This window comes from Aquirufa antheringensis (assembly GCF_004307425.1).
Classification (GTDB): domain Bacteria; phylum Bacteroidota; class Bacteroidia; order Cytophagales; family Spirosomataceae; genus Aquirufa; species Aquirufa antheringensis.
Map to the genome: position 1 here is coordinate 288,357 of NZ_SEWZ01000004.1, position 57,671 is coordinate 346,027.

General features: G+C 39.9%; 50 protein-coding genes (2 of these 50 cut by a window edge). 23 read left to right on the forward strand and 27 right to left on the reverse strand.

The genetic code is table 11. The features are described 5' to 3' along the window. The 3 genes in view from EWU21_RS09900 to EWU21_RS09910 are tightly spaced (at most 10 nt apart) and all read left to right on the forward strand, a layout consistent with a single transcriptional unit that may run on beyond the window. Window positions 1-1,250, forward strand: partial view of a bifunctional UDP-3-O-[3-hydroxymyristoyl] N-acetylglucosamine deacetylase/3-hydroxyacyl-ACP dehydratase gene (locus tag EWU21_RS09900; protein WP_130896800.1) — the 3' portion only. 145 nt of this gene lie to the left of the window's left edge; the window shows 1,250 of its 1,395 coding nt (coding positions 146-1,395); its start codon lies beyond the left edge, outside the window; its stop codon occupies window positions 1,248-1,250. Window positions 1,251-1,260: 10 nt separating this feature from the next. Continuing rightward, the gene (lpxA, locus tag EWU21_RS09905; RefSeq protein ID WP_130896801.1) at window positions 1,261-2,031 is read left to right on the forward strand and encodes an acyl-ACP--UDP-N-acetylglucosamine O-acyltransferase; all 771 of its coding nucleotides are present in this window, start codon (window positions 1,261-1,263) and stop codon (window positions 2,029-2,031) included. A gap of 5 nt (window positions 2,032-2,036) precedes the next feature. After that, complete coding sequence (locus EWU21_RS09910; RefSeq protein ID WP_130896802.1) at window positions 2,037-2,639, forward strand: ABC transporter ATP-binding protein; 603 nt, start codon at window positions 2,037-2,039, stop codon at window positions 2,637-2,639. Here EWU21_RS09910 and EWU21_RS09915 read toward each other — a convergent pair. The 11 genes from EWU21_RS09915 to EWU21_RS09965 form a co-directional block, all read right to left on the reverse strand. Further along, complete coding sequence (locus EWU21_RS09915; protein WP_236633217.1) at window positions 2,632-3,321, reverse strand: ABC transporter permease subunit; 690 nt, start codon at window positions 3,319-3,321, stop codon at window positions 2,632-2,634. The genes EWU21_RS09910 and EWU21_RS09915 overlap by 8 nt on opposite strands. Before the next feature lies 1 nt (window position 3,322). Next, window positions 3,323-3,868, reverse strand: a complete 546-nt coding sequence (locus EWU21_RS09920) for a DUF4199 domain-containing protein (RefSeq protein ID WP_130896804.1) — start codon at window positions 3,866-3,868, stop codon at window positions 3,323-3,325. Between the two features lies 1 nt (window position 3,869). Further along, on the reverse strand, window positions 3,870-4,391 hold the full coding sequence (locus EWU21_RS09925; protein WP_130896805.1) for a hypothetical protein: 522 nt from the start codon (window positions 4,389-4,391) through the stop codon (window positions 3,870-3,872). Beyond that, on the reverse strand, window positions 4,381-5,673 hold the full coding sequence (locus EWU21_RS09930; protein ID WP_130896806.1) for a dihydroorotase: 1,293 nt from the start codon (window positions 5,671-5,673) through the stop codon (window positions 4,381-4,383). The genes EWU21_RS09925 and EWU21_RS09930 overlap by 11 nt, the downstream gene beginning before the upstream one ends. Before the next feature lie 45 nt (window positions 5,674-5,718). Then, window positions 5,719-6,099 (reverse strand): glycine cleavage system protein GcvH, encoded by a 381-nt coding sequence (gene gcvH, locus EWU21_RS09935; protein WP_130896807.1) that lies wholly within the window; start codon window positions 6,097-6,099, stop codon window positions 5,719-5,721. A 60-nt stretch (window positions 6,100-6,159) separates the two neighbouring features. Then, window positions 6,160-13,191: a T9SS outer membrane translocon Sov/SprA gene (sov, locus tag EWU21_RS09940; protein WP_161566505.1), complete on the reverse strand. Its 7,032-nt coding sequence runs from the start codon at window positions 13,189-13,191 to the stop codon at window positions 6,160-6,162. A 66-nt stretch (window positions 13,192-13,257) separates the two neighbouring features. Then, complete coding sequence (gene ruvA / locus EWU21_RS09945; protein ID WP_130896809.1) at window positions 13,258-13,845, reverse strand: Holliday junction branch migration protein RuvA; 588 nt, start codon at window positions 13,843-13,845, stop codon at window positions 13,258-13,260. Between the two features lie 2 nt (window positions 13,846-13,847). After that, window positions 13,848-15,149, reverse strand: a complete 1,302-nt coding sequence (locus EWU21_RS09950) for a lytic transglycosylase domain-containing protein (protein WP_130896810.1) — start codon at window positions 15,147-15,149, stop codon at window positions 13,848-13,850. Then, a complete protein-coding gene (gatA, locus tag EWU21_RS09955; RefSeq protein WP_130896811.1) occupies window positions 15,136-16,551 on the reverse strand; it encodes an Asp-tRNA(Asn)/Glu-tRNA(Gln) amidotransferase subunit GatA in 1,416 nt (471 codons plus the stop codon). The genes EWU21_RS09950 and gatA overlap by 14 nt, the downstream gene beginning before the upstream one ends. A 77-nt stretch (window positions 16,552-16,628) precedes the next feature. After that, entirely contained in the window at window positions 16,629-16,832 is a 204-nt protein-coding gene (locus tag EWU21_RS09960; protein WP_130896812.1) for a Sec-independent protein translocase subunit TatA/TatB, read from the reverse strand. A 61-nt stretch (window positions 16,833-16,893) separates the two neighbouring features. Then, window positions 16,894-17,313: a YkvA family protein gene (locus EWU21_RS09965; RefSeq protein ID WP_130896813.1), complete on the reverse strand. Its 420-nt coding sequence runs from the start codon at window positions 17,311-17,313 to the stop codon at window positions 16,894-16,896. Between the two features lie 97 nt (window positions 17,314-17,410). Between EWU21_RS09965 and mdh the strand changes: the two genes are divergently transcribed. Beyond that, window positions 17,411-18,346 carry a malate dehydrogenase gene (gene mdh / locus EWU21_RS09970; RefSeq protein ID WP_130896814.1) on the forward strand — a complete coding sequence of 312 codons (936 nt, stop codon included), beginning with the start codon at window positions 17,411-17,413 and terminating at the stop codon, window positions 18,344-18,346. A gap of 86 nt (window positions 18,347-18,432) precedes the next feature. On the opposite strand, the gene EWU21_RS09975 is transcribed toward mdh, so the two are convergent. Next, window positions 18,433-19,668, reverse strand: coding sequence for an ABC transporter permease (locus EWU21_RS09975; protein ID WP_130896815.1), 1,236 nt, complete (start codon window positions 19,666-19,668; stop codon window positions 18,433-18,435). A 137-nt stretch (window positions 19,669-19,805) separates the two neighbouring features. Between EWU21_RS09975 and EWU21_RS09980 the strand changes: the two genes are divergently transcribed. Both EWU21_RS09980 and EWU21_RS09985 read left to right on the forward strand, forming a co-directional pair. After that, entirely contained in the window at window positions 19,806-22,751 is a 2,946-nt protein-coding gene (locus EWU21_RS09980) for an FAD-binding and (Fe-S)-binding domain-containing protein (protein ID WP_130896816.1), read from the forward strand. A 7-nt stretch (window positions 22,752-22,758) separates the two neighbouring features. Continuing rightward, entirely contained in the window at window positions 22,759-23,064 is a 306-nt protein-coding gene (locus EWU21_RS09985) for a DUF4286 family protein (protein ID WP_130896817.1), read from the forward strand. A 187-nt stretch (window positions 23,065-23,251) separates the two neighbouring features. Here EWU21_RS09985 and EWU21_RS09990 read toward each other — a convergent pair whose 3' ends face one another. Then, window positions 23,252-23,941, reverse strand: a complete 690-nt coding sequence (locus EWU21_RS09990; protein WP_130896818.1) for a uracil-DNA glycosylase — start codon at window positions 23,939-23,941, stop codon at window positions 23,252-23,254. A 16-nt stretch (window positions 23,942-23,957) separates the two neighbouring features. Between EWU21_RS09990 and apaG the strand changes: the two genes are divergently transcribed. Then, the gene (gene apaG, locus EWU21_RS09995; protein ID WP_130896819.1) at window positions 23,958-24,344 is read left to right on the forward strand and encodes a Co2+/Mg2+ efflux protein ApaG; all 387 of its coding nucleotides are present in this window, start codon (window positions 23,958-23,960) and stop codon (window positions 24,342-24,344) included. After that, complete coding sequence (locus EWU21_RS10000; protein ID WP_130896820.1) at window positions 24,344-24,715, forward strand: hypothetical protein; 372 nt, start codon at window positions 24,344-24,346, stop codon at window positions 24,713-24,715. The genes apaG and EWU21_RS10000 overlap by 1 nt, the downstream gene beginning before the upstream one ends. Window positions 24,716-24,745: 30 nt before the next feature. On the opposite strand, the gene EWU21_RS10005 is transcribed toward EWU21_RS10000, so the two are convergent. Together EWU21_RS10005 and EWU21_RS10010 are read right to left on the reverse strand one after the other, a co-directional pair. Further along, window positions 24,746-26,569: a DEAD/DEAH box helicase gene (locus tag EWU21_RS10005; RefSeq protein ID WP_130896821.1), complete on the reverse strand. Its 1,824-nt coding sequence runs from the start codon at window positions 26,567-26,569 to the stop codon at window positions 24,746-24,748. Window positions 26,570-26,721: 152 nt separating this feature from the next. Then, the gene (locus EWU21_RS10010) at window positions 26,722-27,939 is read right to left on the reverse strand and encodes a hypothetical protein (protein WP_130896822.1); all 1,218 of its coding nucleotides are present in this window, start codon (window positions 27,937-27,939) and stop codon (window positions 26,722-26,724) included. 57 nt (window positions 27,940-27,996) lie between these two features. Between EWU21_RS10010 and hisB the strand changes: the two genes are divergently transcribed. Further along, on the forward strand, window positions 27,997-29,109 hold the full coding sequence (gene hisB / locus EWU21_RS10015; RefSeq protein WP_130896823.1) for a bifunctional histidinol-phosphatase/imidazoleglycerol-phosphate dehydratase HisB: 1,113 nt from the start codon (window positions 27,997-27,999) through the stop codon (window positions 29,107-29,109). Window positions 29,110-29,256: 147 nt separating this feature from the next. On the opposite strand, the gene EWU21_RS10020 is transcribed toward hisB, so the two are convergent. Both EWU21_RS10020 and rpsT read right to left on the reverse strand, forming a co-directional pair. Next, window positions 29,257-29,931, reverse strand: a complete 675-nt coding sequence (locus tag EWU21_RS10020; protein ID WP_130896824.1) for a JAB domain-containing protein — start codon at window positions 29,929-29,931, stop codon at window positions 29,257-29,259. A gap of 74 nt (window positions 29,932-30,005) precedes the next feature. Further along, complete coding sequence (gene rpsT, locus EWU21_RS10025) at window positions 30,006-30,263, reverse strand: 30S ribosomal protein S20 (protein WP_130896825.1); 258 nt, start codon at window positions 30,261-30,263, stop codon at window positions 30,006-30,008. A gap of 51 nt (window positions 30,264-30,314) precedes the next feature. Between rpsT and EWU21_RS10030 the strand changes: the two genes are divergently transcribed. Further along, on the forward strand, window positions 30,315-31,199 hold the full coding sequence (locus EWU21_RS10030) for a zinc dependent phospholipase C family protein (protein WP_130896826.1): 885 nt from the start codon (window positions 30,315-30,317) through the stop codon (window positions 31,197-31,199). Between the two features lie 18 nt (window positions 31,200-31,217). Further along, window positions 31,218-32,399, forward strand: coding sequence for a class I SAM-dependent rRNA methyltransferase (locus EWU21_RS10035; RefSeq protein ID WP_130896827.1), 1,182 nt, complete (start codon window positions 31,218-31,220; stop codon window positions 32,397-32,399). A gap of 33 nt (window positions 32,400-32,432) precedes the next feature. On the opposite strand, the gene lepB is transcribed toward EWU21_RS10035, so the two are convergent. From lepB to EWU21_RS10060, 5 genes are read right to left on the reverse strand one after another with little or no spacing between them, the layout of a single operon-like run. Next, entirely contained in the window at window positions 32,433-33,596 is a 1,164-nt protein-coding gene (gene lepB, locus EWU21_RS10040; RefSeq protein ID WP_130896828.1) for a signal peptidase I, read from the reverse strand. Between the two features lies 1 nt (window position 33,597). Continuing rightward, window positions 33,598-34,311 (reverse strand): 4-hydroxy-tetrahydrodipicolinate reductase, encoded by a 714-nt coding sequence (dapB, locus tag EWU21_RS10045; RefSeq protein WP_130896829.1) that lies wholly within the window; start codon window positions 34,309-34,311, stop codon window positions 33,598-33,600. A gap of 2 nt (window positions 34,312-34,313) precedes the next feature. Beyond that, window positions 34,314-34,907: a DUF5683 domain-containing protein gene (locus tag EWU21_RS10050; RefSeq protein ID WP_130896830.1), complete on the reverse strand. Its 594-nt coding sequence runs from the start codon at window positions 34,905-34,907 to the stop codon at window positions 34,314-34,316. Next, window positions 34,907-35,827 carry a ParB/RepB/Spo0J family partition protein gene (locus EWU21_RS10055; RefSeq protein ID WP_130896831.1) on the reverse strand — a complete coding sequence of 307 codons (921 nt, stop codon included), beginning with the start codon at window positions 35,825-35,827 and terminating at the stop codon, window positions 34,907-34,909. The genes EWU21_RS10050 and EWU21_RS10055 overlap by 1 nt, the downstream gene beginning before the upstream one ends. A gap of 10 nt (window positions 35,828-35,837) precedes the next feature. Next, on the reverse strand, window positions 35,838-36,617 hold the full coding sequence (locus tag EWU21_RS10060) for a ParA family protein (protein ID WP_130896832.1): 780 nt from the start codon (window positions 36,615-36,617) through the stop codon (window positions 35,838-35,840). 97 nt (window positions 36,618-36,714) lie between these two features. Between EWU21_RS10060 and EWU21_RS10065 the strand changes: the two genes are divergently transcribed. Continuing rightward, a complete protein-coding gene (locus tag EWU21_RS10065) occupies window positions 36,715-38,301 on the forward strand; it encodes a peptide MFS transporter (protein WP_130896833.1) in 1,587 nt (528 codons plus the stop codon). 3 nt (window positions 38,302-38,304) lie between these two features. After that, window positions 38,305-39,006 carry a VIT1/CCC1 transporter family protein gene (locus EWU21_RS10070; RefSeq protein ID WP_130896834.1) on the forward strand — a complete coding sequence of 234 codons (702 nt, stop codon included), beginning with the start codon at window positions 38,305-38,307 and terminating at the stop codon, window positions 39,004-39,006. Here EWU21_RS10070 and ggt read toward each other — a convergent pair. After that, a complete protein-coding gene (gene ggt, locus EWU21_RS10075) occupies window positions 39,000-40,682 on the reverse strand; it encodes a gamma-glutamyltransferase (protein ID WP_201738105.1) in 1,683 nt (560 codons plus the stop codon). The two genes, EWU21_RS10070 and ggt, sit on opposite strands and share 7 nt — an antisense overlap. 127 nt (window positions 40,683-40,809) lie before the next feature. Between ggt and EWU21_RS10080 the strand changes: the two genes are divergently transcribed. After that, on the forward strand, window positions 40,810-42,048 hold the full coding sequence (locus EWU21_RS10080; protein WP_130896835.1) for an aminotransferase class I/II-fold pyridoxal phosphate-dependent enzyme: 1,239 nt from the start codon (window positions 40,810-40,812) through the stop codon (window positions 42,046-42,048). A 176-nt stretch (window positions 42,049-42,224) separates the two neighbouring features. Further along, window positions 42,225-42,404, forward strand: a complete 180-nt coding sequence (locus EWU21_RS10085; protein ID WP_130896836.1) for a histone H1 — start codon at window positions 42,225-42,227, stop codon at window positions 42,402-42,404. Window positions 42,405-42,455: 51 nt separating this feature from the next. On the opposite strand, the gene EWU21_RS10090 is transcribed toward EWU21_RS10085, so the two are convergent. Beyond that, window positions 42,456-42,860 (reverse strand): MaoC family dehydratase, encoded by a 405-nt coding sequence (locus EWU21_RS10090; protein ID WP_130896837.1) that lies wholly within the window; start codon window positions 42,858-42,860, stop codon window positions 42,456-42,458. Window positions 42,861-42,929: 69 nt separating this feature from the next. Between EWU21_RS10090 and EWU21_RS10095 the strand changes: the two genes are divergently transcribed. Both EWU21_RS10095 and dnaA read left to right on the forward strand, forming a co-directional pair. Next, on the forward strand, window positions 42,930-43,769 hold the full coding sequence (locus tag EWU21_RS10095) for a diacylglycerol/lipid kinase family protein (protein WP_130896838.1): 840 nt from the start codon (window positions 42,930-42,932) through the stop codon (window positions 43,767-43,769). A 274-nt stretch (window positions 43,770-44,043) separates the two neighbouring features. Further along, the gene (gene dnaA / locus EWU21_RS10100; RefSeq protein ID WP_130896839.1) at window positions 44,044-45,474 is read left to right on the forward strand and encodes a chromosomal replication initiator protein DnaA; all 1,431 of its coding nucleotides are present in this window, start codon (window positions 44,044-44,046) and stop codon (window positions 45,472-45,474) included. A 52-nt stretch (window positions 45,475-45,526) separates the two neighbouring features. Here dnaA and recA read toward each other — a convergent pair whose 3' ends face one another. Beyond that, entirely contained in the window at window positions 45,527-46,585 is a 1,059-nt protein-coding gene (gene recA / locus EWU21_RS10105) for a recombinase RecA (RefSeq protein WP_130896840.1), read from the reverse strand. A gap of 125 nt (window positions 46,586-46,710) precedes the next feature. On the opposite strand from recA, the gene EWU21_RS10110 reads away from it, so the two are divergent. Next, on the forward strand, window positions 46,711-47,502 hold the full coding sequence (locus tag EWU21_RS10110) for a DUF3108 domain-containing protein (protein WP_130896841.1): 792 nt from the start codon (window positions 46,711-46,713) through the stop codon (window positions 47,500-47,502). Here the strand turns inward: EWU21_RS10110 and EWU21_RS10115 are convergent. Then, window positions 47,478-48,767: a cryptochrome/photolyase family protein gene (locus tag EWU21_RS10115; protein ID WP_130896842.1), complete on the reverse strand. Its 1,290-nt coding sequence runs from the start codon at window positions 48,765-48,767 to the stop codon at window positions 47,478-47,480. The genes EWU21_RS10110 and EWU21_RS10115 overlap by 25 nt on opposite strands. A gap of 120 nt (window positions 48,768-48,887) precedes the next feature. Between EWU21_RS10115 and queA the strand changes: the two genes are divergently transcribed. The 5 genes from queA (at window position 48,888) to EWU21_RS10145 (ending at window position 56,110) form a co-directional block, all read left to right on the forward strand. Next, the gene (gene queA / locus EWU21_RS10120) at window positions 48,888-49,940 is read left to right on the forward strand and encodes a tRNA preQ1(34) S-adenosylmethionine ribosyltransferase-isomerase QueA (RefSeq protein ID WP_130896843.1); all 1,053 of its coding nucleotides are present in this window, start codon (window positions 48,888-48,890) and stop codon (window positions 49,938-49,940) included. A gap of 20 nt (window positions 49,941-49,960) precedes the next feature. Then, window positions 49,961-50,626: a 2-C-methyl-D-erythritol 4-phosphate cytidylyltransferase gene (locus EWU21_RS10125; RefSeq protein ID WP_130896844.1), complete on the forward strand. Its 666-nt coding sequence runs from the start codon at window positions 49,961-49,963 to the stop codon at window positions 50,624-50,626. Window positions 50,627-50,629: 3 nt separating this feature from the next. Then, window positions 50,630-53,005: an efflux RND transporter permease subunit gene (locus tag EWU21_RS10130; RefSeq protein WP_130896845.1), complete on the forward strand. Its 2,376-nt coding sequence runs from the start codon at window positions 50,630-50,632 to the stop codon at window positions 53,003-53,005. After that, window positions 53,006-54,187 (forward strand): MFS transporter, encoded by a 1,182-nt coding sequence (locus EWU21_RS10135; protein ID WP_130896846.1) that lies wholly within the window; start codon window positions 53,006-53,008, stop codon window positions 54,185-54,187. It begins immediately after the preceding gene. Between the two features lie 300 nt (window positions 54,188-54,487). Further along, on the forward strand, window positions 54,488-56,110 hold the full coding sequence (locus EWU21_RS10145; protein WP_130896848.1) for an NADP-dependent glyceraldehyde-3-phosphate dehydrogenase: 1,623 nt from the start codon (window positions 54,488-54,490) through the stop codon (window positions 56,108-56,110). A gap of 51 nt (window positions 56,111-56,161) precedes the next feature. On the opposite strand, the gene EWU21_RS10150 is transcribed toward EWU21_RS10145, so the two are convergent. Next, on the reverse strand, window positions 56,162-57,671 hold the 3' portion of the coding sequence (locus tag EWU21_RS10150; protein ID WP_130896849.1) for an ABC-F family ATP-binding cassette domain-containing protein. The gene runs 107 nt beyond the window's last position; the window shows 1,510 of its 1,617 coding nt (coding positions 108-1,617); its start codon lies off the right edge, out of view — the gene reads right to left on this strand; its stop codon occupies window positions 56,162-56,164.

Here is a 57,671-nt window from a genome sequence, read left to right on the forward strand (position 1 = left end):
CTATCGCAGATGCAGATGTAGATTACGTCGTAGATACATCACGCGGAACAACCATTGAGCACAATGGAGCTAGAATCAATACGGTAGAACACGTATTAGCAGCTCTTGTTGGTTTAGAAGTAGACAATATTTTAATCCAATTAGATGGACCAGAGCCTCCGATTATGGATGGTAGTTCTATCAAATTTGTAGAGGCGTTAAAAGACGCAGTTCTTGTAGAGCAAGATGCACACCGTAAATTCTTCGAACTGACAGAAGAAGTACGTTACAAGGATTTAGAAAATGGAATTGAATTAGCCGCATTACCATTAAACGACTACCGTATGGCGGTAATGGTGGATTATAATTCAAAATTCCTTTCTAGTCAACACGCTAACCTAAGCCACGTTTCTCAGTTTGAGAAAGACTTCTCCATGTGCAGAACATTCTGTTTTGTTCACGAATTAGAAGTTTTATACAAAGCTGGTTTAATTAAAGGTGGCGATTTAAATAATGCGATTGTCATTGCAGATAAAGACTATTCAGAGTCTGAATTAGCCCACTTATCAGAAGTATTAGGTAAACCTAAGATTTCCGTTTCTAAAGAAGCGGGTATCTTGAACAATACTAACTTGCATTTTAATAACGAAATGGCGCGCCATAAGTTATTAGATTTAATGGGAGATTTAGCCTTAGTAGGTCGCCCTATAAAGGCTCAAATTTTGGCATCACGCCCAGGACATGCCTCTAACGTAGAATTAGCTCGCAAGATCAAGAAATTGATGTTAGACGCGGAGAAAAACAAAGTTCCTACCTACGATCCCAAGCAGCCACCTATTTTCACGCATGAACGCGTGTATGAACTTTTACCTCACCGGTATCCATTCCAAATGATTGATAAAATCATTTATTTAGATGACAACAGCGTAGTAGGTGTAAAGAATGTGACGATGAATGAAAATTATTTCATGGGTCACTTCCCAAACAATCCAGTTATGCCAGGAGTTATGCAGGTGGAGGCTATGGCGCAAACAGGTGGTATCCTTGTATTGAGCTCAGTAGAAGACCCAGAGAATTATTGGCCCTATTTAGTAGGAATTGAAAACTGTCGTTTTAGAAAAAGTGTTATCCCGGGTGATACCATTATCTTTAAATGTGAACTCCAAGCACCTATTCGCCGAGGTATCGCTAAAATGATTGGTAAGGCTTATGTAGCTGGCCAAGTAGTTTGTGAAGCAGAAATGACTGCTAGTTTAGTACGTAAATCGTAAGATTTTATATATGATTCATCCATTAACTCATATTGATTCCAAAGCTAAAATCGGAGCTAATGTTAGCATCGATGCATTCACTTCTATACATCAAGATGTTGAAATAGGTGAAGGCACATGGATTGGTTCAAACGTAACCATTTATCCGGGTGCGCGCATTGGTAAAAATGTCCGCATTTTCCCTGGTGCCGTTATTTCCGCCATTCCTCAAGATTTGAAATTTGGAGGAGAAACAACGACTGCTGAAATTGGTGACAATTCTACCATTCGGGAATGTGTGACCATCAACCGCGGAACTACAGATAAGATGAAAACGGTCATTGGCAAAAATTGTCTTATAATGGCCTATGTTCACGTAGCTCACGATTGCTTTATCGGAGACAATTGTATTCTAGCGAATGCCGTGCAAATGGCTGGACACGTTACAGTAGGAGATTATGCCATTATCGGAGGATCGACGGCCATTCACCAGTTCGCTACCATCGGACAACATGTGATGATTTCAGGTGGTTCATTAGTAAGAAAAGATGTACCGCCTTTCACAAAATCAGGTCGAGAACCACTATCTTACGCTGGTATTAATTCAGTAGGATTGCGTCGTCGTAATTACACAGATGAGCAAATAAGTATCATCCAAGAAGCATATCGATTCTTATACCTTAAAGGGCTAAATACGAATGCAGCCCTAGCTGAAATTGAAGCACAATTACCTAATACTACGGAAAGAAATGAAATTGTAGATTTTGTTAAAAATTCCGAACGAGGGATTATGAAAGGTTAAAACCGATGGAAATTCTTGTTCAAAATCTTTCTAAAAAATTCAGACAGGAATTTGTCATCCGTCAATTTAACTATACTTTCCAATCCAGAAATTCCTACGCTATTACGGGCCCGAATGGATCAGGTAAGTCCACCTTGCTTCAACTACTGGCCCAATTCACACTTCCTAATACAGGGACGGTAGAAATGTCTGGGGTGGATCCAGACTTAGTCTACTCACACATTACCTATGCAGCTCCCTACGTCGAGTTGATTGAAGAATATACTTTAGCAGAACACCTCGAGATTCTCTCGAAAAACAATTACCTACCCTCCTCTATTACATTAGAAACGTTAGAACGTTTCATCGATCTACAACCTGGTCGATACAAATTAATCAAGAATTATTCTTCTGGTATGCGTCAAAAAATAAAATTAGGCTTTGCTCTTTTGTCGGAAAGACCTGTTTTATTATTAGATGAACCTACGACTAATTTTGATGAACAAGCGAAGAATTGGTTCTTTGAGCGTTTAGAACAACAGCGGAACAAATTGATCATTATAGCCTCTAATGAGGCTAGAGAAATCAATTTTTGTCAAGAAAAAATTTCGATTCAAGAATTTAAGTAAGGAAGCGTAGTCTAACACGCGTAAGCCCCAAGACAAGCGATAAAAATCCTCCCAAATAGAGTAAATCGCTAAAACTAAGTACTCCCATACTCATGCGATGATAATGGGTGGACAAATCCAAAGGGGATAAACCTAATTCCAGAGACCCTTGCCAAAAGAAAAAATTCAATACCAATCCCAAGATAAAAGCTACTGGCTGCTTATTACTTAGGCTAGATGCCAATAATCCAATGGCTATAAAACACAGATTCAATAGAAGAAGTGCAACATATCCACCAATAATAAGAGAAGAATCATAATTGAAGGTAGGGAAACCCAAGAGGGCAATCGTTTGAATAAATATAACACTTGGAAAGAGAGTACTAAGGACGATAATTACCAAAGCACCATATTTAGCCATTAAAATCTGAGTAGTCGTTATTGGTAAAGAACGAAGTAACTGAAAAGTTCCTCGGTCAATCTCTTCAGAAAAAGTATTCATAGAGAGCGCAGGAACAAAAAACAGAAAAAACCAGGGACTTAAATCAAAAAAAACAGTTAATTCAGCAAATCCATAATCCAGCACATTCCCATCGATCACCCAAACATAAACACCCATTAATATAAAAAAAGACGAGATGGTTCCCCAGCCCATCCAAGAGCTAAAAAAAGCCAACACGTCTTTCTTTAAAAGAGTCAACATCTTATTCAAAGACAGGTTTTTCGCGTTTCACGACAGCTGAAACAATCAAACCTAATAAGAAATTGAAAATTACGCTCATAATAACCACGATAACAAACTGCATTCCTGGGTTCATAAACATAGCTGTCATCTCCTCTGCACTTTGAATCTGACTTGCACTCATTCCCTGATCTTCCATTCGCTCTCTGGCGATATCCATCTGGCGTTGAATAACCGTATTATCAATAAACTGAATGTAAATGTAATTAAATCCGCCGGCTACTAATCCGCTAATGGCACCTAATAAAGTCGCTAATCCAAGACCTTTACCATAACTTATAAAACCAGCATTCTGCTCTCTGTATTCCCGTAAACATAAATACAATACGGTAACTGAAAGAACTAGGGACCATACTCCAGAAATCCAACCCATGGACTCTTGAAACTGCTCAGCCCAACCCATGACATTAGCAAGTGTAGAAAAAAGAAAACTTAGTAGGCCATTTATAAAGCCATATTTTAAGGCTATAATCGAAGATGAGGCCGTTGACTCAGACGTATTTTCCATGTTATTTTTTGTAATAAAGTGAAATTAATAAATTGGGTAAGAAACCTAGCGCAATCTTTTGGGCAAAATCATCTTTTGCAATGCTATACGCATCAATCGATTTAACTCCAGCGTGTAACCTATTGTAATACTCTCCACCTTCTTGAGTGACGATTACCTCTTTGAAAGAATTCAATTCTAACAAACTTTGTTGAATGTAGGCATCCAGCATCTGTATACCTGTAGGAGATTGAAAAAAGTAATACAAAAAGAAGGCAGTGAATAAAGCAGTAATGACAATTAAAATATATTGCAGCGTAAAATATACTAAAAAATGCTTCTTTTCTCCTCCGTTACGCCTCGGAAAACGAGTCACATACCACCATTGAAAAAACAATAGAAATACATAGGTGGGCGCTTTTTTCCCTCCAATAGGAATAATTCCCAATTGCTGAAAAATGAGGCCATAGACAATTAATAAAAGAACAAAAAGTGCTGCTAGTAGTAAAAAACGACCTATTTCTGCAAACCAATTATTGACCATATGAATAAGTTAATCCGTTAAATACTCCTACCATTTTATGTTCCATGGTATGCCCAATAAAAATTGAATTTTTAGATTTAGAAACGATATCAGCGCTATGATAGGTATGGCTATTCGTTTCAAGTAGCATTCCTTTTAGCATCTCGCCTTCTTTCAATACTGGAAGTTGAATACCCAAGAATGCTGCTCCTGCATGAGATAAGTGTGTATCAATAGTTGTCAATCCCTGTTTCTTAGCTTCCGATATAAAGGCTAAAGCCACTGTTTCTAATCCAATGGTACCAAAGGCAGCTTGATCAAATTCCAACTCTTTATATTCCACCTCAACCGGATGGTGATCTGAAACTACAGCCATAATCGTTCCGTCTTTTAAACCTTGCCATAAGGCTAAACGATCCGCCTCTGTCCTAAGGGGTGGATTTACCTTCTTCAACGTATCAAAATCAGATACCGCGTCTTCTGTGAAAATCAGCGAATAGATGGCTACATCAGCTGTCACAGGTAATCCTGCCTTCTGGGCCTCGCTAATCAATCTAACCGACTCTGCTGTAGAAATACAAGAAAAATGTAAGGAAAAATTCGGATCAGCTAATCCAAAAGAATGCTCCATTACGTAGGCCAATAAATCCAGATCGCGTTTCACATGCATCGTCTCAGCGAGCACAGGAATCCCCTTCAAACCTAACAAAGTACTTTGAAGTCCTTCGTGAATTTGGCCAAATAAAGACAAACCTTTTACATCAGGACGGGATATTACTCTTGCCGCAAGTGGCTGTAAGTATTGTAAACACTTCAGCATCAAATCTGTATCCTGCAAAGATCCTGCGCCATGACTAAACCAATGGGCTCCAGACTGGTGCAAATCCATCAAATCACTAAAATTCTCCGCCTTATTCCCTAAGGTAAGCGGCGCTGACGGATAAGCTAATACACCCGAACCCGCTAATTTCCCAGCGATGAATTGAATCGCCTCTGGTTGCTGAGGAACCGGATCTCCCGTAGGTAACAATAAAAAATCAAGGACGCCACCTTTCCAGGCAGCAGCCTGTAAACTTGTCCAATCCTCTTTATGTTCACCCCCTGGTAAGGTATTGTGCACACGAAGATCAACAACAGAGGGAAACCATTGTAGTGCTGAACCTGCAATAACTTGGTCAGCCTCTGCTTCTATCGAAGGGGCAATTTCATGCCATCGACCATCTACAGCAAGTAAATCTACTTTCTTTCCGTAAAAGGAAGAACGGCTATCTTGAATTAAAATCTGTTTGAATAAGATCCGCATTTGTTTTTGGCTTATAAAAAAACCCTGATTAACAGGGTTTTAAAATCAATGTCCGATAAAGGATTTGTATGTTTCTACATCCATCAATTGGGATAAATCACCAGCGTCAGCCGCTTTGATTTTTACGACCCAACCATCACCATAAGGATCAGAGTTAATTAATTCAGGACTGTTATTTAAGGCTGTGTTGAATTCTACAATTTCTCCAGCCACTGGTAAGAACAAATCTGAAACCGTCTTAACTGCTTCTACTGTTCCAAAAACACCATCTTTTGAAATCGTTTGACCTACGGTCTCTACTTCTACGAAAACGATATCTCCTAACTCACTTTGAGCGAAGTCTGTGATACCTACGACAGCTACATCGCCATCTACCTTAATCCACTCGTGTTCTTGAGTATATTTTAATTCGCTTGGAAAATTCATATGATTATTATTTGCTTACAAAGGTCACTAAAATCTCGATTTTTTGCAAACGATTTTAGATTATTCACTTAAACTATAGCGTATTTGAAAACCTCCTGCCACAGTAGACCGATAGAAGGAATTAGAAACCAATGGATTATTCATCATCTTGTCGAAATAAGCCGTTACAGTTAACTTATTATTCACATTATAACTCAGTTGAGGGCGGAACTGAAAATTCACAAAACCTTGTGTAACGATTGTCTCCGCATCTAATTTACGTTGTAAAGTACGCGTATCTCTAATCGTTAAATTCATATTAAAACGTAAGTCGTTAGGCAAGCGAACGGACCGTCCATTGACTTTGAACGGAATCAACAAATTGGATTTAGTAAAGCCCACCGCAACCGTAAAATCCTTGTTAGCTAATTCAGCTACTTGGGAGTTTGCTAAATTTAAACCTACGTTCCGATCTTGGTTATATTCTAAACGTAAAGAAATTTTACTCTTCGTCACGGCATTTACCCCAATCAAGGGAGAGAAACGTTCCACAAATGAAATCGTACTCATCACATAGACTGGAATCAAGGTATTAGTTACAAGATCAAAACGCGAAGAGAGGGGATACAATAAACTGTTAAGTGTTAAATTCATATAATCCGTCGCAAATTGTCCATACTCTAAAGATGACACAAAGTTCCCTACATTATAGGTACTTGAATACATATGGGAAATCGTAAACGAAGCAAACTTGTTCTTAATACCAGGCAATAAATTCAAACCATTATAATCCACTTTCCAGTTAGGTAAAGGGATATCATAAAAAGGTGAATACTTGACCGTATTAGCGGAAACACCAGAATAAGCCGCAAAGAACGCAGGAATCAATACATCTTGAGAATTCTGATTGTAGGTACCTATCTCGGTTGATTTAGTGCGATTAAGACGCGACAACAGGATAGAACGATTTGACCTAAACTCTTCGAAAACCGTTTCAGGATTTGAGAAAGCAGTCATAAAGGACAAGAATGACATCGAATAATTTCCAGAACGAATTGGACTTTGCGACTTAAAAGGCCCGTTAGAAACCTCAGGACGGAAAAATTCTTGGTAATTATCTCCTTTGTTATAATTTCCATCCACCTGAATACGTAAATCTTTTGTCGGTTCTAATTGAGTGGAGTAGGTTAATTTTTGCGTCCGGAGTTGAGTGAACGGAGTGTTTTGAACGGCACTTCTCGTTAACCAACCATTTTGCGCTGCCTTAAATCGAATTCCATCATCCTGTCCCCCTGCGATAAAATCAAAACCAGGAGCCTGATTAAGCGCATTCATACCTAGTATACCTGGATTGGGCATAAAACCAGGAAGCGTAGTAGACTCATTTATCGCATAATTAACTTGTATGCCACGAAGCGTTAATAATAACCGTGTAATCGATTTAAGGGCCCCTTTAGCCGGAATGACTATATCCTCCTCATCACCTGGATTGCGCGCAATATTTTTCCCAAAAGAGCGCGGACTATTTGCCCAACGTAAAGCCTTTACCCGATTATAAAGAGCCACAAAGTCAATTTTTCCATTAATAGCCTGCTCTCTATTATTCTTAATAATATTGCCAAATGGCAAGCCCAAAGAATCCCGGATATCAAACGAATTTGCGTAATAGTTATACCCAATTCGATGCGTGTAATCTGCGTTCATCCAATCGGTTAAGACCGAATTCTGTAGAGGCAATCGCCAAACCATACCGGCTTGTTGATCAAAGCTTTTGGCCCTACCTAAAGCCCGCAAACTAATCATCACCGAATCTCGTTTTTCCTGCGTATCTAAATCACCAATTGGCTCATCAATAATCGAATTCACCTGCGCAGTATAATTCAGCACCATACTCTTTGTTAAATTCCAATTCAGCGCATATTGACGATTAAAGAACCAATACTTCTCAAATTGAGGGGCCACACCTAACGTCGTAAATTCCGCATTCCGCATTTGGGTCTTAATGAAACTGCGATCCATATCTAATCGAACCATCAATGAAGAAGGAACCAGATTTAAATTGAAATCTTTGATTAAATCAAAATTGGCTTTCTTGAAAGGTTCTAAGAAACGAGATGAACTTGTATAGGCATAAAGAACACTTCCTTTGTGACTTAGTTGATTATATTCCGCTATTAATGGACTTGTTCGGACCATCTCTGAGTACGCATAGCTAAAAGTAAAATTAGAGAAATCCCAAGGATTACTAAACTTAGATTGAGGATTTCTATTCTTCTTCACGTTAGAAAAGTTGAATCCTTTTCGTTCCGTATTATCCTCAACTAAAGTTAAATAAGACCGTTTTTTTGTTTCAGAATTAAATTTCTGTATCGAGTTTCGCAAGAAGATATCTGGGTCAAAAGGATCAAATTCAGGTGAAATAGTACGGCGGTCGTACGTGATAAAGAATGGTATTTTGAAGCCCCACTTTCTAGGTAAGAGTTTGTCTAAATTCAAATTTGCTGTAATACCATATTCTAGATTATTCTCGCGACTGCGTTCCGATATTTTGGTCTGAACACCACCGAAGCCATAATTCTTGAAACTACCATTCATTTGGATTGTACCCAAATCGGCTAACTTGATTCCCAATTTACCAATAGCAGCTTCACCTGAAGTCTGGTCAAATCCAGACGCTCGCAATTCATTTACCCAAATACAGAATGATTTATTCGTATTACTCGTGTTTCGCACACCAATCATCGTCACCATCGTAGCACTCTGATCAGGGCGTCCCATCACCGTAATTTTATAGGTCTTTCCGGTAGAACTCGTAATGACCATTGTAAAACGCTCATTAAGACTTTTACCTTGCTTATCCCGCTCCGTCTTCACTTGCTTCACTAAATCAAACTCGATGTCAAACTCATTCTCCATCGGCCAAATTTCCGTATCTAAGCTTTGCCCCTTCTGCGTCTGAGTCAGCCCCGTATTCTCAATTTCATAATAATTATCCGTCAAATCCGTCCCTATTCGTAAGAAAGCGCTCACCTGTCCACTAATCGCATCTGGGCTCTGCATCGATACAAACATCTTCAAGCGTTTGTAGTTGATGAAATCAAATAAGGTATTTTTAAATACGGCTCTTGCGTCATTAGGCCTCAAATTATCGACACATAAACTCATCGATTGCTCGTTCAGACGCGCATTGTTAATCGTCGTAATATCCTGATCTCGTACAAATCCTGGTGGAACCACATAAGGAATAGCGCTCTCCCCTTTATTAGCAGGACCATTCTCTTCTATATTCACACTTGAAACACGAAATTTAGCATCGTATGGTTCCGGCAAATCCTGACCACTTCGTTTATCTAACTCCCCCACAAACTTGCGGTAACTATAGCCAGAAAGCTGTAATTGGGCAAAGCGCAACACGACAGGCTCCTGGAATTCCTTCAAAACCATCCGCATAAAACGAATCGATTTAAACGAGTTAATCTCCCCAGCCGGTGTTTTATAATTCCGTTTATCCTTAATCGGTATTCGGAAGAGGTACCAATTCACACCACCTTCTGTGATTTTGTCCACGACAAATCCGCTACCAATTTGTAAACTACTAGGCTTCAAATCCACCTCATACTCGAAATAAGCCTCATTTTCATTGACCGTATTATCATTATTCAAATCCTCTCGGTCCGGAAGCATGCTATTGGCCTCGGTGAAATTCGTATTAGATGGATTAGCCGTCGTTGGGCTATTATTTTCCATCCCTAAGTAATTTTTGTAGCGCTGAATCAACGATTCCGTACCATTGAATTTTTGATTCAAGTAATAATCGAAATCATCTGCGGCTGGGTCATTTTGGATTTTAGCCAAAGCCAAGACATCCGTCACTCTCCCCTTAACTTGATCCAGATACGCTTTAAAATGTGTCGTCTCCGTTACAGCAGTTGCATCATCAGATGTATTAGGCAAACCATCTAAACCAATATCTTGCTTTTCTCTTCCTGCAGAATTATCAAATGCATTTATCACAAACTGACGAGAAGGTGCTAATCCCCAATCGGTCGTCTCCACATTCTTTCCTGTACCGTTCGTAATTTTATCCCCTGCTGGTATACCATTCTCAAAATTGGAATATCCATCCGGAATAAAATCCTCTGACACATCCCCTAAGTGGAAAACTAATTTACCTCCCGTCTCATTGTTTTTATTAAATACTCCATCTCGAACTTTCCCAGACTCACCTCCTATAAATGGATCCATTAACCAAAACTCAATTTGCTCTACATTCGCATTATCAAAGTCGGTATCTGAACTAATCGCACGCGTAATCGCTCCAAAATTAGAGACAGGTGTTGGCAGTAAACCAGTCGAAGTTAAGTTTGGATTAAAATTGTATAAACCGCGCTCTGAAGGGAAATAAGCGACATCTAAAACTCCAATAGGTAAATTGGTAATGTTGTTTGCGAAATCTTTATTCGGAAATAGCCCTTTAGGTGTTACAACCCGCTCATAGGCATAAGCATTCACTTTCGAAGGATCCAATCCGGGTACATCCAAGGCAAAACCACCCTGTCCATAAATACTCGCATCTACTGTATAGGCAGCAATTTTAGCCCGATTGAAACCGGCAGCTAATTTATTTCCTGTTAACACATAGGACTTAGGGGTTGCCGCAGACTTCCACAGGTTTGCCTGAGAACTTAAATTGTAAATAACCCGAGCAGCTTCGAAGTCGTCAATAAAGGCATTCCCTTGCACACGATCATTCACATTCGGAATGAGCTTCGCAAACTCTCCTTGGAAATCAATCACCGAAGTTTCTTTCGTAGAAATCAAAGGTAGCTTGTCTAAGAAACGCGTAATACCTTGTGAATTCTGAAGTATGGTAGCATCGAAGCCTAACAACGTATTGTTCACCGGTTCATTCCCCATGGCGACACGACGGAAAAAAGCGGGCGGACTTTCGGACATATTTTGGATAGTAGCCCCTAAATGGACATTCTTACCCAAATTATAATCCAATCGGGTACCTAAAAGTGTCCGAATTTGATTCGAAAAAAGATCAGGCTTCTCATAACACACTTTAATCTCCCTACCAGAAGAAAATACCCCTTCATTAATTATTTTAACGCGCCCTGATTGCGGCTCTACAAGGTAATCCGTTCCTGCGGCAAGGGATTGTCCACCCGCCGTAACGGTCACAGACTTAGCTTCCACCCCAAAAGGCAAAGCAATATCACCCCCAGCACCAGATTGAAAGGTTCCTTTAATGAAAAACTTATTCTTCGTGGATATCTGCGCTGCATCTGTCTGCGTTCCAGTGTATAACTTATCGTATACGTATTTATCCACTAAATTAGATTCTGCAGAGGTAAACTTCGCGCGTAAATTAACCCCAAAAGGTTCCAGAACAGGGAAAATAATCTTACCGGCTTTAGAGTCCACAGTAATATCCTCGATGTAATCAAAATTCCCATCCGGCTGAGGATCGCCTGCAAAATTCAATTTATCTAGGCCTAAGACCTTAACGAGTGGAACATCTTTAAAATTGGTCCCCTCAATTAGGTTACTATTATCGATCCCAGTCGCATCATCCTTGTACACAATACGTAGTTGAAAATTCTGCTTTGTGAGGGCTGATGTATTCAAAGAATAGATATTCTTCATCATCAAGTCCCACATTGGATGAGGTTTACCGGTACTATTCGAATTCAAATTATTCCGTATCGTGCTAGATTTCAACATTTTGAGAATCAAAACCTCATCATCTTGACGTGCCTGGTAATCCTCCGTTAACTCCCCTACCTTGTATTTACGTCCATTTAAAGTATATTCGTAAGAAACAGCTAAGACCTCATCGTTACGTAAAGGAGCCACCAAGGAGATATAACCCAGTTGTGAATTGAACTTAAATTCGCGTTCTGTTAAACGTTTTGCGCCTTTCAGCACATCAAAATCAGTTCCCCGCTTTAGATTATAGGTAGTCTCTAATCGCTCGGTTGCCTCATTTGATTTCCGTAGATTAGGATCTGCCAAAAGCTTCGCATACATCCCATTCGCCTTATTATCCACTGGACTTGTGGAATTGATCGGCTGGAATACCGGATTTGTGTTATTGTATGGACTTGCTTCACCAAGATCATATAGTGAAACTAAATTTCGGAGCGTTTCCGTACTCTGTGTTCGATTCGTGACATATACTTCTACCCTCGTCACTGTAATTCCACTCGAAATTACGGGTAGGTTTTTCAAGGCCCTTTCGTAATTATTTCTAAAATAAGAAGACAAGAAAAAATGTCTATTCTCATCGTATTGATCCACACGGACCTCGAAATTCTTTCCTTGAGAACCTCCTTTTAAGGTGATACAATCTTGTTTTGAGCGTTGCTGAGCCGCCACTACGGTCATATCCAAGGCTCCAAAACGCAATAAGGTTTTCACCCCAAACAAATTCTGAATGCCCGGAATTAATTGTGAATTCAAAGTCCAGGAAGTGTTTCCTACTTCGATATTTTGGAGAATATCCTCCTCCTGCGTCTTCCAATTTAACTTCAATTGATTCTGAAAATTAAAACTCGCCTTCGTGTCAAAGTTGACATTCAAGTTTAACTTATCGCCTATTTTTCCCTGAAAATTAATCTGGGCTTGTTCGTTAAAATAGAGATTACCCACATAACGCAATTGAACCGGAATTGCAGGATTATCTACAAATTGACCCATATAACCCACATCCAGCAAAAGAGAACCATTCGGCTTAAAGGATACCTCCGTTCCACCAAAAATTCGATCAATAGCAGGCGGCAACTCAATTTTAGGGAAAAGTCCCCGGGATTTCAGATTACTCGAACCATCTAAACTTTTAGAGTAGGATCTCCAAAAACTCCGATTGACCTCTTGATTTTGAATTTGATTAAACGTCTTGAAATCGCTGATTTGCGTAGTACCCGTCGCATCCTTTTGAATGACTAATTTAGGATCAGACTCAAATGTGTAGGATGAATTAGGCTTTTTAAAATAGATGGAGAAAGGAGACTTCCCTGAGCTTTTAATCGGTTTCTTTAACGTTAAACGGGGTTTCTTACCCGATTTAGCCAGCGAATCGATTTGGGCAAAATTCGAAAAAGACAAAACTATTCCAAGCCCAAGAAAAAGGGGCAACCAAGTGGAATATCTATGTTTTTCGAACGAATACACTTATCGCAAGGCTAATTTGATTAAATTTTCAACGCTTGCATCTGGATTTGATTTCAAGATACTATCCAAACTCTTCTCAGCCGCAGTCCGAGGTATACCTAAGGTAACCAAGGCCGCTAAGGCCTCTTGCTTATGACCAAAATTTGCATCATGAGAAGCCATTCCTGCTTCCACAAATAAGGTATCTTTTTTACATTTATCTTTTAATTCCAAAATCACTCGCTGAGCAGATTTAGATCCAATTCCTTTAATCGATTGAATTAAGGCTATATTTTCGTTCATAATTGCCGAACGAATTTCATTGGAAGAGAATGACGATAACATCACCAAAGCCGTACTTAACCCAATTCCCGAAACCGAAATTAAATCCAAAAACAAGAGCTTTTCATCCATGGAATGAAAACCTACCAAGGTATGCGAGTCTTCCTTCACCTGTAAGTGCGTATAAAGCTTACATGACTCTTCCCCATCTGCTAAAGCCGCATAAGTTTGCAAGGAGATTTTAACCTCATAGCCTACCCCATTCACATCAATAATTACGTGTGCACGATCTTTGTGTGCTAATTTACCTTTTAAATAAGCTATCATAATTACCTGCGTTTACGGCGTTTTTTAGATGTAGTCTTTTTCTTTTTACGAGAAGTATATTTGCGCTTCTTGAACGTTTTTTGCTTGCTCCACTTCGTAGAGGCTTTGGCTAATTTAAAATAGACAAGCGTTTGTCCTTTCTGCAATTTAGTCCCTCTGATACGATTCACCCGTTTTAATTCGGACACACTCATCCCTAATTTGCGAGCTACACGAGATAAGGTCTCCCCTCTTTTTACACGGTACGTATGACGCTGGGCAACCGGCATAGGTTCTTCTCGCTCACTCGTATCAATCTCGGCTGAATCAGGCGCTTTTAAATCCACCCGCGCAGAATCCAAAATACGCGTTCTATTCTGTTCAAAGTACACAAAACGACTCTTGGGAATGTGAACTTTAACTTTACTCGAATTCTTAGGCAAAAAATGCGCTATAATATGCGGATTTAATTGCTTGAGCGTATCTAAAGAAAACCCTGTTAACTGAGTCAGGGTGTTTAAATTCAAATAACCACTCACTAAAATACTATCCTTCGGAATATCAATCACCCAATTTTCTGGTTGAATGGAATGATCCCAATGGTAATTCATCATATAGGTCATCGCAATAAATTGAGGAACATAAGCCCGAGTTTGAGCGGGTAAACAAGCATAAATGCCCCAAAAATCATTTGACCCACCGCAACGACGCATGGCTCTTTTCACATTAGATGGACCCGTATTATAGGCTGCAAGCGCTAAATGCCAATCCCCAAAAGTCTTATGCAGTCGTTTCAAATACTGACAAGCGGCCTCCGTTGCTCTTTCCGCATCAAATCGCTCATCGATGTATTGATCCACTCGCATGCCAAAATCACCTCGTGCCGTGTAAGGCATAAATTGCCAAAGTCCTCCGGCTCCTTTATTTGAAATAGCTTTATTCTCTAAACCAGATTCAATTAAAGACAAGTATTTTAATTCATCCGGCAAACCATATTTCTGTAAGTACTTCTCATACAATGGGAAGTAAATATCCTTGCGCTCTAACATCCGTTGCGTGAAACTCGCCTTCCTAAACGCAAAAATCTCTACAAACTGATGCGTAAGGATATTATAATGCAGCGGAATCTGATTCTCTAACTTTTTCAAGCGATCTTGAATCAAACCTGGGTCGATACTAAAGGCAGGAGGTCCACCTTGCTCAACTTTGGCTAAAGAATCGATCTGCTTTAAATCATAGGCAGGTTGATAGGACCCCGTGACTTGACCAAAGCTTAGAACGGAAGTGAATAAACAGGAAAGAAATACAAATTTATTCCACATCATGGCTTAATATTTCACCTACATCTAACATTTTAGCCTCTTGGAAAGGACTTGTCATTAATTGGAAGCCCATCGGTAAGCCAGCAGAATCTGTTCCCATCGGAATGGACAGTCCCGGAATACCTGCCACATTGGCCTGTACTGTAAATAAATCACCTAAATACATCTGAATAGGATCAAGTGTTTTTTCTCCTAGTCGGTAAGCCGTAGAGGAAGTTGTAGGAGAGATGATAAAATCGTATTCCGCTAAAATGGCAAGGGTCCTATCTTGAATTAAACGACGTACTTTTTGGGCTTTAGTATAATAAGCATCATAATAATCTGCGCTTAAAACGAAAGTGCCAAGCATAATACGACGTTGCACTTCCGCTCCAAAACCCTCTTGACGCGTTCGCTTGTATAACTGCATCAAATCCAACGGACTAGATGTTCTATGTCCAAACTTCACCCCATCAAATCGAGATAAATTCGAACTCGATTCAGCCGTCGTCAACACATAATACGTAGGCAATAACTGATCGATATAAGAAAAATCTACCCCTTCTACTACATATCCTAACTTTTTTAACTTATCCACTTGTAGAACAAATGCCTCTTTAATTTCCGGCTGAAGACTGGGATGCTCTACCACTTCTTTGATATAAGCGATACGTTTATTGTCAGACTTAGCAGCAGGAATGGTAGAACTTAAGGTACTATCTTGACCATCCTGTCCCTTAATCGTATCTAAAACCAATCGCGCATCTGAAACATAGTTTGCAATAGGCCCAATCGTGTCAAATGAAGAGGCATAAGCGATTAAACCCCAGCGAGAAACTAAACCATAGGTAGGTTTCAAGCCTATTACGCCACAAAAAGCTGCCGGCATTCGAATCGATCCACCAGTATCCGTTCCTAAAGAAACTTGACACATACCTGCCTGAACAGCTACTGCAGAGCCGCCAGAACTACCACCTGCAACGTGTGCTTGATTAACGAAATTTACTACAGGACCAAAAGCTGAATTTTCATTCGTACTTCCCATCCCAAACTCATCGCAATTTTGGCGTCCAATGATAATCGCATCTTCGTCGATCAATCGCTGAACAGCCGTTGCAGAAAAGGTGGATTTAAAAGAATCCAAAATCTTACTACCTGCGTAGGAATGATGCCCTTCGTAACAAAGTAAGTCTTTAATACCCACCACTAATCCGGCTAATTTGCCGGCGGTTCCAGCTTTTATTTTAGCGTCAATTAGCGCAGCTTTTTCAATTGCTTCCTCTTCATATACCTCCAAAAAAGCATTTAAAGCCTTGTTGTGCGTATGAATTTGATTTAAATGACCTGCGACGATAGAAGAAACAGAAAGCTCACCCGCTAACAATTTCTCCCTAATTTTCGCATAGGGTTGATTGGAATTACTCATTAAAAAAGGGAATCTATAGAAACACAAAAGCATAGTTGAATTTCTTCAACTATGCAGATAGTAAGTACTGGAGAGACTTATTCTTTCGTATCGTCTAACTCTTTATTGATCTGATCTTTTACATCATTTTTCGCATTTTGAAACTCGCGAATACCTTTTCCAAGGCCTTTCATTAATTCTGGAAGTTTTTTTCCTCCAAAAAACAATAAAATCAATAAACCAATCAATAGCATTTCGCCACCGCCTAGGCTATTTAAAAATAATAATATGCTTGCAGTCATCATATCTAGTTTTGTCTAAATTTTCGTAAATATATTTAAAAAAGGTTAATTATTCGTGTATTTAAAGATGTTTTTCAAACGCATCCAGCTCCTCTTTAATCGCTTTACCTACCCAAACGACAATCGCTAAATCATCTGCAAATCCGACTAACGGAAGGAAGTCTGGAATAACATCAATAGGCATCACAAAGTAAAGCAACGCAGCCGTGATTTTAACTAACGTCATTGCAGGCAACTTAGTATAAGAACCTTGCACGTAGGCCTTCATTAATTCACTAAATAAAATGATATAGCGATTTAACAATTTAACAACAGTCAAATTATTGCTTGCTGCCGTTTCTTGTACCTTTTTCAATGCGCCCTTCAATAAAGTCAGTAAACCAATTTTATTTTGAGAAAAAAGGAGCTCACTCTTTTCCATTGCTTCCTTAAAAAAACGGGAGTCCACAATGCGCTTTACCCAAGTCCCTGATTGTGACATAATAATTTCGATTAATGCTTAAATATAATGAAATCATTTAAGGATTTGTCGTATTTTTGTATCGTTTTTTGAATCATTCTTACCAAAAATTATAACAATGAAAATCACAGTAGTAGGAGCAGGTGCTGTAGGAGCAACTTGTGCTGACAACATTGCCAGAAAAGAATTGGCAGATGAATTAGTTTTATTAGATATCAAAGAAGGTATCGCAGAAGGTAAAACATTAGATATGTATCAAACAGCTAGCTTGTTAGGCTTTGATACAACGTTAATCGGTTCTACTAACGATTACACAAAGACAGCTAATTCCGATGTTGTGGTGATTACATCTGGTCTTCCACGTAAACCAGGTATGACTCGTGAAGAGTTAATCGGAGTGAATGCAGGAATCGTGAAAAGTGTCGTTGAAAACATCTTAAAATACTCGAAAAACCCAATTATCGTGATCATCTCTAACCCGATGGATACGATGACCTATTTAGCTAAATCTGTAGCTGGATTAGATAAGCACCGCATCATCGGTATGGGTGGTACCTTAGACTCAGCTCGTTTCAAATGCTATTTAGCAAAAGCAATGGATGTATCAATCAACGATATCTCTGGTACTGTTATCGGTGGTCACGGAGATACAACGATGATTCCATTAAAGCGTTTAGCAACTTATAACGGTGTTCCAGTTTCTCAATTCTTAGATGACACCACTTTAGATAAAGTAGTGGCTGATACGATGGTAGGTGGAGCTACATTAACAGGCTTATTAGGAACTTCTGCTTGGTATGCACCAGGTGCTGCTGGAGCGGCTTTAGTAGAAGCAATCGTTCGTGATGAGAAGAAAATCATGGCATGTTGCGTATCTCTTGATGGAGAATATGGCCAAAAAGATATCTGCTTAGGCGTACCTGTCGTTTTAGGCAAGAATGGTTGGGAGAAAATCGTAGACTACAAATTAACTGAAGACGAGCAAACTGCTTTCAATAAATCAGCTGATGCCGTTCGCAATATGAACTCGGTGTTAGATACCTTGTCACTATAATTATCCAGTAATTTAAAAGCCTCTCCTATTTGTTTAGGGGAGGCTTTTCTGTGGGTGACAGTAACCAGTGGACAGTAGTCAGTAATCTATTTAGATCGAATCGCAATCACTGGGTCCATCTTAGCCGCTACCCAAGCCGGGATAATTCCCGATAGTATTCCGATAAAGCTGGAGATAAATAATCCCGTCACGATATTCTTCATGGATAATACCAGAGGTAAAGCATCTTGCGGTATCAAGGTGAGTAAGACGACTAGTCCTATTCCGACTAATCCCCCAATCAAACTCAAGAATACGGCCTCAAACAAGAATTGGAATAGTATGAAATAATTTTTCGCGCCCAGCGATTTTTGAATACCTATAATATTGGTGCGTTCTTTTACAGAAACGAACATAATATTAGCAATACCGAAACCACCTACTAGTAAGGAGAATCCAGCAATTAACGCACCTGCCACATTTAATGCCGCGAAGATTCCATCAAAGAATTGATTCAAACCGTCTAGTCGATTCACGGCAAAATTGCTCTCTTGTTTAGGCTTAATAGATCGTAAAGAACGCATTAAGCCAGTGACCTCCCCTTCTAAATTTTCCTGACCTAAATCGTCATCCATCGCCTTAATCGCGATGTCAGGTGCAGGTTTATCTTTCTGAAAAACAGCAGAAAATGTAGAATAAGGAATAAATACTTTTTCATCAGGCGTTCCACCAAAACTCAACAAATCAGTCCCTTTCTTTTCAATAATTCCAATGATTTGAAATTTAATTCCATTTAGCTTGATTTGATCTCCTACCGTAGCTTGCAAGTTTTCTGAAACTTTAGCCCCAATAATCACCACATTCAATGCATTCTCTGACTCAATAGGTAAAAAATAACGACCATATTGTACGGGCACACTCGTTATTTGATTGTAATCATAACTCGCCCCCGTCATATTCACATCCATACTTGAGCTACCTCGAGTAGCGGATGCCGAACGTCCGTTATCAATAATCGCGATGGCTTTAGCTGACTTCAAATTATCTTTCAGAAATTGAAACTCTGAGTATTTCATCTCTGGGCGATTCAAATATTTCCACCAAGGATAGTTATTCTGCATTATCCATGGCCATTTACCCACGTACAAAACGCCAGAACCTGCAAAGGAATCAATTTCAGACCTAATATTCTTATTGAGGGAATCCACCGCAGTAAAGACCGCTACAATGGCAAAAATTCCAACGCTTACACCTAATAGCGAAAGAGTTGTTCTTAAAATATTGGATCTCAAAGCCTGGTAGGCAAAGATCAAACTTTCGTAAACTTGGATTAAAAACTTCATAGAATGTTGCTAGAATTCAAATTTAGAAAATTAATCACTAGAAATACGCTTCCTTTTTATGAACAGAGCGTATAAACTTTGAATGGCAATATGAAGGTAAGATTGGATTTTGTAATTTCACTTTTCCTTTTGGAATTATGAGCTGGAGCAATTACGAAGTACGTTTGTTGAAAGACCATTTTGAGGGTCGATTGTTTTTTGACGAGAGCCAAACCTCGCAAATAGCCAAACGTATCTATGCGACAGATGCCTCCGTTTACCAAGTAAAACCAGCGGCAGTGGCCATTCCATCCACTGTCAAAGACATCAAACGCCTGATTCAATTTGCTAGTCAAGCCAAGACCGGCTTAATCCCGAGAGGTGCCGGGACTTCATTAGCAGGCCAGGTGGTGGGGAATGGCATTGTTATGGAAATCTCTTCGGCTTTAGGTAAAGTCATATCACTAAACCGAAAAGAGAAAACGGTTTGGATAGAACCGGGAATAGTCAGAGATGATTTAAACAAACATTTGGCGACAGCTGATTTGTTTTTTGGTCCAGAAACATCGACAGCAAATCGCGCGCTCCTAGGTGGGATGCTCGGAAATAATAGTTGTGGATTGCATAGTATTGTTTGGGGGTCAGTACGTGATCATATTTTGGAAACACGTGCCTTTTTATCCGATGGTACAGAAATTCACACGCATCCCTTAACGAGAGAGGAATTCTACCACAAGACTACCCTACAAAATTTAGAAGGCAAGATTTATCGCGAGATTCATCGGATGCTTAATAACCCAGAGATTCAAACGTTAATTCAAGAGAGGTTTCCTAAAAAGTCCATCAAACGTAGAAATACAGGCTATGCTTTAGATGCCTTATTGGAAATGCAACCCTTTAATTCGGATGGTGAACCATTCAATCTCTCCAAATTGATTGCGGGATCAGAAGGCACATTAGCTGTCGTTCACGCGATGAAATTGAATTTATTGGATCTTCCTGAACCAGAAGTGGCGCTGGTTTGTATCCATTGCCAAAGCTTGCAAGAATCTCTGCAAGTCAATATTGAGGCCCTAAAGCATCCGATACTTGCCTCAGAATTAGTGGATGATTACATCCTTTCGTTCACGGAAGGCCATCCGAATTTCGAAAAAGACCGCGATTTTATTAATGGAAAGCCTGCCGCCATTTTGATGGTGGAATTCCGTTCAACAGATCGAGCTACCTTAGAAGATCAGGTTTCAGCGTTCATTAAGCAATTGAAGTCGCAAAATTTAGGTTATGCTTATCCCACTTTATTTGGTCAGGAGATTGCCAAAGGTTGGGACATCCGAAAAGCTGGCCTAGGATTAATCCGAAATCTTGAGGGAGATACACAACCCGTTAATCTAATTGAAGACTGCGCAGTTGATCCATTGGATTTACCTGCTTATGTAGCAGAAATACAAGCATTACTCTCGAAGTACGATACGAATGCGGCCTATTATGCGCACGCAGGAGCAGGAGAATTGCATATTGAGCCCTTTATCAACTTAAAGAGTCCAGAAGGTGTCGCCATTTTCCGAAATTTATTAACAGAAACGGTTGAAATACTGAAGAAATACAACGGGTCTTTGAGCGGAGAACACGGGGATGGTCGTTTGCGCGGCGAATTCATTCCCGCCTTAATGGGCAAAGAAGTATATAGTCTTTTCAAAGAGATCAAGCATGTATTTGATCCTCAAAATATCTTCAATCCAGGTAAAATAACGGCTAGTCCTCCTATGGATACCGCCTTCCGTTTTACGGATAAAAAAGCAGCTGAACCGACTTATTTCTTTGATTATGGAGTTTGGAAAAACCCCTTAGGTCTCGCTGAAAAATGCTCTGGTTCTGGAGATTGCAAGAAAACAGCCTTAAGTGGCGGCACGATGTGCCCTAGTTATATGGCCAGTTTGCAAGAAAAAGATTCCACCCGGGCAAGGGCGAATATGCTCAGACAATTATTGAGTTCACCTAAGGAGGAAACATTTAGCAACCCGGCTTTGCACGAGATTTTGGACTTATGTTTATCTTGTAAAGGCTGCCAGACCGAATGCCCTTCCGGCGTCGACATGGGGAAATTGAAGGCTGAGACCTTGCAACAATCGTATTTGAAAAATGGAGTGCCCTTACGCACGAAATTAATCGGACACTTCCCTACCCTGCAACGCTATGCTAGTTATGTAGCTCCCTTATATAATTTTATGGTTGAATTCCCATTGACGTCTAGCTTAGTAAAACTAGCGATGGGATTCTCCATCGAACGAAGTCTACCAACGGTACAATTTGCCAGCTTGGAAAAATGGTTTGAGCGTTATGCGCAGAAAAACCCACAAGATGCCTATGAAAATGGATTTGTCTACCTATTAGCAGATGAATTCACTAATCACAATGAGGTTCCTTTAGGTCAAAAGACCGTTAAATTATTAAATCAATTAGGTTACGGGGTTCAAATTCCGAAAGGAATTGTCACCGGTAGAAGTTTTATTTCCAAAGGAATGTTAATTGAGGCCAAAGCGCTTGCTAATTCAAATGTGGATCAATTAGGTAGTCTAATTTCCTACGAACATCCTCTTTTAGGTATTGAACCAAGTGCCATATTAACATTTAGAGACGAAATTCCTTCTCTAGTGGATGCTGAAAAACGCGAACAAGCGGAACAATTAAAACCGAATTGTTTGTTACTTGATGAATTCATTGCACGCGAATTTAAGGCAGGAAAAATAACTTCTGATTCCTTCCACGGGAAACAGCAAAAAATCCTCCTACACGGCCATTGCCACCAAAAATCAATAGCCGGATTGACATCTACCCGAATCGCATTAACCATTCCATCTCAATACGAAGTAGAATTACTACCGACGGGATGCTGCGGAATGGCAGGATCTTTTGGCTATGAGAAAAAACACTATAAAATTTCTCAACAAATCGCGAATCTGGTTTTATTTCCGCGTCTCTTAAATAAACCCATCAAAAGTATTATTGCTAGCAACGGAACTTCTTGTAGACACCAAATCAAAGATGGTATCGAACAAACTGGACTCCACACGGCAGAAATCCTGTATAACGCCCTAAAAGACTAACGCAATCATGATTCAATACAACATATCACTCTTCATTGAGCCAAGCATCACAGAAACGGCATTAAGAGCCTTAAAAACCATAATAATGCCAGAAATCGAGAAGCAAGCCTTCATCGATCAAATTCATTTATTTGAAATCAGTTCACATCAAGAGCCTGATTCAAACGGTTACTCCTTGCAATGCTGGTTACCCGAATTCGAAGAAGGACACAAGGAATTCATCGAAGGAGTCGTCTCAGGATTTTTCCAAAAAGAATTCGCGAATCAGTATGTGTACTTTCCGAGTCAACTGAAGAGAGTCGATAGTCACTAGTCGATAGTCGATAGTCATCGCTACGCGATTTAGTCGCCTACGGCTTAGTTAAATAAATAATTCCTAAACTCATCGCCGAAGGCGATTCCAACTTTGTGCTTTTTTCTTTGATCTTTGTGCTTTCATTGCACGAAACCATCGCCGAAGGCGATTCCAACTTTGTGCTTTTTGCTTTGATCTTTGTGCTTTATAAAGCCCAATCAATCACCTCTTGGCCACTCCCCACCAGGTACTCATTAATCTTAGAAAAAGGCTTCGTCTTAAAAAATCCACCTCGATTAGCCGATAAAGGCGATGGATGAGCCGCTTGAATGATGAAGTGGCGCTGTGAATCAATGTATTTGCCTAGTTTTTGGGCGTATGCACCCCATAAAACAAAAACAACGTTTTCTTTCTCTTCATTTAAAATCTGGATGACTTGTTGAGTGAATTCCTCCCAGCCTCGTTTAGCGTGTGAATTAGGTTCTCCAGAACGAACCGTTAAAACCGCATTCAGTAGTAAAACACCTTGATCCGCCCAGCTTCTCAAATCCCCGTCATTTCGAATAATTCTCAAATCATCATATAGTTCCTTGTAGATGTTACGAAGCGAAGGTGGCAAAGGGAAGGAAGAAGGAACAGAAAAGGATAAACCTTGCGCTTGACCCGCACCATGGTATGGATCTTGGCCAATAATGACGACTTTGGTTTGCTCAAAACTACAGCGATGAAAAGCTGCCAAAATTTGATCTATGGGAGGATATACAACGTAAGAATTCACATCCTTGTCTAAAAATAAAGCTAAGTCTTGAAAATAAGCCTCAGACATGGTAGAATTCAACACCATTTTCCAATCATTATTCAAAGTTTCGGCTAATTTTACACCTACATTAATCATTATTCTAATTCAAAGGATGACAGAAGCATATTCAAACGGATTCTTAATTACGGTAGATACGACACATCTACCTGAATTTGAACTTAATCCGCCCTACAAGCATTTTTTCTCCTACCAAATTACAATCAAAAATCTAAGTAATCAACCAGGACAATTGGTGAGTCGGTTTTGGGAAATTATTGATGGCGTTGGTTCTAAAGAAACGGTGAATGGATTAGGCGTCGTAGGGCAACAACCCGTTATAGAATCGGGCAATTCATTTACTTATACCTCTGGTTGCCCATTAGTTTCCTCTATTGGTAAGATGAGTGGTCATTATGTATTCCTGAATTTAGAGGATCAGTCTACTTTTAAAGTGGAAATACCCGCGTTTGAGCTCATCCCTGCCTACCATTTGAATTAATGAATCGGCTACAATTCTATTTTAAGGCGCAAACGGCGCACGGATTACATTCACCATCGATCTATTCTCTGTATTGTGAAGTGCTAAATCCCTATTTGAAAGGGCAATTAAGCAATTCTCAATTAAAAGAAGCCTTAGCAAATCGTTATTCAGATTGTACGATTATGGAGATTCAATCCTATGAAGATCTTGCCAAAATTCCTCAAAATACCATCCTTCTATTTGAGAAACCACACAGCCAAGAGAAAATCTGGAATGCATTACATTCAAATGAATCAGTGATTCAGACCGTTGATCTATTTGACCTAGGTCTTTTATTCTTTAAGCCCATTTGCCCTAAACAACATTTCTATTTACGCAAAATGACCTAAAAAAAGGGGCTCGATTTGAGCCCCTTTTGATTATTTGTCTGCTTTCGCTATATCGACGTTCACTCGCTTACCCTTGATTTGGGCGCCGCTCATCTTGTCTAATACGACATTCGCATATTCTTTCGGTACATCCACAAACGTGTGTTTGTTCTCGATTTGAATTTGACCTAATACGTTTCCTGGAATACCAGATTCTCCGGCAAAAGCTCCCACGATATTCGATGGAGAGATTTTTTCGTTAAATCCAATGTTCACCACTAGACGTACCATATTCTCATCTGATTTGTAAGGCTTACCATCGCGATCTACACGAGGGCCACGAGGTGCTGAGTTACGATCACCGCCTCTTTCGAAACGACCACCGCGGTCTCCACCACGATCTCCACCTCTTTCGAAACGGCCAGCACCGCGACGATCACCGCCACGATCTCCACCGCCCCAACGGTCACCGCCACCGCCTCTTTCGAAACGACCGCCGCCACCGCCGCGTTCATCGCGACCATACTTACGTGAGCTACGTTCCATATCGCCTTCGAGATTTTCATCACCGAACTCGTTCTTCACGACACCCATGTTCATCTTCACTAACGCAGCCACTACTTGCTCCACAGTGAAACCAGCATGTTGGAAATTAGGTAAAGCATCATCGAATAACTCTAAACCGCCTTCAGCGATCGTAGCACCTACCCGATCAATAAACATACCCTTTTTCACACCTACTACGTCAGAGAAAGTAGGAATCACTCCTTTATCAATCTTTACTTTCGTATAATTCATGATATCACGCAAACGATTGCGCTCAGCTCCTACGACTAACGTAAATGCCTTACCAGACTTACCGGCACGACCGGTACGACCGATACGGTGTACGTAATATTCTTCATCTAATGGAATATCGTAATTGATTACGGCATCCACGTTATCTACGTCCAAACCACGTGCCGCCACATCCGTCGCCACTAAGAAACTTACATTTCCACCACGGAAACGATTCATTACTTGGGTACGTTGTGATTGACGCAAGTCACCGTGAAGACCTTCAGCCGCGTATCCACGCAACATCAATTCTTCCACTACTTCGTCCACACGCTTCTTTTGGTTACAGAAAATCAAGACTAATTTCAACGAATAGAAGTCGATCAAACGAGTCGTCACTTCCATCTTAGCACGTCCTTTCACATCGTAGTATAATTGCTCGATGTTCACGTTCGTGATTTCGTTCTTCACTACCTTCACTAACTTAGGGTTAGTTAAATAACGGTTTGTCAAGGCCATAATCGGCTTAGACATAGTCGCTGAGAACAAGACTGTTTGACGCTCATTGGGAATTTCTTCCAAAATACTTTCGATATCCTCACGGAAACCCATATCTAACATCTCATCCGCCTCATCTAAAACGATCATCGATGTTTGATTTAATTTCAACGCACGACGCTCGATTAAGTCGATAACACGACCTGGTGTTCCCACCACGATGTTAGCCCCTGCTTTCAAGGACTTAATTTGACGATCGATGGAATCTCCACCATATACCGTCGTCACCCAAACACCCTTGGTAAACTTAGACAACTTCTTCATTTCCTCGGAAACTTGAACCGCTAATTCACGCGTAGGACATAAGATGATTGCTTGAACATACTTCTCAAAAGGAACAATATGTTCAATCATCGGAATACCGAACGCGGCTGTTTTACCAGTACCTGTCTGCGCTTGACCGATGACATCACGACCTTCCATAACGAAAGGAATTGCTTCTGATTGGATGGGAGAAGCAAACTCAAAGCCCATTTCTTTTACTGCTTCTTGGATTCCTTCCGACAATGGAAGCGAATCGAAGCGAATTTTTTCACTCATTTGATATATTTAATTACGATGCCCGAACACATCCGTAATTTAACTCCTGCCGATAGCCTTTGAATAAAGGAAAAAAGAGAGTTCCTGCGGATGTATTTAATAAACAAAGTACAAAAGTACTGTTTAATAAATTAGCATCCAATAAAATTGTACTATTTTAATGAAGAACGCTTCTTAAAGCTGAAAATGATTTGATTATTCGAGGAATTAGGCAAAGTAGCGACTGTAATTCGCTTCTGATTTAGACCCTCACCTACTAAGCGATTCTTTACCACATAAGCGTGTTCTTTGGCAACAATCGCCCCCTTTTCAGAAGCTACTTGTACCTGCAAGTCTACCTCTTTAAATTTATTCATACCAGAGGCAATTTGTTTAAACAAATAGGTTGTTGGGGAAGATAAAAGCTCCGTCTTATCACTAAAATCAAGCTCCGTACAAGTTAATTCCAAAGGAGAAACCACTGTAGAATCAGTCACATAGGCATGAAACGCAACCACTAGAGATTCTCTAGGCACCTGAAAAGGTTTTCCTTCTGGCCAAGTTAATGTAACCAGAGAATCAGTAGTAACCTTCGCAGAATCTACCACCGCCTTCGTTAGACTATCATTTAATTTGTTCAAGCTATCTATTGGAATAATTTGATCTGCATCCTCTTTTTCAACCACCTCAACTGTCCCTCCGCTTCTGAAGGCAAAAAACAAACCGATAGCCAGTAACACGATTCCAGCAATCACAGCGGCAATTAATTTGTAATTACGGGCAGGGCGATCATCAGCTGCAACAAACGGCTCATCAAATACAAATGAATCCCCTTTTAACACGTCATTTAAAACTAAGATATCTACTAGTGCCACTTGAATTTTAGCGGGCGTTAAGGCATAGAAATCAGAGGTATATGGCTGATAAAACTCGCCAAAAGATTTGTAATCACGCAATGCATCATAATCAAACTCCTTCAACCGGTAACCGTATAAAGCATAACTTAAGGTTAAACCTTTGATGATGGTCGAACTTTTGGCCCCTAATTGACCTCCTAATAAAGTAGCAATCGCACTTTTCTTATCCGGCAACAAAACCCCCATCATTCCTTCTCCAAAGCGATACAATGCTTCATAATCCGGCATCCCCTTCCCTGAACTTAATAACTTAGCCACTTCTTCTTGAGGAGCCGATTTCGCTAACATAAAATTATAGAGCGCATTGAAGCGAATCCGATTTCGAAATAACTTTAATACACTCCCTAAAACAACCGCTTCGAAGGCAGGAATCAATTCTAGCACCTTTTCCTGCTTCTCTGTACAAAGATCTGCAAGACGCTTTGCAAAAAATGCTTTTTCTTCGGGTGTGATTAATGTAAAAACCTGGCTCATATGGATTATTTCTAACACAAAATTACCTTATTTTTTTTATTTGCTTACCTTTGTAAGATGAAAAAGGTGTTATTTATTGATAGAGATGGGACTTTAATTGAAGAACCGATAATTGACCAACAAGTGGATAGTTTCGAAAAGCTAGCCTTCTTGCCAGAGGTTATCTCTAATCTGAAGAAAATAGACACGATTGCTGACTATGAATTAGTGATGGTGACCAATCAGGATGGTTTAGGAACGGATTCTTTTCCGGAAGAAACCTTTTGGCCAGCACACCAAAAGATGTTAGACATCTTCGCATCGGAAGGTATCATCTTCCAACAGATTCACATTGATCGCAGTTTTCCACACGAAAATAAACCGACGCGTAAACCTGGTATTGGTTTATTGGGCGAATATTTCACAAATGAGTATGATTTAGCCAATTCATTTGTCATTGGAGACCGTTTAACAGATCTTGAACTTGCGAAGAATTTAGGGGCCAAAGGGATTTTCATTGGCGACCTCGAAATCCCTGCTGAATTGCTGCCTTTTACAGCATTACAGTGCGCCAATTGGAATGAAATACACGAATTCTTCTTATTGCCTGCTAGACGAGTGTTTCATGAACGCAATACGCACGAAACTAAAATTGCCATTGACCTAAATTTAGATGGAAAAGGAGTTGCTAAGAACGAAACTGGCTTAGGCTTTTTCGATCATATGTTAGACCAAATAGCGAAACACGGTAATCTCGATTTAGCGGTTAAAGTGAATGGAGACCTTCATATAGACGAGCACCACACGATCGAGGATACAGGTATAGCCTTAGGCGAGGCTTTTGCCTTAGCTTTAGGGAACAAGAAAGGGATAGAACGCTACGGTTTTTTATTACCCATGGATGACTGTTTAGCTCAAGTAGCCATTGATTTCTCCGGCCGCAATTGGTTGGTTTGGGAGGCTAGTTTTAAACGCGAAATGATCGGTGAAATGCCTACTGAGATGTTTCATCATTTCTTCAAATCCTTTTCAGATGGAGCAAGATGTAACCTAAACATTCAAGCTACTGGAGATAACGAGCACCATAAAATCGAAGCAATCTTTAAAGGCTTTGCTAAGGCCATCAAAATTGCCGTAAACCGCGATCGAAAAAATTTAGATTCTTTGCCAAGTACCAAAGGACTTCTTTAAAATAATTTGTAAATTTGCATCATTAAACAACAATACAATGGGATATTCAGGAGCAGCGTTTTTTATCATCTTATTCGCAATTTCAATTGTAGTAGGTGCTAAACTTCAAAAGATCTATAAAGAGAGAGGAAAATAATCCTCTCTCTTTTAGTTTAATTTCCCATCGTCTGCAAAGCTATAAAAAGTAGACGACCCTATGATGAGGTGATCCACCACATCAATATCAAATATCTTACCTGCAGCCACGACTTGCTTCGTTAAATCCACATCTGACTTGCTAGGTCGCATTTGATCACTGGGATGATTATGTGCTAAAATGATGGATGAAGTCAATCGCTCTAAAGCTGACTTGTACAATAACCTAAGATCCACGGTAGTCCCGGACACACCACCCATACTTAATTTCTCCGCTAACACCACCGTTGAGGCACGATTTAGGTGAAATACCCAAAACTCTTCTCGTATCAAATCAGCTAGATAAGGCTTAATCAAGCTATACGCGTCCACCGAATTCCGAATCACTAGCTTGGAACTAGATTCATAGATTTGACGTCTTCTCCCTAATTCTAAAGCCGCCACAAGTAAAGCTGCCTTCGCAGGACCAATTCCCTTTAGTTTTTTAAAATCAAACGAATTGTAACGGGCTAATAAACACAAATCGCCATCGATGGCATTAAGCAAAAGTTGTGCTAAATCAGCAGCTGAATGTTCTGCGAACCCAGAACCAATCAGAATGGTCAAGATCTCAACCAACGACATATCACTTGCTCCTACGCGAGCTAATTTTTCTCGAGGCATATCCTCTTTCTGGGTGATTTTCATTCAAGAAAGGTAACCCATATAAACGAATAAACCCCTCTTGCGGAGGGGTTTATCACTATCTCGATAATCTACTATTAAGCAGCTACTTTGTTCACTAACTTAGCTAATTTAGATTTTTGATTTGCAGCTTTATTCTTGTGGATGATGTTTTTCTTAGCCAATTTATCCAAAGAAGAAGAAACTTGTTTGAAAAGCTCGATCACCACAGATTTTTCAGTCGTCAATCTCAATTTCTTGATTAATGTACGAGTTGATTTGTGTTGGTAACGATTACGTAAACGCTTTGCTTCGTTAGAACGGATACGCTTTAGTGCTGATTTATGATTTGCCATCTGTTAAATAAAATTCTCTTTTTACAAAATTGAAATGCAAAAGTAACCAATATGAAATTAAATAACAAGCGCTACCTTAAAATTTATATGTTTATTCTGTGTTCTATAGCGGTACACGCAGAAACTTATAGCACCTGGGGATTCTTTGGCCATCGAAAAATCAATTTACTGGCAACCTATACCCTACCTTTCCCCTTACATTCTTTTTACCGAAGACATCAAAAAGAGTTACAAGAGCTTGCTGTCTTACCCGACTCGCGACGTTATATCCTAGATATTGAAGCTTCACGGCATTATATCGATTTAGATCAATACGATCTGAATCAAGTTAGTTTTAGCACTTGGGAACAAATGCTACGCAAAAAATCAGAAGATTCAGTGAGAAAGCACGGCATCGTACCCTGGCATATTCCCATTGTATATTCCCGTTTAGTTCAAGCCTTTATACAAAAAGATACCTTACAAATCGTCAAGTTATCTGCAGAGTTAGGTCACTATGTAGCTGACGCACACGTCCCTTTGCATACGAGTTCGAATTATGATGGTCAAAAAACGGGCCAAGGTGGACTGCATAGTTTTTGGGAATCTCGAATACCCGAAATCTTAGGGAATCAATTAGATCAATTTAGCGGCCCAGCCACCTTCGTGCCTGATGTGCAACATAGTGCTTGGACTTGGGTTTTGGCTTCGCATAAACAACTACCTCTCCTATTCTCTATGGCTACCCAAGTGAGCGCCGATTTAAAAGAAGGAGAAAAATATAGTTTTGAACAAAAGGGACAAGCTTTAGTCAAAATACAGAGTCTAAAATATAGCCTAGCGTACCACAAAGCACTAAATCGACAAATTGAATCTCGGTTCCAAGCAGCCGTAAAACACGTGGGAGATCTTTGGTATTCTGCTTGGCTTTCTGCTGGCCAACCATCTTTCGAATAAATTTTGCAATTTTGTGAAATGAAATCCACACTTTTTATTCAATTGAAGCCGGGGAAAGACGCTCCGGTTAAACGTTTTCACCCCTGGGTATTTTCCGGCGCCATTGCAAAGCAAAGCCCCAATCTTCAAGATGGAGACTGGGTAAATGTAGTTAGTTCTAGAGACGAATTCCTAGGAACAGGTCACTACCACAATGGAAGTATTGCCGTTAAAATCATCTCTTTTCAAGAAATCGAATCGAAGAGTGATTTTTGGAAAAAACGCATTCTTAATGCGTGGGATTTACGCGCACTTTTGCCATTGGAAAAGACCAATGCCTTTCGCCTCATTCATGGTGAAGGAGACGGCTGCCCAGGCTTGATTATGGATTTATACAAAGATGTACTGGTATTCCAAGCGCACACCATCGGTATGCACCGTGATCGCGATGAGATCGTGGAAGCAATAAAAGAAGTATTAGGGAAGAAGATCAAAGCCATTTACGATAAAAGTCGGGAGACATTGCCAACAGAGTATGCACAAAATTGCACGAATGGATACGTTTATGGAGATGTAGCAGTTCCTTATACAGTTAAAGAAAATGGAATCTCCTTCTCTATCAATTGGATCACCGGACAAAAAACAGGCTTCTTCATCGACCAGCGCGAAAACAGAGCCCTTTTAGCGAAATATGCGAAAGGCAAATCGGTACTTAATACATTCTGTTATTCTGGCGGGTTCTCATTGTATGCCCTAGAGACTGGAGCTGCCTCTGTCATCTCTTTAGATGCCTCAGCTAAGGCCATCGATTTAGTGAAAGCTAATATCGAATTGAATAAGATGAAAAGCTTGCAGCACGAAGCTATTGTAGGCGAAACCCTACCCTATTTAAAGGCCAATGAAGACGAATTTGACATCATCGTTTTAGATCCACCTGCCTTTGCTAAATCAATGAATGCGAAACACAAAGCACTTCAGGGCTATCAAAAGATCAATGAATTAGCGTTAAAGAAAATCAAGAAAAACGGTTTACTATTCACCTATTCTTGCTCTCAAGTCATTACACGCGATTTGTTTTACAATATGCTGGTAGCTGCAGGGATCGCAGTAGGTCGTGAAATTCAAGTGATTCATCAAATGACACAATCACCCGATCACCCGATCAACCTATTTCATCCAGAGAGTAATTACTTGAAGGGATTCGTTCTAAAGGTATTATAATCAAAAAAGGCAGCTCGAGAGCTGCCTTTTTTGTTAGTTTACGAATCTAAATAGTCGATTCCAGCGTATAATCTCCCAAAACTTCCAAGAGAATAAAGGCTTGTTCGCGTCAATCGACATCCAAACAAAGAACGCTTTTCCTACAATATGATCTGAAGGTACAAAACCCCAGAAGCGTGAATCAGCCGAGTTATGGCGATTATCACCCATCATAAAATAGTAATCCTGCTTGAAGGTATACGAAGTAATGGCCTTACCATCAATCGAAATTTGATATCCGCTAACCACTACATTCTTATTTCCTTCGTATTTCTGAATCGCTTCGCTATACAAAGCCACGTTTCCTGGTGTCAAAGGGACCGTTAATCCCTTTGCAGGAACCTTCAAAGGACCATAAAAATCACGGTTCCATTTGTATAAAGTGGTATCGTGCGGGAAAATATCCACAAAGGTTACACCTTTAGGATCTTTGAATAGATTCGTATCAAATGTTTTGTTGAAAGGCAAGGCTTGTATCTCCTCCATCATTGCCTTAGACGTATTCAACTTATAACCCCAAAGCACATTTTGTGAATCTGGCTCAGCTAAAGGCAACCAATCCGCAGAGTCATAGCTTGCATCTGGTGCATTGCGAATACCATAAGTCTCGAAGAATTTCTCTTCTAAATTCTCTTTTGTCTTCATAAAGATCGGATGTTGCATCCGAACGGGATTTTCCATCGCTTTACCATTCACAAGTACTTGTTGGTCGCGAACTTCCAAAAAATCACCCGGAGTCGCCACACAGCGCTTCACATAAAACGTACGTAAATCAACAGGCGAATCACCATCCTCCTCAAAATTAGGCACATTAAAGACAACCGCGTCGCCTTGCTTCACTGAAGAAAACCCAGGAAGACGGTAAATAGGTAAATCTAACCAACGTAAATAAGAAGGAATATTCGTGAACCAAATTTTCTGATGCGTCAAAGGCAATTGTAAAGGTGTCTTAGGTGTCCGTACACCGTAATGCAATTTGCTTACGAACAGGAAGTCTCCTACCATCAAAGAACCCTCCATCGAAGGAGTCGGAATAGTATAAGCTTCGAAGACAAAAAATCGAATTAAAGTGGCTGCCACTACAGCGAATGCGACTGAATCTAGCCATTCTCTGAAGGCCGATTTTTGTTTTTTAGGTGTTTCTTTCGTTTCCTTCATCTTATTTTAACATATCGTCCATACCTAGGACTCCTTTTTTATCTTGTATCCACTCCGCTGCAATGACAGCACCCAAGGCAAATCCTTCACGGCTAAATGCCTCGTGAGTGATTTCAATTTGATCCACTTTGGAAATATACTTTACCGTATGAGTCCCTGGAATAATTGACTCACGTTGCGACCATATAGCCACCTCATTCGCTGCTGGAATCTCATTATTCACCCACTTATCTTTCGTTGCATAGGCTTCCATGATACCTTCTGCGATAGTTATCGCCGTTCCACTGGGTGAATCTTTCTTCTCTAAATGATGGATCTCATTCGTATAAATATCGTATTCCTTGTGTGGTGCCATCAATTGAGCCAGCCTCTTATTCAAACGAAAGAACAAGTTCACCCCGATCGAATAGTTCGAAGCATAAAAGAAAGTCGAGTTCATTTCTTGGGTCAAAGTCTCTACTTCAGCCTTCTTCTCTAACCAACCCGTTGTACCGCAAACCACTGGAATTTGCTTATGAATACACGTCAAGATATTCGCATAAGCAGAAGCTGGGTTAGAAAATTCAATGGCAACATCCACTTCAGCGGCAGATAAATTCAGCAAATCAGCCTGATTATCTACATCTATTTTAGCTACGATAGAATGGCCACGACCTAACGCTAAACGCTCGATCTCCTTACCCATTTTACCATACCCGATTAAAACTATCTTCATCTTTATTTAAAATTAAATGACAAGGTAATGCCCGAGACCAAACTTTGGGAAAAAGGCTGGTAATCTACCGTAGGCTTTACCTTTAAACTGATATCATCCGAAACATCAAATGTTTTCAAATGAGCACTTACATTCGCATCCACCACATTCAAGGTCCACGCTAATACCATTCCAATATAGGTATAATCTCTATTTCTTCTATACCCATCCGTTAAACGCTTTAACTGATTCACATCTAAATCACGAATCGTACCATCTTCATAGGGTACAGCGACCGTGGTTGGAGGTTTGTAGGTAGGGTCATCTACATGAGTGGACACCTGGTAATAATACGCTCTATACTTTGCATATCGTACATCATTCCAATTTGCAATCATTCCTAACGACACAAAAGCGCCAGCCACTAACGGTAATTTCCAATACTGTCGATTATACAATTGCCCCCAGCCTGGGATCATTAAGGACTTAAGCGTGGCTTGTCGCGGAATGATTTTATACGGTTTTACCACCGGTTTTAATTGGACAGAATCCTTTAAATCCATAGAGGCTACACTAAAAGGCAGTAACAAAACTAGAAGAAAGTTCTTCAGGTACATTATTGAACTCTGTTAAGAATGGTTAAAAGTTCTTCTTTCGATTTGAAACTTAACTTGATCTCCCCTTCCCCTTTTTCATTCATTTTCAAAGCAACAGGTGCATTGAAGAAGGATTTAAGCGTGGATTGCCATGCTTGTAGTTCCTGAGTAGATACTTTAACCGTAGCCGATCCAGTGGCTGGAGTATCCATATTTCCCGATTGGCGAACCGCATCTTCTAAACGACGAACGGACCAGTCTTCAGCCATGGCCTTTTGGAACAAGGTATTTTGCAAAACTTTATCTTCCAATGAAACTAAACAGCGAGCGTGTCCCATCGATAATTTAGCATCTCTGATCGCCACTTGAATATGCGGTGGTAATTTCAACAATCGCATATAATTCGTTACCGTAGAACGATTCTTCCCTACACGAGCTCCTAAATCCTCTTGCTTTAGATCGCATTCCTCCATCAATCGCTTGTAGGAAAGTGCGATCTCGATGGCATTCAGATTCTCCCGTTGAATGTTCTCAATCAAGGCCATTTCGATCATTTGTTGATCGTCAGCCGTCCGAACATAAGCCGGAATTGTCTTTAAACCAGCCAGTTTAGAAGCTTGAAAACGACGTTCCCCAGAAATTAATTGGTATTTTTTAGCAGAAACTTTCCGAACCGTAATGGGTTGAATAATTCCTTGAACACGTATCGATTCCGCTAATTCTTGTAATGCCTCGGGTGCAAAATATTCACGGGGCTGAAATGGATTCGTTTCAATTAATTCCAAAGAAATCTCATCCATTAAATTCACTCCTTCTAGACTTCCTGCAAAATCAGAGGGATGACGTGCTTGCAAGCCGCCCCCATCAGAATCTTCTAACAAGGCCCCTAAACCTCGACCTAAACCCGTTCTCTTCTTTGTATTTTCTTGCTTTGCACTCATATTGCTGTACCTAGATGGTCACTAATAAACCATTCTTACGAATAATCTCTTTGGCTAAATTCAAATAACTAATCGCCCCCTTACTGTCCGCATCGTGTAAAATAGCCGGAACCCCAAAACTAGGTGACTCAGACAAACGAATATTACGCGGAATAATTGTCTCAAAAACCATATTCTTAAAGTGAGAATTCACTTCATTAACCACCTGATTAGATAAGCGCAAACGCAAATCGTACATCGTTAATAAAATCCCCTCGATCACTAAAGCGGTATTCAAACGTGACTGTATAATCTTAATCGTATTCAGTAATTTACCCAAACCCTCTAGCGCATAATATTCACATTGCACAGGAATAATCACCGAATCTGCAGCTGTAAGGCTATTAATCGTAATTAAACCTAGTGAAGGCGAACAATCCATTATGATGAAATCATATTGATCTTTCACCGCTTCTAAAGCTTCTTTCATCTTCCGTTCCCGGTTATTTAGATTAATCATTTCAATCTCCGCACCCACTAGATCAATGTGAGAAGGAATAATATCTAAAAAAGGAACTTCGGTGGGTAAAATACTATCTTGAACGGTAGAAAGTCCTACCATACATTCGTAAATACTATTTTTTACTTCTTTCGGATTAAATCCTAATCCAGAAGTAGAATTAGCCTGTGGATCCGCATCTATCAACAAGGTTTTAAATTCAAAAGCAGCTAAACTGGCAGCTAAATTAATAGCAGTCGTTGTTTTCCCTACTCCCCCTTTTTGATTTGCAATCGCGATTGTTTTGCCCATAGGATGTTTACCGAAATGAATTGACAATATTACAAAAAAGGTTTCACATCTATCTCGAATTTCTTGTATCTTGTCATCAAAAATTCAGTAACTCTATATGTCAGCAAACAGTACCTCTCATCCTAAAGGACTTTATTTTCTTTACTCCACCGAAATGTGGGAGCGCTTCAATTTTTATGGAATGCGCGCCATTTTATCTCTCTTTTTAGTAAGTGCACTTTCCTTTAAACAAGACGAGGCCGCCATTTTATATGGTGGATTTTTAGGGCTTAGTTATCTAACTCCTATGCTGGGCGGTTATATCTCAGACCGTTACATTGGTAATCGCAACAGTATTATAGGCGGGGGATTTGCGATGGCGATAGGCCAGATCTTGTTATTTAGTTCTGCCAGTACTTTCAAGCTAGACGTCCCTTTTGCCACGAATTTAATGTGGGGTGGTTTAGTCTTTTTAATCTTAGGCAATGGCTTCTTTAAACCGAATATCTCTTCCATGGTGGGCCAACTATATAAAAAAGGAGATAGTCGTTTAGATGCTGCTTTCACTATCTTTTATATGGGGATAAACACTGGAGCCATGCTGGGCATGCTTATTTGTCCTTGGTTAGGGGATGTTAAAGTGGATGGTGTTCGTGTTATTGAAGCTTTTAAATGGGGCTTTTTAGCAGCTGGAGCTGCGATGTTAATTGGAACCATCTTATTCATCCTTTTAAAGGGGGTATTTTTAAAGGCTCCAGATGGAAGTGAAATAGGTTTAGCCCCTACCTTTAGCGCCATTAAATCAGCAGATGAGGAGACAGAAAAAGCAGAGTTCTCGACTCAATCCATCGTTATTTCCAGCGCCTTATTTATTGGTCTAATCATCGGATTTCATTATTTATTCGTCACTGAAGTGGCTAATCCGATCAAAGACTGGATTTATCCTGTTATCTATTCAGCGGGAATCAGCTTAGCATTCTTGATAATGAGGGACAAAACCTTAACCAAAATTGAAAGAGATCGAATTTGGGTGATGTACTTTGTAGCCTTCTTTGTGATTTTCTTTTGGGCAGCCTATGAGCAAGCTGGATCATCACTGACCTTTATTGCAGATCAACAAACGGATTTGAACTTCTTTGGCATCCAATTACCTCCTAGTTCTGTCCAAAACGCTAATTCCTTTTTCATCATCATCTTAGCTTTCCCTTTCTCTTGGCTTTGGATGCGTCTTGCAAAAAAAGGAATTGAACCCAATTCACCAGGTAAACAAGCCATCGGATTACTGTTATTAGCCATTGGTTACTTGATCATCGCGATAAAAGTGAAAAACTTAGGTACAGACAAACTAGGGGTTATTTGGTTATTCATTATGTATTTATTCCATACCATGGGTGAATTGAGTCTCTCACCCATCGGATTGTCCTTAGTTTCTAAGTTAGCGCCTAAGCGATTCTCCTCTTTATTGATGGGTGTTTGGTTCTTAGCTAATGCGGCTGGTTATGCTTTATCTGGAACGCTAGGCGCTTTATTACCTCCTGCCACTGCGGTAGTAGGCCAAACCGTCTTCCCAAGTTTCCTTGGTTTTGAGATCAAAAACCTCTACGATTTTTTCATTGTATTTGTCATCATGGCAGGAATTGCCTCCATTCTACTGTTTGGACTTGCTAATGGACCACTTAAAAAAATGATGCACGGCATCCGATAAAATATGGATTCACACGATCACCACTTATACGAGAAACACCTGAAAAGTTCTGATTTTATCACTGACGTTGTGATAGGGATGTCAGATGGATTGACTGTGCCATTTGCTCTTGCCGCGGGCCTTTCTGGTGCTGTTGATTCAGCTAGCATCGTGACCACGGCTGGTGTTGCTGAAATTGTTGCCGGATCTATTGCGATGGGTTTAGGCGGTTATTTAGCTGGCCAAACAGAACAAGAGCACTACGAGTCAGAATTGAAACGCGAATACGATGAAGTTGAACGCGTGCCAGAGAGAGAAAAACAAGAGATTAGAGATGTATTTGAAGATTATGGTTTGAGCCCTGAGGCACAAGAAATTGTCGTAGAATGTATTTCCAAAGACAAGGATAAGTGGGTCGACTTCATGATGCGCTTCGAATTAGGTCTGGAACGACCTAACCCAAATCGTGCTAGAAATTCGGCCTTAACTATTGGTATCTCCTATATCATAGGAGGTTTCATTCCCCTTATTCCGTATTTCTATGTGGAAAAACCACAGGATGGTTTAATCTACTCTGCCGAAGTAACCATTTTAGCCTTGTTGGTATTTGGCTACTTTAAGAGCAAAGTAACCGGCCAAAACCCCATCATCGGATCATTAAAAGTAACCTCTATAGGTGCGGCAGCCGCCGCTGCCGCCTATTTCGTCGCTACCTTATTTCAATAAGCAGACACGGTATCATCCCCACGGGAATCTGCACCACCTTGCAGGTTCCCATTCGGTAACACTAAAATTCCTTCTACTAAACCAATAGCCGAAACAGGCGCAAAAGTATACCCTTTTGATTGAAGGCGAACTTGTTGTTCTGCTGAAAAACGATTCGGTTCTGACGTAATTTTATCTGGCAACCATTGGTGATGAAAACGAGGATATTCTACCGCTTGTTGCATATTCATCCCCATTTCCAAGGTATTCAAAACCACTTGAAAAACACTCGTAATAATTGTTGAGCCTCCTGGAGTCCCCACCACCATTTTTAATTTACCGTTTTCCTCCACAATCGTAGGAGTCATACTAGAAAGCATACGCTTGTTAGGTTGAATCTCATTCGCCTTTGAACCGATTAAACCATAGAGATTAGGTGCACCTGCTTTGGCAGAAAAATCATCCATCTCATCATTCAAAAGGAAACCTGATCCACCCACAAATACTTTAGAACCATAAGAATTATTCAACGTAGTGGTGATAGACACCGCATTTCCTTCTCCGTCCACAATGCTATAATGCGTCGTTTCGGGACTCTCGTAACCCGGAAAAACTCCAGCCTGAATGTCAGAACTCTTAGTGGCCTGATTAAAATTCATCGAAGACATACGAGAAGTAGCATAAGTCGAATCGATTAATTCAGCTACAGGTACTTTGACAAAATCCGGATCCCCTAACCACTTCGCGCGATCCGCATACACACGCCGCTCTGCTTCGACCATCACCTGAATCGTCGAATCAGAGGTAGGACCCCAATTTTTAAGCGAGTAAGGGGCTACCATTTGTAATAATTGCGCTAAGGCTACTCCTCCACTGCTGGGTGGCGGCATTCCAATGATCTGGTAATTCTTGTATTGACTCTTGATAGGGGTACGCCAAACAGCCTGATAATGACGTAAATCCTTCTTCGAAATGATGCCGTTTTTTGATTTCATTTCTCTCACGATATTTCGAGCGGTTGGGCCTTTATAGAAACCTTTGGCCTTCTTTCTAAGGATTAACTCTAACGTATTCGCTAAATCCTCCTGCACTAACAAATCACCTGCCTTCCACTCTTTCCCCTCAGCCGATAGTAAATAATTCTTTCCTGGATTCTCTTTTATAAACTCTGTTCTCTGGCGATTTAAACCTCTAGCTTCTTTTTCAGTCAGCACTAAACCATTTCTAGCTAAAGCTACTGCCGGCTTTAAAAGCGCTTCCCATGGCAAGCGACCTAATTTTGCATGCATTTCTTGCATCCCTGCCACTGTACCTGGAACTCCTACTGAAAATATTCCAGTCATACTTTTACCTGGAATAATATTACCCTCAGGATCTAAATACATATCTCTACTCGCCGCTAAAGGAGCTTTTTCCCGATAATCTAATGCCTTAACGGCACCAGATTTATCCCGGTAAACGAGAAATCCTCCCCCACCAATATTCCCTGCAGATGGATGAGCCACAGCTAAAGCAAAATTCACAGCCACAGCTGCATCTACCGCATTTCCTCCATTTTTCAAGATCGCTAAACCAATTTCAGAGGCCGCAGGATGGGTAGAAACCACCATACCATTCTTTCCTTCCAGGAGAGGTTTCTGAGTGATTTGAGCCAAAAGAGAAAAATGTAACGTGAGAAGGAGAAAATACTTAGTCATTTTAAGTTTGTTTTGAAATGAATCGACAAATTAATAGAATCCGATGATTTACTAACATTGCGATAATAAAAATATAATTTAACTTTGTGATTATTTAAAGAATTTTTCAATAAAACGTAGACTAACAGTGGATATTTTCGAGAAGGTAGTTAATAACATGGGACCCATCGGTGCACATGCCCATTATTCCCATCATTATTTTTCATTCCCAAAATTAACAGGAGAATTAGGCCCTAGAATGACTTTCATGGGCAAAGAAATGTTAAACTGGTCTTTAAATAACTATTTAGGACTTGCGAATCATCCAGAAGTAAGAAAAGCCGATGCTGAAGCTACCGCTAAATACGGTTTAGCCTACCCTATGGGAGCTCGAATGATGTCAGGTAATACAGATGAGCATGAAGAATTTGAGCGTCAATTGGCTGAATTCGTCGGAAAAGAGGATGCATTCTTACTAAACTACGGATACCAAGGCGTTATGTCAGTAATCGAATGCATGGTCGATCACAAAGATGTGATCGTATATGACGCAGAGTCTCATGCCTGTTTAATTGATGGAATACGTCTTCACAAGGCGAAAATGGGTCAATACTATAAGTTCAACCACAATGACATGGATTCATTGCGCAAGAACTTAGAACGTGCGACTAAAATCACCAACGAAACGGGAGGTGGTATTTTAGTGATTACGGAAGGGGTTTTTGGGATGTCAGGAAAAGTAGGGTCCCTAGACAAGATTGTGGAAATGAAAAAAGACTTCAATTTCCGTATGTTAGTAGATGATGCTCACGGTTTTGGAACCATGGGTGACAATGGAAAAGGAGTAGGTGAATATTTAAACTGTACAGAAGGTATCGATTTATACTTCTCCACATTTGCTAAATCTATGGCTGCTATTGGAGCCTTCGTTGCGGCACCTAAGGAGATTATCATGTATTTAAAATACAATATGCGTTCTCAAACCTATGCAAAAGCATTACCTATGCCTTTTGTCATCGGTGGCATGAAACGTTTAGAGTTGATCAAAAAACATCCAGAATTAAGAGAAACCTTATGGGCTAATGTACGTGCCTTACAAAAGGGGTTAAAAGAGAAAGGATTTGATATCGGAGAAACTCAGTCTCCTGTAACACCCGTATTCTTACATGGTGAATATGATATTGCTGCGGTAACCAAACTAGTACGTGACTTACGCGAAAACATGGGTATATTCTGTAGTATTGTCGTTTATCCAGTAGTTCCTAAAGGCCAAATCATGTTAAGAATCATTCCTACCTCTTCTCACAGCTTAGCGGATATAGAATATACCTGCAATTGCTTTGCTGAAGTGCAAGAAAGATTGAAATCTGGCTACTATGCCCAATAATTGATTGATTTAACGGTTGAATAAGAAAAAATTGTACTTTTTTCAATTTTTTTTCTGTTTTTTCTTGATTTTAATTTGCACACAACAAGTTTTTTACTAAATTTCGCTTATTAAAGCTCATTTAAGGGCATAAAGACAATCTAATATTATTTACACAACCTAAAAAACAAATTATCATGAGTAGATTTGCACAAGTAAAGGACTTAATTTTATCTTTAGAAGGAGATTTCGAAAAATTCTACGATAAAGGAAATCAAGCAGCTGGTACTCGCGTAAGAGGTGGTTTACAACAATTGAAGACTTTAGCACAAGAAATTCGTACTGAAGTTCAAGACAAGAAAAACTCAGGAAAATAATTTTTCCCCTCTTGATAAAGAAAGCCCGATTTTCATCGGGCTTTTTTTTGTTTAAAAGAGTTCAGTATGCAGAGCAGATGCGAAACCATCCACCATCAGTTTACCACGTTCAAGTTCAAAAACTTGGGTTGCTATTTCAGCGGTATGTTTAGCTGGATTAGTACTCACAATTTCAAATCTAGCCTTGTAGGTAGTGCCTACAAATAAGGGACGCTTAAATTCTGAAACTTGCTTTAAATAAACACTGCCCTCACCAGGAAACTCCATTCCCATCACGCGAGAGAAAACACTCGCAATGAGAGCTCCATGAATAATGGGCTTTTTAAAGGGTGTAGTAGCGGCATAAGCTTCATCCCAATGCAAAGGATTAAAGTCGCCCGATATTTTACAGAAATCATTTACTTGTTCCTGAGTGAACGAGAATTCGATCTCATAAGAGTTTCCAACTTCTAACATAGATTGATCATTTTTTGTAAAATTAAACCAAAATTTGATTCTATTTTTGTACAAAATTAAATTAAACGCATGATTCACTTTATTCTTAACCCAAACGCAGGAACTAATTCTCCGCAAAAGAGGGCTAGAATAATCAACCTGTTGCAGGCTATCCCTAATTCCAAGATTTGGCAGACGGAACGAGTAAACCATGCTTCTGAATTAACAAAACAAGCTATTACAGAAGGAGCCTCTAAAATTGTGGCGGTGGGCGGGGATGGAACCATCAATGAAGTCGCTTCCTCCTTATTGTATAGCCACATTCCATTAGGAATTATACCTATGGGATCAGGGAATGGTTTAGCAAGACATTTAGGAATTCCCTTTCCTTTCGAAAAAGCGCTAAATAAGGCTTTATATGGCACCATAATAGGAATTGATGCTGGTAAATGGAATGATCGACCCTTCTTTTGTACCGCCGGAATCGGATTTGATGCTTATGTGGCAGCCCATTTTGCAAAGAGAGGTAAACGAGGTTTCTTTAATTATGTCTATTCCAGCTTTGTCTCTTTACGCTCTTATCGGCCCATCGAAATCAAAGGCAAAGGTCCCACATTCTCTTTCACAGTAGCTAATGCCAATCAATTTGGAAATAATGCCTACATATCTCCTGAATCTGACTTGCAAGATGGTCAATTAGAATCAATTTACATAAAGCCAGGATCATTCTGGTCCGTTGTTAATCTTGGAATAAGTCTATTTCGTAAAAACCTGCCTTACAATCCTTTAGTCACGATCTCTTCCATCAAATCACTACACGTTGATGCACCTGAAGGAATTCCCTATCACCTTGATGGCGAAAGTCTCCTACTCCATTCGGGGACCATTGAGATAACGATACTGCCTTCCGCTCTTCTTGTTATAAAATAATTTTCTTATACTTTTTCAAGTTAAAGAATGATTAAACCACACTTAATTTGAACAATTTTTAGAAGCAAATTTTAGCGTCTTTTTTTTCGAAAAAAAACTGGATTTATTTTCGATTTCAAATTTGGAACGACATCTTATTTTACTATTTTTGTCTCCCCGCTTAAGAAAAAAGGTAGTCGTTTTCTTAATTAAGAACCATAATAAACATATATAATGTAAGCTAAGGTGAATTCCTTTAAAATTCGCCCTGAGAACTGTTTGACTCATAAAATTAATGCAAATCGAAGTTAGAGAATTGTGGAATAACTGTCTGAATATCATCAAAAATGATATATCAGAGCAAAGTTTCGCAACTTGGTTTGCCCCTATCGTTCCGCTTAAATTCCAAAACAACACTTTGTTGATTCAAGTGCCCTCTCAGTTCTTCTACGAATGGCTCGAAGAGAAGCACGTTTCTGATTTAAGAAAGGCCATAGATCTAACTATCGGGCGTCATGGAATGTTAGAATATTCCATCGTAGTAGATAATGGGGATCGTAAGAACCCGCCTATTACTTTTAACCTTCCGCCTACTAACCAAACTCAAAATCAACAAGCGAAGGCTCCTAATTTTCCTAATCCCGCAAAGAGCCCTTTTGAGCTAAAAAATTTAGATTCATTAGAATTAGATTCTTATTTAATTCCTAAATATACTTTTGACAAATTCATCGAAGGAGATTGCAATCGCCTAGGTCGCGCAGCTGGAATGGCTGTAGCTAATAAGCCAGGCTTAACCGCATTCAATCCTCTCATGATTTATGGCGGTGTGGGTTTAGGCAAGACCCACTTAATACAAGCCATAGGGAATCAGATTAAAGATTCCTTTCCAGATAAGTTTGTTCTTTACGTATCTACGGAGAAGTTTACGAACCAATTTGTGAATGCGATACGAAATAATTCTATCGAAGCCTTCACAAACTTCTATTTACAAGTAGATGTGTTAATTATTGATGACGTTCAATTCTTATCAGGTAAAGAAAAAACCCAAGAGACCTTCTTTAATATATTTAATCACCTACATCAATCAGGTAAACAAATTATCCTTTCTTCTGACCGTGCTCCTAGAGACTTAGCTGGAATGGAAGACCGCTTACTTTCACGATTTAAGTGGGGCTTGACGGCTGATTTGCAGCAACCTGATTTTGAGACCCGTATTGCTATCATTCAAAAGAAGCTGCAAGAAGATGGGATCCAAATTGATTTCGATGTATTAGAATACTTAGCTCATTCCATTCAAACCAACGTTCGTGAATTAGAAGGCGTGATCATTTCACTGATGGCACAGGCTTCCCTTACCCGTAAGGAAATTGATTTAGAATTAGCGAAGTCCACACTCAAGAGTATTGTGAACGAACAAGAAAAGGAATTGAGTGTAGAAAGTATCCTAGACGTAGTTACCAATCATTTTGATGTCGATCTCGATACCTTACGTGGCAAATGTCGCAAGAAAGAGAATGTTTTCCCTCGTCAAATTGCGATGTACATGCTTAAAGAATTAACTAATTTACCATTAAAGTCAATTGGCTATCATTTCGGAGGTAGAGATCATAGTACAGTTATTCACGCTGTTCAAGCCATCTCTGAGGCGATGGAAACAGACCAAAGTGTCGAAAAAACCATTCGAAACCTCTTTACCCGATTTAATCTCAAAGGAGTTCAATCCTAAAAAAAGCGACTAATCTACATTAGCCGCTTTTTTATTACCTATAAATTCAAGCTTATTCAGCTACCGCGTCTTTATCAAGAAGCGCGCTATCATCCACTTTGACCTTATCTTTAATCTTCGCTTCTAGCTCTTCCATTAGTTCTGGATTGTCCTTAATCAAGTCTTTTACTGCATCACGACCTTGACCTAAACGATTTCCATTATAAGAGAACCAAGAACCCGATTTATCGATGACATTTAAATCCACCCCTAAATCAAGTATTTCTCCCGCTTTCGAAATACCTTCGCCATACATAATATCGAACTCAACTACTTTAAACGGAGGTGCTAATTTGTTCTTCACCACTTTCACACGAGTTCTATTTCCGGTGATCGAATCTGCGCTTTCTTTAATTTGACCTGCACGACGAATATCTAAACGTACTGAAGCATAGAATTTCAAGGCATTTCCACCCGTAGTCGTTTCTGGAGAACCAAACATGACCCCAATCTTATCACGTAACTGATTAATGAAAACACAGCAACAGCCCGTCTTATTAATCGTACCGGTTAATTTACGTAAGGCTTGAGACATCAAACGAGCCTGTAAACCCATTTTAGAATCCCCCATCTCCCCTTCGATTTCTGCTTTAGGTACTAAAGCCGCCACAGAGTCAATCACGATGATATCAATAGCACCAGAAGAAATTAAATGTTCTGCAATTTCTAAAGCCTGCTCTCCATTGTCTGGCTGAGAGATAAGCAAATTTTCACAATCAATACCTAATTTCTCTGCATAAGAACGATCAAAAGCATGCTCTGCATCTACGAAAGCGGCTAAACCACCTGCTTTCTGAGCTTCAGCAATCATATGAAGCGTCAAGGTTGTTTTACCAGAAGATTCAGGACCATAAATCTCTACTACACGTCCTCTAGGTACACCGCCAATGCCTAAGGCTAAGTCTAATCCTAAGGAGCCTGTTGAAATAACAGGAACATCCATCACTTTACTATCTGATAAGCGCATAACGGTACCTTTACCGTATGCTTTATCTAATTTCTCTAACGTAGTTTGTAAAGCTTTTAACTTTTCAGCCGCTAGGCCTTGCGCATCACTAGCTTGTTTCGCCATTTTCGTTTTTTATCTAAAATTTATAAGGCAAACGACTATATTTGTTTTATCGTTTGACCTATACAAAAATAGAAAATTGCCTCTAATTTTTTATACAAACAATTGATAATAAATTGTGCTTTGGCATGAAAAATCAGACTCTTGTTATTTTTCTATTCTTATGTACTTTCTGGAGCCTTTCCGCTCAAGAAAATAAGGCATTGATCGCAGGAGAAAATCTACAATACCGCATTCATCTAGGGTTCATTAATGCCGCTGAAGCAACGATTAAAAGTAGCCCTGAAATAAGTACAATTGGGCATCAAACGGTTCGAAAAGTAGAAATTGAAGGCAAAACAACGGGGGTACTTGAATTATTTAGTCCTTTGCGCGATTATTGGTCAGCTCAACTAGACACCGAGAGTCTATTTCCCCTAAAGACTGAAATGCGTAAACGAGAAGGAAGATACCGAAAGCAAGAAACCGTCCTATATCAAATGGACAAAGGTTTTGCTAAAATCACCTCTCCACAAAATAAACCGGTGACCAGTACGATATCCGGACCTAAAGATCTATTAGACCTTATTTCGGCTTATTATTTCTTACGAAGTAAACCCGTGTCTGACAAAAAACCAGGTTCTAGATGGTCAGCACAGGTATTAGTGGACAGTAAAATCTATGAATTAGTTTTAGTGGTAAGAGCTAAAGAGACCATTGAGACGGAATCAGGAAAGAGAGCTAGCATCAAAACGAATATCTTATTACCTAAAAACAACCTTTTCAAGGAGGAAGATGCTATTCGACTTTGGATTAGTGATGACGCATATCAAGTACCTTTAAAAGTACAGGTAAATTTAAAAATTGGATTTTTAACCATCGACTTAATCGATTACACCATTCTAGGAAAGAAAATCTATTTCCCTAAAGCCTCTTTGTAGGCGGCTAATACTCTGGCTCTTGCCAATTCGTGATTAACAATAGGCGCCGGATAGCTCAACTCTTGCAATTCAGGTACCCATTTTTTAATGTAGGCCAAAGATTGATCGAATTTCTGTGTCTGTAAGGTAGGATTGAAAACGCGAAAATAAGGTGCGGCATCACAACCGGAACCTGAGGCCCATTGCCACCCCCCATTATTGGCCGCAAAATCGAAGTCTAACAACTTCTCTGCAAAGTAAGCCTCGCCCCAACGCCAATCAATCAACAAGTGCTTCACTAAAAAGCTAGCTACAATCATTCTCACTCGATTATGCATAAAACCGGTAGCATTCAATTCACGCATCCCAGCGTCTACAATTGGATAACCCGTTTTCCCTTCACACCAAGCTTTAAACTCCTCCTCGTTATTGCGCCAATTCATGCGATTATATTCCTTACGAAACGAATGTTTTTCTGAAATATGAGGAAAATGGTGTAGAATGTTAAAGTAAAAATCACGCCAAATCAATTCATTTAACCACACTTCTGACTTCCCTATCGCTTGACGAACTAAAGAACGAATCGAAAGTGTTCCAAAACGCAGATGCACCGAGAGTCTAGATGTACCTGGTTTGGCAGGAAAATCACGGTCCTGAGCATAGGCTCTAATCAACTCATCCGCCACACTAGCCTGAGGGAAAAGTAGACCGGAAGACTGAAAACCAATGTCAGCTAAAGAAGGTAGAGTAAACGTATCGCTGACATAATTTGTACTTTCCGAGGAAGGAAAGTTAGGCAGTGAAGTCTCAGCTAATAAAGCTTTCCATTTACGCGAATAAGGCGTAAAAACAGTGTAGGGAGTACCCGCACCTGATAAAACTTCATCCTTCTCAAATACAACTTGATCTTTGAACGACCGAAACTCTATGCCTTTTTCCTGGGCTAGTTCACTAATTGACACATCCCGATCAAGGCCATAGCGTTCATAATCATGGTTTGTGTAAATACGAACAATATCCCACTTAGTCATCAAATCTTTAAAAATAGCCAGAGGATTACCGTGTTTCACACAAAGATGACCACCTATAGCTTCATTCAATAGGGTGATCGCTTGGTGAATAAACTCCACTCGCCCATCCTTTTTAGAGGGAAGACGATCCAAGATGTTCGTATCAAAAATAAAGAGAGGAAGTACCGGTTCTGAAGTAGACAAGGCTTGGAATAATCCATGATTGTCCTCTATTCTTAAATCGCGTCTAAACCAAAATATGGAAACTTTTTTCATCCTCTATGTATCTTAAAGGGCTAAACTACGCAGATTCTAGATTGTTTCAAAAATTTACCTTGACAAGCCCCCCTTCAATATGGTATATTTGTAGATTATAAAAATTCAAACCCGCTGAGAATGAAATTATCTGAATTCAGATTTGATTTACCCCAAAACTTAATAGCCCTTAACCCTACCGAAAATCGCGAAGATGCGCGCATGATGGTGGTTAATCGCAAGAATAAGACGATTGAACATAAGAAATTCACGGATATCATTGACTATTTTGGCGAAGGTGATGTCTTAGTCACGAATAATACAAAAGTTTTCCCTGCTCGTTTATACGGTAACAAGGAGAAAACAGGAGCTCAAATCGAGGTCTTTTTATTAAGAGAATTAAACAGAGAACACCGTCTTTGGGACGTGTTAGTAGATCCAGCACGTAAAATTCGTGTCGGAAATAAATTGTATTTCGGTGATTCTGACCTAGTGGCTGAGGTTATTGATAATACAACTTCTCGTGGACGTACGATTCGTTTCTTATATGATGGTGATCACGATGCGTTAATGCAAGCGATCCACGAATTAGGTGAGACTCCACTTCCAGATGAAATTCGTTTCAAAAGAGCCGCGACAGAGGATGATCGCGATCGTTTTCAAACCATTTATGCCGAGCACGTAGGTGCAGTGGCAGCTCCTACCGCAGGTTTACACTTTTCCAAGATTGTGATGAAGCGTATGGAATTAAATGGTGCTCAGTTCACTCCTATTACTTTGCACGTAGGATTAGGTACTTTCCGTCAAGTGGATGTAGAGGATTTGACCAAACACAAAACGGATTCAGAACACTTTATGATCGACGATTCGACTTGCAAATTTGTAAATGAAGCAATCGACAATAAAAAACAAGTATTAGCGGTAGGAACAACGGTAATGAAGGCATTAGAGTCTTCTGTTTCGGCGAGTGGCCATTTAAAGCCTATCAATAGCTGGACAGATAAATTCATCTTCCCTCCCTACGAATTCAAAATCCCAACTGCCCTATTAACTAATTTCCACTTACCGGAATCCATCTTATTAATGATGGCTTCGGCCTTTGGTGGACATGAATTAATCACAGAAGCTTACAAGCAAGCCATCAAAGAGAAATACCGTTTCTTCTCGTATGGTGACGTCATGTTAATCATCTAATTGAATTAATCGGGTTTGCTTTGAAAAAATATGCCATAATTGTCGCAGGGGGTTCCGGTCAGCGTATGCAAAGCGCGGTCCCTAAACAATTTTTGCTTTTGCAAGGCAAACCCGTTTTATATCATACCCTTGCGGCTTTTTACAAGGCCGATGCTTCTACAGAAATAATTCTGGTATTACCAGTTGATCAGTTTACTTATTGGGAAACGCTAATAGCTGAATTACCTTCTATTCCACATCGTTTAGTCGCTGGTGGTAATTCCCGCTTCCAAAGTAGCCAACAGGCGATTCAGACCTTATCAGAGGACGGAATGGTGGCCATTCACGATGGAGTGAGACCCTTAATTGATCCTGAGTTAATTCAGGCAAGTTTTCAAATGGCAGCAGAAAAAGGAAATGCTGTGTTAGCCGTGGCTTCGAAAGATTCTGTTCGGTCCTATTCCGATGAAAAAGGATGTTTCGAACACTTGAATCGCGAATCAATTCGTTTAATTCAGACACCCCAAATCTTCTCCGTCAAAGACCTCAAAGAGGCCTTTAAACAAGATTACTCAGCAGATTTCACGGATGATGCACGTGTAGTAGAAGCTTTAGGAATACCCATTAACCTAGTAGAAGGATCTTATAAAAATATCAAAATCACCACGCCGGAGGATTTGGTCATAGCGGAGGTCTTACTGAAATAATTTATGAAAAACGCTTGGAATTGGATTGGTAAAAGCATCCTACACTATAAATTTCCCTTATTAGGATTCATCTTGCTACTAACCATTGGGTTAGGATTTAAGGCAAGTCAAATTCAACTTAGCTACGAATTAGCGAAAATCCTTCCTGCTTCAGATGAGCGTTTTCAACTCTACGAAGGTTTTAAAAAGAAATACGGTGAGGATGGTGCGGTGATGGTCATTGCCGTCGAAAATCCTTCCATTTTTAGCCCCGCAGAATTTCAGGCTTGGCGAGATTTAAGTAATGCGGTCAAAAAGCAAGCGGGTATTAAGAATGTACTTTCCCTAGCGACTTTACCTGAATTATACATTGACTCAGTAGAGAAGAAATTCAAAACGCGCCCCTTGTTAGATAGTACTTTGGTGCTTAATGAAAGCAATTTAGCAGCCTTTAAATCCAAATTAGACCAATTACCTATCTACAAAAACTTCCTTTACACAGAAGATTTGAAGACGCATTTATTGTTGATCACTCTAGACCAAAAGGTCATCAATGACAAAGGACGTATTGTATTAGTTAAAAATATAAAAGCATTAGGGGAACAATACCAAGCGAAAATGAAGCATTCGGTGCATATGACAGGTATGCCATTCATACGCACCGAATATACGTCGCAGGTAACAAAGGAATTAAGCCTGTTCTTGGGTTTAGCTATCTTGGTGACTTCATTAATCTTATTGTTCTTCTTCCGCTCATTCCAAGTGGTTTTCTTTGCGAATATCGTGGTCCTTGTGGGCATTGTGGCTTCTTTAGCCACCATTGTCTTCTTCGGATTTAAGATCACCCTATTATCTGGTTTAATTCCTCCACTTATTGTGGTAATCGGAATTCCGAATGTGATTTTCCTATTGAATAAGTACCACGAGACCTATTTATCAGGTAAAAGCAAGGAAGAATCCTTAATCGAAAGTGCGTCGAAAGTAGGAAGAACGTTGTTCTTAGCTAATTTGACCACATCTATCGGATTTGGGGTTTTTGCCTTTACGGGTTCCGCTTTGTTAGTCGAGTTTGGGATTGTGGCCGCGTTAAATGTGATGATCACTTTCTTTGTTTCGCTAGTATTGATTCCTATTTTCTTTAGTTTTTTAGCTCCTCCAAAGCAGAAAGATTTAGCGCATTTTGAGTCAGTGAGAGTGAATAAATTCTTGAATCGAGTGGATGTTTGGGTACTTCATCATCGCCAATTCATCTATGGCTTCATTTCGATTATATTGATTATTTCTTTCTATGGTTTAAGCAAGATTCAAGCCGTGGGTTACATCGTGGATGATTTGCCTCGAGATAATGCCATCTATACCGATCTAAAGTTTGTAGAAGATCGCTTTAAGGGCGTGATGCCATTTGAGGTGAATATCGATGCGTTTGAAAAAGGGAGAGCATTGACGCCGGAACTTTTGGCCAAAATCAAACGAACCGAAAAATTGCTAGCAAAGTACCCCGAGTTCACGCAGGGTCTTTCTATTTTAACCGCTACGAAATACCTTTACCAAGTATATCGAGGCGGCGATCCGAAATACTTTACCTTACCGGGAATCGATGAATTAGCGAAGCTAAAGGACTTTCAATCGAGCCTAGATGGTAAAAACAACAACCTTTTTGCCGGGTTCATTGATAAAGACAAACGCTTCACACGTATTAGTTTTCAAATGCAGGATGCTGGAACGGTTCGAACGCAGCAATTATTTGATGAAATTCAACCTAAAATCGACAGTATCTTTAGAACGGATATCGAAACAGGCGAACTACTACCTGCAGGGGATAAACGGGGTTATCAAGCAAATGTGACAGGTAATTCGGTCATCTATGCGTTCCAAACAGCGTACCTGCAAGTGAACCTAATCGAAAGTACGATTACAGCGATCATTTTGATTTGTATCTTGATGGCACTCTTGTTCCGCTCTTGGAAAATGGTGTTAATCTCTACGCTACCTAGTTTAATTCCACTGATTATTACGGCCGGTCTGATGGGGTATTTTGGCATTGCCTTAAAGCCTAGCACCATATTAATCTTCTCTATTGCCTTCGGAATATCGAGTGATGGCACGATTTATTTCTTAACGCGCTACAAAGAAGAATGGGCTAAAAACAATCAAAATGTACAAAAAGCAGTACAAACCACCATCCTAAAAACCGGGGTTTCGATGTTTTATACGGCGATGATTTTATTCTTTGGCTTCTTCATTTTTACTGCCTCTACCTTTAAAGGGACACAAGCCTTGGGGATTTTAGTTTCGGTAACGCTTCTGATGGCGATGATTTGCAACTTGATTCTATTGCCAGCCTTCCTGTTAGGTCTGAATAAGAAAGAAATAGCCACCATTTTAGAAGAAGACCTGTAAATGGTAGCCGCAAAACCGTCTTTATATACCTTACCGTTTTTTTTGCTTTGCCTGAGTAACTTTTTGTTTTCAGCTAGCTTTTCGATGATTATTCCAGAATTACCCGATTATTTAGCGAGTTTAGGAGGCAAAGAGTATATTGGTTATACCATCGCATTATTCACACTCGCAGCGGGTTTTTCGCGTCCCTTCTCTGGAAAATTAACGGATCACATTGGCCGCATTCCCATCATGGCCTTCGGATCTCTCGTTTGCTTTATTTGTGGAGGACTTTATCCAATGCTTCATACGGTTCAGGGCTTTTTATTTCTACGCTTCATTCATGGAATGTCTACAGGGACGAAACCTACGGCCACAGCCGCCTACGTGGCAGATGTTATTCCTGAGGATCGAAGAGGAGAAGCACAAGGCAGTCTCGGTATCTTCACCGCTACAGGCATGTCTATTGGACCGGCGATAGGCAGTTTTTTAGCTGCTCATTACGGTTTGGACCAAATGTTTTACATCTCCTCTATTTTCGCTTTAGCTTCTATCGTTATTTTAAGTCGAATGAAGGAGACTCTGCCTAAAGCGATGAAATCACGTTTTAGCTTTTCTCTTTTCCGCATTGGCTGGAAAGACGTTTTTGAACCCAAAGTAGTTCCCGTTTTTTGGGTTATGTTATTCGTTTCGTTTTCAGCGGGTGCTATGATTACCTTAATCCCGGACACCTCCAAGCTAGTGGGCTGGACAAATAAGGGCTTGTATTTTACCATTTACACGATTTCCTCGATTCTCATTCGCTTCTTTTTTTCCAAAGCTTCTGATCAGTACGGACGTATTCCCGTGTTGATTTTTGGCTGCTTCATGTTGAGCCTTTCGATGTGTTTACTCGTATTTTCAGCTAATTCCTACTTATTAATAGTCTCAGCCATCATCTATGGAATGGCTTGGGGAGTTAACACTCCTACGTTAGCTGCTTGGACCAATGACCTAGGCGATAAAAACCACATGGGACGTGCCATGGCAACTATGTACATCGCATTAGAGGCAGGAATAGGCATAGGTGCCTATGTTTCAGGTGAAATTTACCAAGGGGTAGCGAGCCAAATTCCCATACCTTTTTTACTTGCCGCTTTATTATCTTTACTGGCGTTTATCTTATTGTGGACTAAAAAACGAAATTGGACGTATGGGATTTAGCGAATACCTAACTCAAAAAAATATCTGCTCCAGCACTTTTTTAGCGGCAGAGCCAGTGCTTTTTTCTAGCTGGTCTACGGCCTTCGCGTTACTGCATCCTGCTAGCTTCACCGAACAAAACAAGTTCATTATCAATAAAATCCGAAGAAAATATCCTGTAAAAAAGGAGTAATATTGAACGTTCGCCGTCTTTATAATAGTAAATAACCGGAAAAACATGGTACTTTTTAAATAATTGATTCAGTCAATTAATTGAAATGTCCTAATTCCGGAAATTTGTAAAAATTAATAACAAGGACGATGCCCGAAAACAATTTACAAAGTCTCTTCCCCTCCGCGGAAGAAATCCCTGCAGCATACGATTTAACACAACCCATTGAACAAAAAGAGTATTTAGTCAATGGAGAAATGCGGCAATGGAAAGGCAAAACGCAAGACGTTTGGTCACCCATCTACGTTAAAACAGACAAAGGTTTTGAGCAAAAACGAATCGGCTCCTATCCTATCACGGATGCAGCAGATGCGATGGAAGTGTTGTACGCTGGCGTAAAAGCTTATTCCAATGGACGTGGCGAATGGCCATCCATGACAGTAGCGCAACGCATCGAATGTGTGGAGAAGTTCACTCAGAAGATGATTCAAAAGCGCGACGAGGTCGTTAAATTATTAATGTGGGAAATCGGTAAATCACTAGGTGACTCTCAAAAAGAATTTGACCGTACCGTTCAATATATTTACGATACCATCGGGGCATTGAAAGATATCGATCGTACTTCATCTACTTTCTTAATAGAAGAAGGTATTATCGGTCAAGTAAGACGTTCACCATTAGGCGTGGTACTTTGTATGGGACCATTTAACTATCCGTTGAATGAAACCTTTACAACGCTTATCCCAGCTTTGATCATGGGAAATATCGTCTTATTCAAACCACCGAAACACGGTACTTTATTACACTACCCTTTATTAGAGGCGTTCAAAGATTCTTTCCCTGCAGGCGTGATTAACACGTTATACGGACGTGGGAATTCGATCATTCCTCAATTAATGGAATCAGGCAAAATCGATGTATTAACTTTAATTGGTTCATCAAAAGTAGCGGATAAATTAAAGAAAATGCACCCGAAAGTAAACCGTTTACGTGCCATTTTAGGCTTAGATGCTAAGAATGCAGCTATCGTAACGGAAAGTGCTGACTTAGATTCGGCTATTAATGAGTGCCTTTTAGGATCTCTTTCTTTCAACGGACAACGTTGTACGGCGGTAAAAATTATCTTCGTACACAAATCACTTGCGGATAAATTCAACGAGGGCTTAGCAAAGAAAATTGAAACGCTTAAATTAGGCATGATGTGGGAACCAGGCGTTCAAATTACCCCACTTCCTGAACCGAACAAGCCAGCTTATTTAACTGAATTGATTGAAGATGCGAAGCTACACGGTGCTAAAGTATTGAACGAACATGGAGGAGAGAACTTCAAATCCATCTTCTTCCCTGCGTTGTTGTATCCAGTAAACAGTAAGATGAAGGTTTGGCATGAAGAGCAATTTGGACCAGTGGTACCCGTAGTTCCATTCGAAAGCTTAGATGAGCCAATCGATTATATCCATGAGTCGTCTCACGGACAGCAAGTGGCGATTTTCGGGACAGACGTCAACCAAATTTCGGAATTAATCGATGCGACAGTGAACCAAGTTTCACGTGTGAACATTAACGCTCAATGTCAACGCGGACCAGACTCCTTCCCTTTCACAGGCCGTAAGGATTCTGCAGAAGGTACATTGTCGGTAACAGCTGCCTTGCGTTCATTCTCCATTCGTACAGTTGTCGCTACTAAAGCAACTCAATCGAACAAAGATATCGTGAATGCGATTGTAGAGAACCAACAATCGAACTTCTTATCGACTAGATTTATTTTGTGATAAAATCAGTTTTATAAAAAAAGGCCAGCGCTTTCGTGCTGGCCTTTTTTATTATTTAAGTGCGGCTCTTTGAGCTTTCACCGTGGGATCGGTGATGAACTCATCGTAGGTCATTAATTTATCTAAATGACCTTTCGAGCCGATTTCTATCACGCGATTCGCCACCGTATCAGTCAATTGATGATCATGGCAAGTAAACAACATCGTTCCAGGGAATTCAATCATACCATTATTCAATGCGGTAATGGATTCTAAGTCCAAGTGATTCGTAGGCTCATCAAATAAAAGCACGTTCGCACCTGATAACATCATACGGGAGAACATACAACGTTGTTTTTCCCCTCCTGAGATGACGGTACATTTTTTCAATGCCTCATCTCCTGAGAATAACATACGACCTAAGAAACCACGAATGAAACTTTCGTCTTTCTCTACGGAATATTGACGTAACCAATCGACTAGATTCATGGAATCATCTTGGAAATATTTCGCATTATCATTCGGTAAATAAGTCTGGGTAGTAGTGACGCCCCATTTGTACTCACCCGTAAATTTCGTGTTTTCACCTGCCAGAATATCTAACAAGGCTGTAATCGCTAAAGAATCTTTCGCTAACAAGGCCACTTTATCTCCTTTATTGATCGTAAAAGATAAATTCGTGAATAAAGGAGTTCCATCTTCTGTCGTAGCCGACAAATTCTCAACGCTTAACAACTGATCTCCCGCCTCTCTTTCAGGTTTAAAATTAATGAAAGGGTATTTACGAGACGAAGGCTTGATGTCTTCCACTTGTAATTTATCTAACATTTTTTGACGAGAAGTCGCTTGTTTTGATTTCGCTACGTTAGCAGAGAAACGACGAATAAACTCTTCTAATTCCTTCCGTTTTTCGTCGGTCTTTTTATTCTGATCCGTACGTTGACGAGCCGCTAATTGAGAGGACTCGTACCAGAAGGTATAGGTACCACCATATAGTTGAATTTTGCCAAAATCTAAGTCAGCAATGTGCGTACACACATTATCTAAGAAATGACGATCGTGAGAAACCACAATCACCGTGTTTTTAAAGTTCATCAAATAACCTTCTAACCATAAGATGGAGTCGATGTCCAAGTTATTCGTAGGTTCATCTAAAAGAAGAATATCAGGATTTCCAAATAAGGCTTGAGCCAAAAGGACTTTCACTTTATCTGATCCATTCAAGTCCTTCAATAAAGTGTAATGCAAATCTGCTGCGATCCCTAAACCACTCAGTAAAGAACCCGCTTCTGATTCTGCTTCCCACCCGTTTAATTCCGCAAATTCTGCTTCTAAATCCGCTGCTTTATTGCCATCTGCCTCTGTAAAGTCTTCTTTTAAGTAAATGGCATCCTTCTCTAACATGATGTCATACAGGCGTTTATTACCCATAATCACCGTTTGCAATACCTCTACCTCCTCGTATTCGAAGTGATTTTGCTTCAAAATCGACATACGTTCACCAGGATTCATCGAAATGGAACCGGTTTGCGATTCAATTTCGCCTGATAAAATTTTCAAAAAGGTGGACTTTCCTGCGCCA

Excerpts from the sequence above, each read along its gene's own strand:
- lpxA (WP_130896801.1), top strand. The coding sequence starts at position 1,261 with ATGATTCATCCATTAACTCATATTGATTCCAAAGCTAAAATCGGAGCT.
- EWU21_RS09910 (WP_130896802.1), top strand. The coding sequence starts at position 2,037 with ATGGAAATTCTTGTTCAAAATCTTTCTAAAAAATTCAGACAGGAATTT.
- EWU21_RS09915 (WP_236633217.1), bottom strand. The coding sequence starts at position 3,321 with ATGTTGACTCTTTTAAAGAAAGACGTGTTGGCTTTTTTTAGCTCTTGG.
- EWU21_RS09920 (WP_130896804.1), bottom strand. The coding sequence starts at position 3,868 with ATGGAAAATACGTCTGAGTCAACGGCCTCATCTTCGATTATAGCCTTA.
- EWU21_RS09925 (WP_130896805.1), bottom strand. The coding sequence starts at position 4,391 with ATGGTCAATAATTGGTTTGCAGAAATAGGTCGTTTTTTACTACTAGCA.
- EWU21_RS09930 (WP_130896806.1), bottom strand. The coding sequence starts at position 5,673 with ATGCGGATCTTATTCAAACAGATTTTAATTCAAGATAGCCGTTCTTCC.
- gcvH (WP_130896807.1), bottom strand. The coding sequence starts at position 6,099 with ATGAATTTTCCAAGCGAATTAAAATATACTCAAGAACACGAGTGGATT.
- ruvA (WP_130896809.1), bottom strand. The coding sequence starts at position 13,845 with ATGATAGCTTATTTAAAAGGTAAATTAGCACACAAAGATCGTGCACAC.
- EWU21_RS09950 (WP_130896810.1), bottom strand. The coding sequence starts at position 15,149 with ATGATGTGGAATAAATTTGTATTTCTTTCCTGTTTATTCACTTCCGTT.
- gatA (WP_130896811.1), bottom strand. The coding sequence starts at position 16,551 with ATGAGTAATTCCAATCAACCCTATGCGAAAATTAGGGAGAAATTGTTA.
- EWU21_RS09960 (WP_130896812.1), bottom strand. The coding sequence starts at position 16,832 with ATGACTGCAAGCATATTATTATTTTTAAATAGCCTAGGCGGTGGCGAA.
- EWU21_RS09965 (WP_130896813.1), bottom strand. The coding sequence starts at position 17,313 with ATGTCACAATCAGGGACTTGGGTAAAGCGCATTGTGGACTCCCGTTTT.
- mdh (WP_130896814.1), top strand. The coding sequence starts at position 17,411 with ATGAAAATCACAGTAGTAGGAGCAGGTGCTGTAGGAGCAACTTGTGCT.
- EWU21_RS09975 (WP_130896815.1), bottom strand. The coding sequence starts at position 19,668 with ATGAAGTTTTTAATCCAAGTTTACGAAAGTTTGATCTTTGCCTACCAG.
- EWU21_RS09980 (WP_130896816.1), top strand. The coding sequence starts at position 19,806 with ATGAGCTGGAGCAATTACGAAGTACGTTTGTTGAAAGACCATTTTGAG.
- EWU21_RS09985 (WP_130896817.1), top strand. The coding sequence starts at position 22,759 with ATGATTCAATACAACATATCACTCTTCATTGAGCCAAGCATCACAGAA.
- EWU21_RS09990 (WP_130896818.1), bottom strand. The coding sequence starts at position 23,941 with ATGATTAATGTAGGTGTAAAATTAGCCGAAACTTTGAATAATGATTGG.
- apaG (WP_130896819.1), top strand. The coding sequence starts at position 23,958 with ATGACAGAAGCATATTCAAACGGATTCTTAATTACGGTAGATACGACA.
- EWU21_RS10000 (WP_130896820.1), top strand. The coding sequence starts at position 24,344 with ATGAATCGGCTACAATTCTATTTTAAGGCGCAAACGGCGCACGGATTA.
- EWU21_RS10005 (WP_130896821.1), bottom strand. The coding sequence starts at position 26,569 with ATGAGTGAAAAAATTCGCTTCGATTCGCTTCCATTGTCGGAAGGAATC.
- EWU21_RS10010 (WP_130896822.1), bottom strand. The coding sequence starts at position 27,939 with ATGAGCCAGGTTTTTACATTAATCACACCCGAAGAAAAAGCATTTTTT.
- hisB (WP_130896823.1), top strand. The coding sequence starts at position 27,997 with ATGAAAAAGGTGTTATTTATTGATAGAGATGGGACTTTAATTGAAGAA.
- EWU21_RS10020 (WP_130896824.1), bottom strand. The coding sequence starts at position 29,931 with ATGAAAATCACCCAGAAAGAGGATATGCCTCGAGAAAAATTAGCTCGC.
- rpsT (WP_130896825.1), bottom strand. The coding sequence starts at position 30,263 with ATGGCAAATCATAAATCAGCACTAAAGCGTATCCGTTCTAACGAAGCA.
- EWU21_RS10030 (WP_130896826.1), top strand. The coding sequence starts at position 30,315 with ATGAAATTAAATAACAAGCGCTACCTTAAAATTTATATGTTTATTCTG.
- EWU21_RS10035 (WP_130896827.1), top strand. The coding sequence starts at position 31,218 with ATGAAATCCACACTTTTTATTCAATTGAAGCCGGGGAAAGACGCTCCG.
- lepB (WP_130896828.1), bottom strand. The coding sequence starts at position 33,596 with ATGAAGGAAACGAAAGAAACACCTAAAAAACAAAAATCGGCCTTCAGA.
- dapB (WP_130896829.1), bottom strand. The coding sequence starts at position 34,311 with ATGAAGATAGTTTTAATCGGGTATGGTAAAATGGGTAAGGAGATCGAG.
- EWU21_RS10050 (WP_130896830.1), bottom strand. The coding sequence starts at position 34,907 with ATGTACCTGAAGAACTTTCTTCTAGTTTTGTTACTGCCTTTTAGTGTA.
- EWU21_RS10055 (WP_130896831.1), bottom strand. The coding sequence starts at position 35,827 with ATGAGTGCAAAGCAAGAAAATACAAAGAAGAGAACGGGTTTAGGTCGA.
- EWU21_RS10060 (WP_130896832.1), bottom strand. The coding sequence starts at position 36,617 with ATGGGCAAAACAATCGCGATTGCAAATCAAAAAGGGGGAGTAGGGAAA.
- EWU21_RS10065 (WP_130896833.1), top strand. The coding sequence starts at position 36,715 with ATGTCAGCAAACAGTACCTCTCATCCTAAAGGACTTTATTTTCTTTAC.
- EWU21_RS10070 (WP_130896834.1), top strand. The coding sequence starts at position 38,305 with ATGGATTCACACGATCACCACTTATACGAGAAACACCTGAAAAGTTCT.
- ggt (WP_201738105.1), bottom strand. The coding sequence starts at position 40,682 with ATGACTAAGTATTTTCTCCTTCTCACGTTACATTTTTCTCTTTTGGCT.
- EWU21_RS10085 (WP_130896836.1), top strand. The coding sequence starts at position 42,225 with ATGAGTAGATTTGCACAAGTAAAGGACTTAATTTTATCTTTAGAAGGA.
- EWU21_RS10090 (WP_130896837.1), bottom strand. The coding sequence starts at position 42,860 with ATGTTAGAAGTTGGAAACTCTTATGAGATCGAATTCTCGTTCACTCAG.
- EWU21_RS10095 (WP_130896838.1), top strand. The coding sequence starts at position 42,930 with ATGATTCACTTTATTCTTAACCCAAACGCAGGAACTAATTCTCCGCAA.
- dnaA (WP_130896839.1), top strand. The coding sequence starts at position 44,044 with ATGCAAATCGAAGTTAGAGAATTGTGGAATAACTGTCTGAATATCATC.
- recA (WP_130896840.1), bottom strand. The coding sequence starts at position 46,585 with ATGGCGAAACAAGCTAGTGATGCGCAAGGCCTAGCGGCTGAAAAGTTA.
- EWU21_RS10110 (WP_130896841.1), top strand. The coding sequence starts at position 46,711 with ATGAAAAATCAGACTCTTGTTATTTTTCTATTCTTATGTACTTTCTGG.
- EWU21_RS10115 (WP_130896842.1), bottom strand. The coding sequence starts at position 48,767 with ATGAAAAAAGTTTCCATATTTTGGTTTAGACGCGATTTAAGAATAGAG.
- queA (WP_130896843.1), top strand. The coding sequence starts at position 48,888 with ATGAAATTATCTGAATTCAGATTTGATTTACCCCAAAACTTAATAGCC.
- EWU21_RS10130 (WP_130896845.1), top strand. The coding sequence starts at position 50,630 with ATGAAAAACGCTTGGAATTGGATTGGTAAAAGCATCCTACACTATAAA.
- EWU21_RS10135 (WP_130896846.1), top strand. The coding sequence starts at position 53,006 with ATGGTAGCCGCAAAACCGTCTTTATATACCTTACCGTTTTTTTTGCTT.
- EWU21_RS10145 (WP_130896848.1), top strand. The coding sequence starts at position 54,488 with ATGCCCGAAAACAATTTACAAAGTCTCTTCCCCTCCGCGGAAGAAATC.